The organism is Roseovarius sp. MBR-79 (assembly GCF_053628555.1).
Genome location: NZ_JBRJGP010000001.1, coordinates 52,869 through 110,394, shown reverse-complemented (window position 1 = coordinate 110,394; position 57,526 = coordinate 52,869). Strand labels below are relative to the sequence as shown.

Here is a 57,526-nt window from a genome sequence, read left to right as displayed (position 1 = left end):
TGCTGGAGCCCCAGCACGGCCTCGTTTTGCGAGAGCATCGCGGCGGGGCTGTCCTTGCCGTCCTGTGCCTTGGCGAACTCCGCGCGCAGCGAGGATTTGGCGAAGGCCGCCTTGTCGCCCTGCATGATCTGCGGCAGGCGGCGGTCTTCCTCGTCGGTCACGTCGTCGCGCCCTTCCTCGTAGACCTTGAGGAACCCGTCAAAGAGCATCACCTGCCCGGTGGCGCGCAGGCCAACCTGTCCGTCCGCGCTGCCGATATCGACGGTGGTGCGCTCCAGCCGCGCAGCCTCCATCTGGCAGGCAAGGGTGCGTTTCCAGATCAGGTCATAAAGGCGGCGCTGGTCGGTGTCGGTGAGCCTCAGCTTGGCCGCGTCGCGGGTCATGTCGGTGGGCCGGATGCACTCATGCGCTTCCTGCGCGTTCTTGGCCTTGTTTTTATACATGCGGGGCGATTTCGGCAGATACGCCTCGCCAAAGCGGTCGCGGATCGCGTCGCGGGCGGCCATCACCGCCTCTGGGGCCATGTCGATGCCGTCGGTGCGCATATAGGTGATGTGCCCGGCCTCGTAGAGGCGTTGCGCGGCGCTCATGCATTGTTTGGCGCCCATGCCGAACTTGCGGCTGGCCTCCTGTTGCAGGGTCGATGTCATGAACGGGGCGGAGGGATTGCGGCTGGCCGGTTTCGCCTCGACGCCCGTCACCGAGAGCGCGCGCGCGGCCACGGCCTGCACCGCCAGTTCGGCCTGTGTCGCGTTTTCCAGATCGTATTTGTCGAGTTTCTTTCCCGCAAGCGTGACCAGCCGCGCCTCGAACTCCTGTCCGCGCGGCGTGGCCAGAGCCGCCTTGACGGACCAGTATTCGCGGGCGGTGAACGCCTCGATCTCCATCTCGCGCTCGACGATGAGACGCAGGCACACGGATTGCACCCGCCCCGCCGAGCGCGCGCCGGGCAGCTTGCGCCAGAGCACGGGGCTGAGGTTGAAGCCCACGAGGTAATCGAGCGCCCGGCGCGCCAGATAGGCCTCGACCAGCGGCGCATCGACCTGACGGGGGTTTTTCATTGCCTCGGTAACGGCGGCCTTGGTGATGGCGTTGAAGACGACGCGGCTGACGGGCGTATCTTTGTTGATCGCCTTGCGCTTGCGCAGCGTTTCCTCGAGGTGCCAGCTGATCGCCTCGCCCTCGCGGTCGGGGTCGGTGGCGAGGATGAGGGCGTTGTCATCCTTGAGCGCGTCGGCGATGGCCTTGACATGCTTGCGGCTGTCGGCACCCACCTCCCATGTCATGTCAAAGCCGTTCTCGGGATCGACCGAGCCATCCTTGGCAGGCAGGTCGCGCACATGGCCATAGCTTGCCAGAACCGTGTAGCCGTCGCCCAGATACTTGTTGATGGTCTTTGCTTTGGCGGGCGATTCGACAACGACGACGGGCATGGACACTCCTTCCGGCTTTGCGGGCCGCTTATGGCGGCGCACCATGTGGGCTGGCAAGGGGAATTGTCAATGAAGGCCCGGGATCAGGCGCTGAGCGAGACAAGGCCACCGGGATGGCGTGTGATGCGTCCGTCAAGCTCGAGCGCGACGAGCGCGGGGGCCACGGCCTGCGCGGGGCTGGCCAGATCGCGGATCAGTTGATCCTCGGCCAGCGGTGAGGGGCCGAGGCGGGCGAGTATCTCGGTATGCAGCGCGGCGGTCTCGCGCAGGGGGCGCGGGGGCGGCGCAGGGTCGGGCAGGGGGATGTCGGCCTGAACGGGGGCCTCGTCGCGCGGCAGGGCCTCGATCACGTCGACGGCGCTGCGCACCAATACGGCCCCGTCGCGGATCAGCATGTTGCAGCCGCTGGCGCGCGCGTCGAACGGGTGGCCCGGCACGGCCATCACCTCGCGCCCTTGATCGAGCGCCGTGCGCGCGGTGATGAGCGAGCCGGATTTCGCCGCGGCCTCGACCACGATGACGGCGCGCGCGAGGCCGCTGATCAGTCGGTTGCGCGTGGGAAAGTGCCGCGCCTGCGGCACAAGGCCCATGGGCTGTTCCGACAGGCGCAGGCCGTTGCGCAGGATATCCTGTGCCAGCCGCGTGTTCTCCGCCGGGTAGATCACATCGACCCCACCCGCCATGACGGCGAGCGTGCCCGCTTTGAGGCTGGCCAGATGGGCGGCGGTGTCGATCCCGCGCGCAAGGCCGGAGACCACGACAAAGCCCTGCTCCGAGAGGTCCGCCGCCAGCGATTTTGCCATGCGCATCCCGAGAGAGGAGGCGTTGCGCGCACCGACAAGGGCGATCATGGGACGGCTGAGCGTGGCGATGTCGCCCATCACCCAAAGAACGGGGGGCGCGTCGGGCAGGTCGCTTAGCGCCGCCGGATAGGCAGGGTCGGCACAGGCAAGAAGGCGCGCACCGGCCTTTTGCGCGGCGCGCAATTCGGCGATGGCCACCCCCTCGGGGCAGGGGGCGTAATCGGTCACACCGGCGGCGCGGGCAACCTCCGGCAGGGCATCGAGCGCCGCCGCCACGCTGCCGTGTTCGGACAAAAGCCGGTGAAATGTCACCGGACCAACCCGGCGCGAGCGCAAGAGACGAAGCCACGAGACCCGCTCATCTTCCGTGGTGGGTGGGAGTGGGGGGTGAGTGGAAGGATGTGTGACCTTGGGCATCCCGTGACCTCGCCTGCTTGCAGGATCATGGATACCGCCGGAAGGGTTAACGGGCGGTAAACCGAAACCGGGTGGACCGCAGATTTTTCGCGGACTTCCGGTAAGGTATTGAAAATAAGCTTGAACTTATTATTGTATTGGCGGTTTTCGGTTGCGATCAAGCAGGCGCCGCGTTTGCTTCATTGGCGCGCCCGCGCAACTTTGCTCCGATACAAACGCATCGGGCGACGCTCAGGATCCAGAGCGTCGCCCGACACGGGTCTCCCGGTTGGCTATGTCACTCAGACGATGTCGAACACCGTGTCGAGCCCGTCGAGCGTTGTCAGGCCCGCCAGCGTGATGCTGGTGCTTCCGCCGAAATCGAGCACGGCATTGCCTCCCACAATCGACCCGAAGGTGCTGACCACGGCGGCCCCGTTCGCAGCCCCCCCAAGAAGGTCGCTGGACAATTCGATCCGGTCACCCGCGCCGATGTTGAAGAACTCGAACACATCCGCCCCGTCGCCCGCGCCGAACACGAAGACATCCGCGCCGGGACCGCCCCAGACCGTGTCATTGCCCGCGCCGCCCTCAAGACGGTCATCGCCCGCGCCGCCGAAGATCAGGTCGTCGCCGTCGCCGCCCAGAACCGTGTCGTTGCCATCGCCTGCGAACACCGTGTCGTTTCCGGCCCCGCCGTCGACCGAGTCGGCCCCGATGTCGCCGCCGATCTGATCCGCGCCGTCGCCGCCGAGCATGGTGTCGTTGCCAGCACCGCCCCAGAGCTCGTCGTCGCCCGCGCCGCCGTCGAGGAAATCGGCACCGTCAAAGCCGCCGATTGTGTCGTTGCCTTCCCCGCCCGAGAGCGAGTCGTTGCCGAGCCCGCCCCAAAGCTCGTCGGCGCCGTCGCCGCCGTCGATGCTGTCGTTGCCGTTGCTGCCGCTCAGCGTGTCGTTGCCCGCGCCACCATCAATCTGATCGTTGCCCGCGCCGCCCCAGACCTCGTCATTCCCACCGCCAGCATTTATCTGGTCATCGCCGTTGCCGCCGCCGATCTGGTCGTCGCCAAGACCGCCCCAGATGGTGTCATTGTCGTCGCCGCCAAAGATTGTGTCATCGCCGTCACCCGCAAAGATCAGATCAAGGCCCGCGCCACCACCGATATTGTCGTTGCCGGCATCCCCGACAATCGTGTCGTTGCCGTCGCCGCCAAAGAGATCCTCCCAGCCGATGCCGCCGATCAGGCTGTCATCGCCCGCGCCGCCGAAGAGGCCGTTGGGCCCGGTCCCGCCGATGAGCGTGTCATTGCCGGTGCCGCCAAAGAGATCGTCGGCCCCGTCGCCACCCTCGATCAGGTCGTCGCCGCCGAGCCCGTTGATGAAATCATCGCCCGCCGTGCCGATGAGCGTGTCGTCGCCTTCGGTCGGCCCGCCGGTATCGACGGTGATGCCGGCCACCTGCTCGGCGGTGAGGCCCGCGAAGGTGATCGAGTTGCCGCCGCCGAAATCCACCACCGCACCCGCGTCCGTGTCGGTCGCATTGGCCATCGCCGCCTGAAGCGCGAGGAACGAGCTTCCGGCGATGCGCAGCACGAGGCTTTCATTGTCGGCATCGAAATCGCTGATGGTGTCGTTGCCGCCGCGATGCACGAAGGTGTCGATGCCGCCACGCCCCTCCAGCCGGTTGTCGTTGGTGTCGCCCGCGATCACGTCAGCGCCGTTCGAGCCGCGCAGCCATTCGATGTTGCTGATCGTGTCGGTGAAGGCGTTGCCGTTCCACAGCCCCGTTACCGTGCCCGCCGCCAGATCGGCGTCGATCCCGTCCACCCCGTTGCGATCATACCGCAGCCGGTCGAACCCGCCGCCGCCATCGATGGTGTCGTTGCCCTGCTGCGAGATGAAGCTTTCATCCGCGGCGCTGCCGATGATCAGATCGTCATTCTCGGTGCCGCGGATCTCCCAGACCGCGCTGCTGCCGCTGATCGTCTCGGTATTGCCGAAGCCGTCATCGGCGATCACGCCGGTGGCGAGGTTCACCTGCGCCCCGCCGGTCGCGCCGGTGAACCCGAAATCGAGCCGCACCAGTCCGGCACCGTTGATCTCGTAGCTGTCCGCGCCGTCGCCGCCGCGAACCGGCATCCACTGGCCTGCGTCGGGTGCGAGGGTAAAGCTGTCGTCGCCCGTGGTGCCGATCACACTCAGCCCGCCATCGCCAAAGCCCGCGTCGAGCGGTTGCGCGACGTCCACAAGCGTGTCGGTGCCGTTCGCGCCCTTGTCCACCGTGCCGGTATTGGCCGCCCCGTCGATGGTCACGGCAATGCCACTGTCGAGCGCGTCGTAGCTGAGCGTCACGAAGCCGTCGACGCCGTCATTGCCCGACATGTCGATCGTGTCATTACCCGCGGAGCCGACCACGAAATCGCCGTTCGGCGCGGCGTTGCCGGTGATGATCAGGTCATCCCCCGCCGTGCCGACAAGCACGTCATCGCCATCCGTGCCTTCGATGGGGTTCACGTCGCCACCGGTGATTTCGCCGCCGAGACTGGTGATGGGGATGTTGACGCCCGGGGCAAAGGCGCCCGATGCGACACCGACATTCGTGATGGAATCGTCGAGCGCGTTGAACCCGGCGACGGTCGTCGGCAGGGTCAGGGGATCGCCGCCGATCTGGAAAATCGCGTCAACGCCCTGAACCGGGTCGAAAAAGGCAAGCAGGACATGGGTGCCCTCGGGGGTCTGGATGAAGCCGAGCGAGGTTTCGATATCGTCATTGTTAAGCACATCGAAACCGTTCACCGTGGCACTGAGCGGCTCGGTGCCCCCGATATCGACAAGGGGAAGATCGCCGGGCTCGGTGCCCGGCAGCAGCGTGTAGTTGAGCACCGCACCGGCATTCGGGAATTGAACGGTGAACGTGGCCGTTCCAACCGATGATGTCGTGTCGTTAACGTCGTCGAATACAACGAAAATGCCGGTGAGGGTCAGGGTTGTCATGGGGTATTCCTTATCAGTTTTGAGTAATGTTGGACCCACCGCTCAAGCCGAGTGCCAAAGTGAAGGTCCACACTGCATGAAAGTTGGAGAGCATAATTCCGATTCGATCAAGATATTGTGTAAACGTCGTTACAAATTAGCAACCCGTGGTTGATAACCCCTATGGGCGCACGCCTGTTCCTTGCAAGACCCCATGCTCCATCGCGTATCGCGTTAGTCCGGCGGTTGAGGAAATCCCCAGTTTGCGCTTGATGTTCTTGCGATGCGTCTCGACCGTGCGCACCGAGATATCCAGCGCCAGCGCCACCTCCTTGTTGGACTTGCCCTGCGCCAGTTGCAGAAGGATCGTCTGTTCGCGGTTGGTGAGTTGCTCGCGATCGGGCGGGGTGAAGGGCGCAAGCGAGCCTTGCGCGCCGGTGCAGAGATAGCGCTCGCCCGTCATCACCGCGTCGATGGCGCACTTGATCTCTTCGGTGGGCACGTCCTTGAGGACATAGCCCAAGGCACCGTGGCTGAGCGCCGAGGCGATATATTCCGGGCTGTCATGCATCGACAGGATGAGAATCCGCGTGCCGGGGCGGCGTTCGAGCAGGATCTCGGTGGTCGAGAGCCCGCCCAGCCCCGGCATGTTGAGGTCGAGCAGGATCACGTCGGGGGCAAGCTCCGCGACCCGGTCGATGATGTCCTGTCCGTTGCAGAACGCGGCGATCACCTCGACATCGTCATAGCTTTCGAGGATTGACTGGATGCCTTCGACGACCATCGGATGATCGTCGACGATGACGACGCGAATGGGGGTCATGCGCGGGCCCTTCTTTTCTCGGGAACCGTCTCGGTCTGGCCCTGCGGTTTGAGGAGGTGCGTGAGCGGCACGTTGGCTTCGATCTCGGTGCCGCCGACCGACGAGCGGATGACGAGCCGTCCGTCGATCTGGTCGATGCGCTCCTGCATGTTGCGCAGGCCCAGCCCGCCCCCCGTGCCGGTGCGCGCGGCGTCGATACCGCAGCCATTGTCGGTGATGCGCAGCGTGCCGCCGCGCGCGTGGCCGCGCAAGTCGATCTCGACACGGGTGGCCCCCGAATGGCGCTCGATATTGGTGAGCGCCTCCTGCGCCACGCGGTAGAGCGCGATCTTGGCCTCGTCGTCGAGCCGGTTGCGGAACACCACGGTGGCAAAGACGGTCTCGATGCCCGTTCGCTTGCCGAACTCCTCCGCCAGCGCCTTGAGCGCGGGACCAAGGCCCAGATCGTCAAGCGCGCCGGGGCGCAGGTCGCGGCTGATGCGGCGCACTTCCTGAATGGCGGTGGTCAGATGCGCCGCTCCGCGTTCGAGCATTTCGGGCGCGCGCGCGTCACCCGCCGCCAGCCGTCGCTGCGCGGTATCGAGCGCATAGCGCGCGCCGACCAGGATCTGGCTGATCCCGTCGTGCAATTCGCGCGCCACGCGCCCGCGTTCCTCTTCCTGGGCGTCGAACACGCGCTGCGTAAGCCGTTTGAGCTTGGCATCGGCCAGCCGCCGTTCGCGGATGGTGATGAAAAGGCCGGTGACGAAGACAAAGAGCAGCGCCGCCAGCATCGCACCCCCGATAAAGAGAAACGTGCGCTGCACGCGCGCCTCGACCTGCTGGCGCGAGGCGGCGACGGCAGCGAGCACATCGTCGATGAAAACGCCCGTGCCGATGGCCCATTTCCAGTCCTGAAGCCCGATCACATAGGCCACCATCTGCGAGCGCTCGCCCGTGGACGGGCGGGGCCAGGCAAAGCTGTGATAGCCGCCGCCGAACCGCGCCAGACGGATCAGCTCGTCGGTAACGGGCACGCCCGACGGATCCTCGAGCCCGGTCCAGTTGCGCCCGATAAGTTCGGTCCGGCGCGGGCTCACAAGATTGGTGCCGTCATAGTCGAACACGAAGAAATAGCCGTCCTGACCGTAGAGCATCGCGGCAAGGATCTGGCTCACCTGCTCCATCGCCCGGTTGTCGTCCGGGGCGGCGCGGCCATAGATGTTGACGAAGGCGGTCCGCGCAAGCGAGAGGTAATTCTTCAGCTCCTCGCGTTTGGCGTTGATCAGCTGAACCTCCAGCGTCTCGATCTCGCGCTCTGCCAGGTGCCGCGATTGCAGTGTCACCACGACCGCCACCGCCGCCGCCGTCAGGATCAGGGGCAGTGTCGCCACCAGAAAGAGCTTCTGGCCATAATTGAGCCTCAGGCGCGCGAACATGACCCATGGGATACGCCCGCATGCGATCGAAATCCAGCGTTTCGCGCGGCTCAGTGCTCGGGGTCGTGCCGGCGGGCCTCGGGCACCGCGCGCCGCCGCCACCGCAGCGCAAGGCCAAGTGCCACGCCCACGCCGATGGCCAGCGTCAGATCGGTCAGCACCGTCAGCACCAGCGTGATCACAAGCAGCACCTGATCCGGGCGCGACGCCGCCAGATGCCTCTTCCAATGCTGCACCTCGGACATGTTCCACGCGGTGATGAGCAACAGACCGGCAAGTGCGGGCATGGCGAGATATCCCGCCAGCGGTGCCGCAAGCAGCATGACGACAAGGATGGTCAGGGCGTGCACCATCCCCGCCACCGGCGTGCGCCCGCCTGCGTGCACATTGGTGGCGGTGCGCGCGATGGCACCGGTTGCGGGCAGCCCACCGAACAGCGCCGAGCCGATATTGGCCGCGCCGTTGGCGATCACCTCGGCATTGGGACGGGTGTTGCCGCCGATCATCCGGTCAGCGACCGTTGCCGACAGCAGCGATTCCACACCGGCGAGAAAGGCGATGATGAGCGCCGAGGGCAGCAGCTCGATCATCCGCGCGACGTTGATTTCAGGTAGCTGCGGCAAGGGCAGCGTGTTGGGCAACGCGCCAAAGCGCGACTGGATCGTATCCACCGGCAGGCTCAGCAGCGCAACCGCCGCGGAACAGAGCGCGATGGCCACGATAAGGCCCGGAAAGCGGGGCAAGAGGCGACGCAGGATCACGATGAGGACCACGGTCGCAATCCCGAGCAAGAGCGCGCGCGGATTGAACGTGCTCCGCGCCTCCCAGAGGACGGCGATCTTGGGCAGGAAATCGGCGGGCAGATCGGCCACGGCCAGCCCGAAGAGGTCACGCAACTGGCTGGCGGCAATGATGATGGCAATGCCGATGGTAAAGCCGTTGATGACGGCTTCGGGGATGTGTTTCACAAGACTTCCGGCCCTGAACCGGCCCGCGATCACGAGAATGACCCCCGCCATCAGCGTCGCCAGCACCAGCCCGTCATGGCCATGTTCGGCGATGATGCCATAGACCACGACGATGAAGGCCCCGGTGGGGCCGCCAATCTGCACCCGGCTGCCGCCAAGCGCCGAGATGAGAAAGCCGCCGATAATCGCGGTGATCAGCCCGGTGACCGGGGGCGCACCGGAGGCAATGGCAATGGCAATGCTGAGCGGCAGTGCCACCATGGCCACGGTGATCCCGGCCAAAAGATCGGCGCGGAACAGGGTGGCGGTATAGCCGGGCAGTGTGGTCAGCAACTTCGGTTTCATGACAAGGTTGAACACCCGCGCCGCGCGACATGCAAGAGGCCCTGCACCCCGGCGTTCTGGTCAGGAGCGCACCGGTGATGGCATCCGCACGACAAAATGACCCGACTACGCAGTTATCGGTATTCTCAGGTTGCGAATCGCGGGCTAAGGTCCGCGCACTTCAACGATCCGCAGGCGCCCCGGAGAGGCGCGCCGCACCAAATGGGGAGGAACCTTAATGGATCGCCGTTCGTTTCTGAAGAAATCCGCACTCGGTGGCGGGGCAGCCGCAGCCAGCACGCTGGCCGCGCCGCTCTATGCCCAGGGCAACCGCACGCTGACCATGGTCACCACATGGGGTCGTGGTCTTGCCGGCGTGTTCGACGCCGCACAGCGCGTGGCCGACAACATCAACGGCATGACCGATGGCAGCCTGACGATCGACGTCAAGGGCGCGGGCGAGCTTGTCGGTGCGTTCGAGGTTTTCGATGCCGTGACCGCCGGTCAGGCCGATCTTTATCACGGGGCCGATTACTATTTCGTCGGCCAGCATCCGGCCTACGGCTTCTTCACCTCGGTGCCCTTCGGCATGACCGCGCAGGAACTGGTGAACTGGTATTATCACGATGGCGGTGCCGCGTTCCACGACGAGCTTGGGCAGATCTTCGGCCTCAAGTCCTTCCTTGCCGGCAATACCGGCGCGCAGGCGGGTGGCTGGTTCCACAAGGAGATCACGGGTCCCGAAGATTTCAACGGTCTCAAGTTCCGGATGCCCGGTCTTGGCGGCCTCGCGCTGGGCAAGCTGGGTGCGTCGGTGCAGAACCTGCCCGGCTCCGAAGTGTATCAGGCGCTTGCCTCGGGGGCGATCGACGGCACCGAGTGGATCGGCCCCTGGGCCGATGAAAAGGCCGGTTTCCAGGAGATCACCAAGATCTATTACACCGCCGGTTTCCACGAGCCGGGCGCGGGCCTTTCGATCGGCATGAACCGCGACGTGTTCGACAGCCTCACGCCGCAGCAGCAGAAGATGGTCGAGATCGGTTGCGCCGAGGCCCACCAGTGGAACCTCGCGCAGTTTCTCTCCAACAACTCGGCCGCTCTCCAGCGTCTGCAGTCGGCGGGCGTCAAGACGATGGAATTCCCGGACAGCGTCTGGGACGCCTTCGGTCAGGCCGCCGATGCGGTGCACCAGGAGAACATGGGCGACGACATCTACAAGCGCGTCTATGACAGCTACATGGCATCGATGAAGTCCTCCTCGGCGTGGATCGCATTGTCTGACGGTGCCTATACCGCGCAGCGCGACCGCGTGCTGGGCTAAGGCCACCGCGACGCCGATACTGGCTCAGGCCCCGGTCTCCGGGGCTTGACGCCGTTCGGGGATTTACCAGCCGCGTGAGGGGAAACCATGCTCGACGCCGTGCTTTGGCTGTTCCAGAACATAGGACTGGCCTTTTATCATTTCGCCTATGCGATCACCCATCCTTCGCTCTGGCTCGACTGGTCGGACAATCAGGCGGTCATGCGGGTCGTCTATTACGGCGGGTCGGTCGAGTTCTTCTTCGTGGTGTTCACGGCGTTTTTGGTGCTCACCGGCGTGGGTATGTGGCGCACGGCGTTCCTCTGGGGGTGCGTGCGGGTGCTCGAGGGGTTTGCCAACACGGTCGGGCGCTTCGCTGCCTGGGCGGGGCTGATCATGGTGCTGCAACAGATCGTCATCGTTTTCATCCAGCGCATCTTCGCCCGGCCTGACATTGTCATCGGTTTCGGGATCCCGCTGCAGTTCGACATCAGCTGGTGGGCGGAAGAACTCAAGCTTTACAACGCTATGGTGGTTGCGCTGTGCTGCACCTACACGTTTGTTCAGGGTGGGCATGTCCGGGTGGACCTTGTCTATGCGCAGGTCAGCCACCGCGCGAAACGCATGATCGACATGGCAGGCAGCCTGATCTTCATGATGCCCATGGCGGTGATCACCTGGATGTATGGCTGGTATTTCCTGTGGCGGCATCTCATCGTGCCCAAGCCCTCGGCCTCGGACAAGCTCGATCAGCTTTTGATGAAGTCGCGCGCGCTGCGCTGGAATATCGAGACCATCGGCTTCAGCCCGAACGGGTTCAACGCCTACTTCCTCTTCAAGGTGCTGCTGGTGCTCTTCGCGGGGATGGTTTTCCTTCACGCGATGGCGTTTTTCTGGCGCTCCTGGCTTGAATGGAAGGAAGGGCCGGAAAGTGCCGGCAAATACCTCGACCGCGACACGCTGGGCGAGGGCGAAGAAGCCTATGAAGGCACGCATTAAGGGGGCGGGATTCCATGCTGTTCGGACTTGACGGGGTCGAGGTCGGCCTGATCATCGTCTTTCTGTGCCTTTTCGGGGGTATTCTCTCGGGTTTTCCGGTGGCCTTCGCCATCGGCGGGGCGGGGGTGGTCTCGTTCGGGATCATCGCAGGGCTCGATAGTGCGGGACTGCTGATCCATCAGGCCATCGACCGATCCTCCGAGGCCTATAACGCGGTGCTGGCAACCGGGGTGCGGGCGGATTCCGTCACCATCTTCCGATATCCTGACCTGCCACGCACCGGCGTGCCGGTCTTTCCGCAGGGCTGGGAGACGGCGCTTGACCGCAACGTGTCGTTCATCGTCAACCGCATCAACGAGAGGGTTCTGGCGGGGGCCGCCATCGAGACGCTGCTGGCGGTGCTGATGTTCGTGATGATGGGCATCACGCTGGAACGCTCCAAGATCGCCAATGACCTGCTGACCACCATGGCGCGGGTGTTCGGCCCGTTGCCGGGCGGGCTTGCCGTGTCGGTCGTGGTGGTGGGCACGTTCCTGGCCGCCTCCACCGGCATCGTGGGCGCAACGGTGGTGACCATGGGCCTTCTGAGCCTGCCCACCATGCTGCGCAATGGCTATTCGCCGCAACTGGCCACCGGCGTGATCGCGGCCTCGGGCACGCTGGGTCAGATCATCCCGCCGTCCATCGTGATCGTGCTTCTGGGCACGCTGGCGGGCGATCTCTATTCCGTCGCGCAGGAAAACCGCGCGATTGCGGCGGGCTGCTCCGATGCGCTGACCTATCTGGGCACGCCTGCGGTCGTGTCGGTCGGCACGCTCTTTCAGGCGGCGCTTCTGCCCGGTATCCTTCTGGCGCTGCTCTATGCGCTTTATGCGTTCGTCTACGCGCTGCTGAACCCGTCCAAGGCACCGGCAGTCACTTTTGACGAGGTGACGGGTGGCGAAATCATCACGCGGCGCGACAGCTTTACCTGGTTCCTCGGTGTGCCGGTCGCGCTCATCGCGGGGGTGATGCTGCTGGGGCAGATCAATGTCGTCGGCTCGCAAAGCCTCATTGTCGACAGCTTTACCGATCAGGGCCAGTCCGCGTCGCTGCGCACCAATGTCGGACCCGACTGCAAGGCCGCGATGATCGAGTTGCACGGGCAAGCGGCCTGGGACGCCGCGGTGGTGCAGCAACAGGAGATCGACGCCGCCGGTGGCGTTGCCGCAAGCGTCCGCCTCAGCCCTGAGGAGATCGCCGAGTTGCGCCTCCAGAAAGAAGCGGATGCGGCCCCCATCGGCACCGGTGTCGCCACGCTCATGGTGATGCTGGGTCTTACCCTCGCGATGGCGCGCGGCGTGGCCCCCTCGGCCGATCCGCGCCCGCTGCTGATCGGTGCTGTGGGGATCGTGCTGGGGCTTCTGGCCGATATCGCGTTCATCCGGCCCTCGACCTCCTCGGGGGTGACATGGCTCATTCTGGCGATCCCCTTCGCGCTGGCCTGTTACGGGGTGATGCACGCAGCGTTGCGCATGGCGAAAAACGATCTTATCCGCGTGGTCTTTCCGCCGCTTGTGCTGATCGTGGCGGTTCTGGGCTCGATCCTTGGCGGGATCACCAACCCGACACCCGCCGCGGCGCTTGGCGCGGGCGGGGCGATCATGCTGGCGGCGTATCGCAAACTGCGCGATCAGGACCGCTCGCCCAAGGTGATCCTGTTTTCGACGCTGGCCGTTGTGCTGGCGATCCTGATCGGCATCAATTTCGATCTCAGGATCAATAACCAGGAGGTGAGTTTCGAATCCTGGGTCGCGTTCTTCTTTGCCTATGCCGCCTATCTCTACGCGCTTTTCGGGCTGCTCTTTGCCTGCTGGGTGCTTTACGCGGGCGGCGTGCTCAGCCCGGTGGTGCGCGAGACGGCCAAGGTCACGAGCATGGTCTTTACCATCCTCATCGGCTCTCAGCTTCTCAACCTCGTGGTGATCTCGTTCGGCGGTGAGCATTACATCCAGGATTTCCTGAAATCGTTTGATAACGAGTTCAAGGTCTTCCTGATCGTGATGCTGGTGCTCTTCATCCTTGGCTTCGTGCTCGATTTTCTTGAAATCATCTATATCGTGATCCCGATCGTGGGGCCGGTCATTTATGGCGGCAGTTTCGATCCGAAATGGGTCACGATCATGATTGCGGTCAATCTGCAAACCTCGTTCCTGACCCCGCCCTTCGGCTTTGCGCTCTTCTACCTGCGCGGGGTTGCACCGCCCGAGGTGACGACCGGCCACATCTACCGGGGTGTCATTCCCTTCGTTCTCATTCAGGTGGCGGGGCTGGCGATCCTGTGGTTCTTCCCGGATATCGTGACCATCTTGCCGGATCTGATGGGATAAGATGCAGCCGAGCGGTGCGGCGCGACTGTGTCCGTCGTGCCGCTTTCGCTTTCAAAGTCGAGTCCGGGCCTCCGAAAATAGTCATGAAATGATCTGTGTCATGGCGCGGATTCCGCATGAGCGCACAATTGCGGGGCGCGAACGGGGTATCCGCGCGCATGGCAACAGGAGGCTGAACATGAAAATCAGACCGGGCACATCTGCAATGTTGGCGACAGCGGCGCTCTCCGCTTTGAGCATTTTGGCGGCACCGATGGCGTGGGCGCAGGACGAAGGGTCGATCGCGCGGGGCGGACAGCTTTATGACAAGTGGTATGCCGAAACCGGGCAGGAGGCACCTGCCGCGTCGCACCCGCTTTATCCGAAGGACGGGCAATACGCCGACAAGCCGGGAACCAACTGGCGCTGCAAGGAGTGTCACGGCTGGGATGGCAAGGGGGCCGACGGGGCCTATGGCAGTGGCAAGCATTTCACGGGCATCAAGGGCGTCATCGGCATGCAGGGCGGCGACCCGGCGGCGGTCGTGGCCCTCTTGAAGGCACCCGCACACGGCTTCGAGGGGCTGCTGTCGGAGGCCGACCTGAGCGATCTGGCGAATTTCGTGGTGTTCGGCGGGTATGGCTATGACGCCTATGTTGCGGATGGCAAGATCGTGGGCGATGCCGAGCGGGGCGGGCAGGTCTATCGCACCGTCTGCGCAGGCTGCCACGGGGCCGAGGGCAAGCTGCCCAAGGACATGGACCCGCTCGGCTCGCTGGTGGGCAACCCCTGGGAATTGATGCACAAGGTCCTCAATGGCCAGCCCAAAGAGGTCATGCCCGCGCTGCGCGCCTTTGATCATCAGGCGGCGGCCGATGTGATCGCCTATATCGCGGCAGAGTTTCCGTCCGAATAGGGCACCGGCAAGGAGGGGGCACCAGCCACGGCGCGGTGCCCCCCCGTCTCAAGCTATTCATGAAAGGACAGGCACGCATGATGCGCGCGATAAAAGCAGTGTGGTCATGGATCACACGTCCGGCGGTGCTGATCGGGCAGGGTGTTCTTCTCGCGATCGGATTTGGCGTCGGCATCATCTTCTGGGGCGGGTTCAACACCGCCATGGAAGCCACCAACACGATGGATTTCTGCATCTCCTGCCACGAGATGCGCGACACGGTCTATGAGGAATACAAGACCAGCGTGCATTACAAGAACGCCTCGGGCGTGCGCGCCGTGTGTTCGGACTGCCATGTGCCCCATGCCTGGGGGCCGAAGATGGTGCGCAAGATTCAGGCATCCAACGAGGTGTGGCACAAGGTTCTGGGGTCGATCAACACGCCGGAGAAATTCGAGGCGAAGCGTGCCGTTCTGGCCCAGCATGTCTGGGATTCCATGAAACGCACGGATTCGCGCGAATGCCGCAACTGCCACAGCTTCGAGGCGATGGATTTCGACAAGCAGGGCCGCCGCGCGCGCGAGAAGATGGAAGTGGTCGCGCAGACCGGCCATTCCCCCGAGGGCAGCACCTGCATCGACTGCCACAAGGGCATTGCCCACAAGCTACCCAAGGTGGAACGCGACGACTGACAGGCCGGGACCCGACCGCGCGGGTCTCAGACCATCATCTCCTTGGTCGCGGTCAGCGTCACATCGGGGTAGTCGCGCGCCACGCGGTCGATGTCCCATTGCAGCCGCGTGAGATAAACAACGTCGCCGTCATTGTCATGGGCGATATGCGCCTTGTTGGCGGCGATGAAGGCCTCGACCTTGTCCTTTGGCCCGCTGACCCAGCGGGCGGAGGTGAATTGCGATGGCTCGAAGCGCACGGGCAGGCCATATTCCAGCTCGATCCGGCTGCCCAGCACGTCAAATTGCAATTGCCCTACCACGCCGACGATAAAGCCCGAGCCGAAAGCGGGTTTGAACACCTTGGCGGCCCCTTCCTCGGCGAATTGCATCAGCGCCTTTTCCAGGTGCTTGGCCTTCATCGGATCGCCCGCCCGCGCGGTCTGCAAGAGTTCCGGCGCGAAGGACGGGATGCCGGTCACGCGCAGCGCCTCGCCTTCCGTCAGCGTGTCGCCGATGCGCAATTGCCCGTGGTTGGGGATGCCGATGATGTCGCCCGCCCAGGCCTCTTCCGCCAGTTCCCGGTCGGCGGCGAGGAAAAGCACCGGGGCCGAGACGGTGATCGGTTTCTTCGCCCGCACATGGGTAAGCTTCATGCCGCGCCGGAAATGCCCCGAGGCGAGGCGCACAAAGGCCACCCGGTCGCGGTGCTTGGGGTCCATGTTGGCCTGCACCTTGAAGACAAAGCCCGCGACCTGCTCCTCCTCCGGCAATATCTGGCGCGGTTCGGCGCGCTGCGGCTGTGGCTCGGGGCCATAAGCACCGATCCCCTCCATCAATTCGCGCACGCCGAAGGAATTGATCGCCGAGCCGAACCATATGGGCGTCATGTGCCCCTCGCGCACCGCGTCCACGTCGAGCGCGGGCAAAAGCTCGCGCGCCATGCCCACCTCCTCGCGCAGCGTCTCCAGCAGGGCAGGGGGCACATGCTCGGCCATTCTTGGGTCGTCCAGCCCGTCGATGCTGATCGATTCCGCCACGCGGTTGCGGTCGGCGCGGTCCATCAGTTCCAGCCGGTCGTGGATCATGTCGTAGCAGCCAAGGAAATCACGCCCCATGCCGATGGGCCAGCTTGCCGGCGTGACGTGGATCGCCAGCATTTCCTGGATCTCGTCGATGATCTCGAACGTGTCGCGCGCCTCGCGGTCCATCTTGTTGCAGAAGGTCAGGATCGGCAGGTCGCGCATCCGGCAGACCTCGAAGAGCTTTTGCGTCTGGCTCTCCACCCCCTTGGCCCCGTCGATCACCATCACGGCGGCATCGACCGCCGTCAGCGTGCGATACGTGTCCTCGGAAAAATCCGAGTGGCCGGGCGTGTCCACGAGGTTGAAGCGGTAGTGCCGGTAGTCAAAGGACATGGCCGAGGCGGAAACCGAGATGCCCCGATCCTTTTCCATCTGCATGAAATCCGAGCGCGTGCGCCGCGCCTCGCCCTTGGCGCGGACCTGTCCGGCCATCTGGATCGCGCCGCCGTAGAGCAGGAATTTCTCGGTCAGCGTGGTCTTGCCCGCGTCGGGGTGGGAGATGATCGCAAAGGTGCGCCGCCGCGCGATTTCGGGCGGCAGGGCGGGGCGGTTTGGGGTCTGGTCCAGCATGAGGCCGCGTATAGTGGGGCCGCGCGCGCGGCGCAATAAGCCGCGCGCCGTCATGCAGGCGCAACAATTCTGTTGTCACTCTGTTGACTGGCGCGGCTAGCATTACGAGGCTGCGATCTGACAGGAGAGCGACTATGCGCGACCATGAAAAAGATTACACCGATCCGACCCAAAGCCCCGATTGGGAGCATGGCGACGAACGCCCCTCCAACACCTCCGCCAACCCTACGTTCTTTGACGTGATCGAGGCGCGCGCCTCGCGGCGCGGTTTTCTCGCGGGCGGTCTGGCGGCGGCCGTGACCGGGATGCTCGGCGCGGGCCTGTCGGCGCGCGGGGCGCTGGCGAGCGCGACCTCGCCGCTTCTGGGCTTCGCGGCGGTGCCGATGAGCGAGGCCGACACGGTCACCGTGCCCGAAGGCTACCGCGCGCAAGTCTTCGCCCGCTGGGGCGACGCAATCAGCGGCGACATGCCTGCCTTTCACGGTGCCAATACGGGCGCGGAGCAAGGCCACCAGATCGGCCAGAACCATGACGGGCAACATTTCTTTGCCATCGACGGCTCGTCCGAGGACGGGATTTACGTGCTCAACCACGAATATATCGAGCCGCGTTTCCTTCATGCCGAGGCCAGCACGGGCAAGGCGCTGTCGAGCAGCGACACGATCTGGCACGACGGCGCGCGCGACGATGACGAGGTGCTCAAGGAAATGAACGCACATGGCGTCTCGGTTTTCCGGGTGCGCAAAGGGGCCGACGGCTGGGAGATCGTGGCCGATCCGCGCAACCGCCGGATCACCGCGCTGACTCCGATGGAGATTGCCGGGCCGGTGCGCGGCACGGCCCATGTGGTGACGAAATACAGCCCCGAGGGCACCGCCACGCGCGGCACGCTCAATAACTGCGCGTATGGCGTGACGCCGTGGAACACCTATCTGGCGGCGGAAGAGAACTGGGCGGGGTATTTCTCCAATACCGGCGAACAACCGCGCGAACAGGCGCGTTACGGCGTCTCGGACAAGCCCGAGGGCGGGCGCTATGGCTGGCATCTGGCCAAGGGTCGCGCGGATGACTGCATCCGGTTCGATGCGCGCGCCACGGGGGCGGAGGCCACGCAGGACTATCGCAACGAGCCCAACTGCTTTGGCTGGATGGTCGAGATCGACCCGTTCGACCCCGACAAGGCCCCGGTCAAGCGCACCCATCTGGGCCGGTTTGCCCATGAGGGGGTGATCTTCAACCGGGCCGAGGCGGGCAAGCCGGTGGTCTGCTATTCGGGCGACGATGCGCGGTTCGAATATATCTACAAGTTCGTCTCGCGCGATGTCTTTCAACCCGGCGAAACCGATGGCAGCATCCTCGACGCGGGCACGCTTTACGTGGCGCGGTTCAACCCCGATGGCAGCGGCGAGTGGCTGGCGCTGGCACCGGGACGGAACGGGCTGACGGCGGATGCGGGTTTTGGCGATCTGGCCGATATTCTGGTGAACACGCGCGCGGCGGCGGATGTGGCGGGCGCGACCAAGATGGACCGCCCCGAATGGGGCGCGGTCGACCCGGTGACGGGGGCTGTCTATTTCACCCTTACCAACAACACCCGCCGCACCGAGGCGCAGGTCGATCCGATGAACCCGCGCAGCAACAACCAGTTCGGCCATATCATCCGCTGGCAAGAGGCGCGCGGCGATGCCGCCTCGACCACGTTCGACTGGGATCTCTTCGTCATCGCGGGCGATGCTGCGCGCAGCCGCAGTTTCGACGGGGCAGCCTTGGGCGAGGACAACATCTTTGCCGCGCCCGACGGGCTCTGGTTCGATCCTGACGGGCGGCTCTGGATCCAGACCGATATTGGCGAATCGTCCCAGAATACCGGCGATTTCGCGCAATTCGGCAATAACCAGATGCTGGCCGCCGATCCGCGCAGCGGTGAAATCCGCCGCTTCCTGACCGGGCCGGTGGGCCAGGAGATCACCGGAGTCTGCATGACGCCCGATCAGCGCACCATGTTTGTGGGCATCCAGCACCCCGGTGCCACCACCACGCCCGAGGATCACGCAGGCGGCAATCTCGTGTCGCATTGGCCCGATGGCGGCGATGCGGTGCCGCGCTCGGCGCTTGTGGTGATCACGCGTGAGGATGGCGGCAAGATCGGGGCCTGATCGGGCGGGGGGGGGCGCGCGCGCCGCGCCCCTTACCGCACCAGCTCGCGCATCCCCCGGTCGATCCCTTCCAGCGTCATCGGCACCATGCGCCCTTCGAAAATCTCATGGATCATGCCGATGGATTGCGTGTGGCCCCAGTGTTTTTCCGGGACCGGATTGATCCACAGATGCGCGGGCCATTGTGCCCGCGCGCGCGCCAGCCAGACCTGCCCGGCTTCGGCATTCCAATGCTCGTTGGCACCGCCGGGATAGGCGATCTCGTAAGGCGACATGCTGGCATCGCCCACGAAGATGCACTTGTAATCGGGGCCATAGGTGTTGAGCACCTCCCATGTCGGCGTTTGCGCATCCCAGCGGCGGCGATTGTCCCGCCACACGCCCTCGTAAAGGCAGTTGTGGAAATAGAAATGCTCCATGTGCTTGAACTCGGCGCGCGCGGCCGAGAACAGCTCTTCCACAACCTTCACATGGTCATCCATCGAGCCGCCCGCGTCGAGAAAGAGCAGCACCTTGACCGCATTGCGCCGCTCGGGCCTTGTTTTCACGTCGAGCCAGCCCTGTTCGGCGGTGGCGCGGATCGTGCCGTCGAGGTCAAGCTCCTCATGCGCGCCGTCGCGCGCCCATTGGCGCAGCCGCTTGAGTGCCACCTTGATGTTGCGCGTCCCAAGCTCCACGCTGTCATCGAGATTGCGGAATTCGCGCTTGTCCCAGACCTTGACGGCGCGGCGGTGGCGGCTTTCATCCTGACCGATGCGCACGCCTTCGGGGTTGTAGCCATGGGCACCGAAGGGCGAGGTGCCTGCCGTGCCGATCCATTTCGAGCCGCCCTGATGGCGGCCTTGCTGGTCGCGCAGCCGCTCGCGCAGTGTTTCCATCAGCTTGTCGAACCCGCCAAGCGCCTCGATCTCGGCCTTTTCCTCTGGTGTCAGGTGCTTTTCGGCCATCTTTTCCAGCCAGTCGGCGGGCAGGTCCACGGCCTCGAGCACCTGTTCGACCGAGAGCGCCTCGAGACCCCGAAAGCTTTCGGCAAAGGCACGATCAAAGCGGTCGATATGGCGCTCGTCCTTCACCATGGCGGTGCGGGCGAGGTAATAGAACCCGTCCACGTCATAGGTCACAAGCCCCGCGCGCATCGCCTCCAGAAAGGTCAGGAATTCGCGCAACGAGACCGGAACGCCGGTCTTGCGGAGGGTGTCGAAGAAAGGCAGGAACATCGCCGCCTCAGAGCAGCGCGGCGCGGTGCAGAATGAGCGTCAGAAACAGCCCGCCAAGCGCGAAAAGCAGCATGTAGACAAAGGCATAGAGCGCGATATCGGCGGGCTTTCCCTTGCGCCGCCAGGCCAACAGCCCGCCGGTCGCGGCCCCCGCAAATGCCCCCAGAATGACGATCATCTTGCCCCGTTCGACCTTCGCAGCGGGTTCAGCGACCCTACCTCGCGCAGTTTGGCCTCTACCGCCCAATCCGCCCCGTAGCCGTAGCGCGCCCAGCCCAGACTGTCCAGCCTCACGGCCTGCGATTCGGCCACGCGCCCTTCCAGCACCAGTGCCTCGGATTGCAGCATCTTGAGCGTCGCCAGAAGGGCCGCGTTCTCGTAACGCTCGGCCACGCCCACGTTGGGGCCGATGAGCCTCAGCGCCTCGTCGCCACGCCCCTGCGCGATCTCAAAGCTGGCCAGTTGGGCCGCAACAAAGGCGCGGTGGAGCGCGGTGCCGGGGGTGCGCGCGTAGAACTGATCGGCCAGCCGGAACTGGTTGTGTGCGAATTCGGGATCGCTCGCCTGCGTAAGGCGGCCAAGCGCGAAATGGCTGAAGGCGCGGCGGTGATCGGTCCAGCCGATCGCCTGCGCGATGCGCACCGCGTCCGCCGCCGCCGCGCGGCGGGCAGGCGCGCGCGCGCCGGGGCCAAGCGCGGTCTGGATCGCCTCGATCCAGGCGCGCGGCGTCGATCCGGCAAAGCGTGGCGCGAGCCTGTCCCCACTTGGATTGAGGCGGCTGAGGACTGCGGGCAACCGTTCTTCCACCTCGCGGCGCGTCATCCCCGCGCGCAGTTCGGGCGCGTAATAGGCGCGCAGGATCAGCATGTCGAATCCGGTCAGAACCGCATGAACATTGTCATCGTTGAACACGCTGTCCGAGAGGCGGTAGAGATCGTTGAGCGGCCCCAGTGCCTGCGCGAGTTCCTCGTGCAGGCAATCGCGGGTTTCCTGCGGGCTGCTGTCGTTGGGCACGAAAATGGCGATCTTCTCGCGCCGGGCAATCTGCGTCCAGTCGGTGCGCTTGGAGCCGCGCGCGCTGCGATAATCCGCGAGGCTCTCGATATTGGGGACCACGAAACAGGCGGCAGACGGCAGGCTGCGGCGGATGTCGTCGCGGCTCACTGCCTCGATGGTGATATTGGCGGGCCCGTCGCCAACACGCCGGATGTCTATCCCCGCCTCGGTGCGCAAGCGGTGGATCACGCGGTTGAGATCGGACATGAGCGTGATCGGCGGCCGCCCCGTTACCCGCACCGTGATCGGCCCTTCGAAACGCGAGAACTGGTGCAGCATCCGCCCCGATTCCATCTGGAACGAGAGATCCAGGAAATCGTGCAGGATGTCACGGTTGGCGCGTTGCGCCGGAATGGGGCGCGGCGCGGAAAACCCCTTCATCGGCGGCATAATGCGCTGTTCGGGCATCGCCGCGCGCGAGGCAGGCGCCTCCTTGTGGAAGCTGCCGGGCACGCAAGCCCCGAGAATCAGGCAGATCGGCAGGATGACTCGGCGCATGGGGCCCCCGAAATGGTGTGTCTCTCTCGCACCCGCATACCGGGTCTGGGGCCAGCTATTCCTTTACATCCTGTTGGGGTTAAGGAGCCGACAAGGCGAAACTGTGACACAGCCCCCAAGTTCGATCAACCCCGCGTTGCCGCCCGCGATGCGTTGCGCGCCATGGGGCAGAACGTGCCGTAAAACGAAACAATCCCGGCCAGATGGCCGGGATTGTCCCGTCGTGAAATCGGGTTGGCCCCCGCAACCGACTTCATGACCGGCCGCGCGAAAGGCGGGGCCGGTCGGCTGCAAAGGGTCACTCCACCAGGAGGCGTGCCTCGTGGCGCTTGAGCGAGCGGCGCGCGGCCTGATAGGCGTCGATTCCCGCCTTGTCGCGCAGTTCCGGGAAGAGCGTGTAGATCTCTTCGCGCGACGACGCGCCCATGCCGTCCATCACCTGCTCACCGGGCTGGAAGCTTTCGGTCCAGGCCCCGTTCGAGAGCACCACCTCGTGCCGGTCGCACATGAAGTGGATATAGGTCACGCCGCTGGCCTGCACCTCGTCGATGCCTTCCATGCCGGTGAGGTGCTTTGCCGCCGCCAGAACCTCGCGCTCGCCAAAGTAGAGCGCGGCGCGCTCGGAGGTCAGCAGCAGGCGGTGTTGCGGGCTGACCAGCATGTCGCGCTCGGGCAGGCCATGGCCCAAGGCACCGGCGCGGATCAGCACCGGTCGCAGCTTGGGGGTCGCCATCAGATCGCCCGCGCCAAGGCTGCGCGCACCGGTCCAGCGGATTTCCTGCAAGCCGTTGTCGCGGGTGATTACCCGGTCGCCTTCGCGCAGGTCCTCCACAGGCACCTCGCCGCGCGGCGTCGCAATCAGCGTGCCGGGGGTGAAGCAGGGGATCAGGTTCTCGATCTCGCCGAAGATCAGCGTGCCGGTTACGGTATCGTCTTGCGCGAGGAAGTTCACCGTGCCCGAGGTCGAGTTGCCGTCCGGATCGACGGTCTGATCCACGATGTCGAACCGGCCCAGACCGCGCAGGTCGAGCGTGTCGAAATCGTCATCGATCCCGTCATCGGTGCTGTCGCCGCTGCCGCCGTCGATGGTATCGCCTGCGCCCACGTCGAGGAACACGTCGCGGTCGTTGCCGCCGGCCATGAAGTCGGCCCCGGCACCGCCGGAAATCGTGTCATTGCCGTTATTGCCGCGCAGCACATCGTCGCCGTCGCCGCCGGACACGATATCGTCCCCGTCGCCGCCGTTGATCACGTCATCGCCCGCACCACCCTCAAGGCTGTCATCGCCATTGAGGCCCCGGATCGTGTCATCGCCATCGCCGCCAAGGACCGTATCGTTGCCGAAATTGCCCTCGAGCGAGTCGTTGTCGATGCCGCCGTCGATGAAATCGTCGCCTGCACCGCCGATGATCGTGTCAGCGTCATCCTGGCCAAAGATCGTGTCGTTGCCCGCGCCACCCGAAATCAGGTCACGCCCGTTATCCGGCACGAGGTCGGTGTCGTCGGGGATGTTGAGCTCGTCCGGGAAGCGCGGGTCAAGCCCGCCATAGATCAGGTCGTCGCCCGCGCCACCAGTGATCGTGTCGGACCCTTCGCCGCCGATGATCGTATCGTCGCCGTCGCCGCCGTCGATCTCGTCGGCGTCAATGCCGCCGTCGATGAAATCATTGCCTGCGCCGCCAAAGATCGTGTCGGCGTCGTCGCCGGTCGTGATGACATCATCGCCATCGCCGCCATCGACGAAATCGCGGTCGTTCTCGGGGTTGGCATCCGCCGGGAAGAGGCCCGGAAAGCCCAGGTCGGGCAGCGGCGTGTCAGACAGCGGCGCGCCTGCATTGATCGTATCGTTGCCCGCTTCGCCGAAGATGCTGTCATTGCCGCGGCCGCCTTCGATTTCGTCATCGGCAAGCCCGCCGAACACGGTATCATCGCCGTCGCCCGCGCGGATGCTGTCGTCATTGGGCGCGGCCCCAGGCAGGATCGCGTCCTCGGCATCGACCCGGTCGCCATCCGGGTCGCCGGTATAGCCGAGGTCGATCAGGTCGTCGCCCGGCGTGCCGCTGACGATCCCGTCGCGCGCGGGCGGCGGCTTGACGCCCACGGTGACCGAAACGGTCGAGGTCGCGGTACCGCCATTGCCGTCATCGACGGTATAGTCGAACGTGTCGGTGCCGGAGAAGCCGTCATCGGGCGTGTAGGTGATGGTGCCGTCGGGATTGACGGTGGTGGTGCCGTTGGTCCCCGGCGTGGCCAAGGAAACCGTCAGCGGGTCGCCGTCCACATCGCTGTCATTGGCCAAAACGTCGATGGTCACAGGCGTCTCGAAATCAGTGGCACTGCTGTCGGGGGCGGCCACCGGCGCGTCGTTCACCGGGTTCACGGTGACCGTGACGGTGCCCGGCGTGGTTCCGCCATTGCCGTCATCGGCGGTGTAGGTGATCGTGTCGGTGCCGTTGAAATCGGGGTTGGGCGTATAGGTTATGGTGCCGTCCGTGTTGACCGTCACCGTGCCATTGGGCGCGGTGGCGTCGGTCACCGTCAGGGGATCGCCGTCGGGGTCGCTGTCGTTGGTGAGCACGTCGATGGTGACGGTGGTGTCCTCATCGGTCGTGGCCTCGTCGGGCTGTGTCACCGGAGCGCCGTTATCCGGCAGGATCAGGTTCTCGATCTCGGCAAAGGTCATCTCGCCGGTCACGGCACCGTCCGTGCCGATGAACTCGATCCGCCCGGAGGTGGAGTTGCCGTCGGGATCGGCGGTTTCCTCGGCCACGCGCAGCGGACCCGCGCCGCTCAGGTCGAGCGTGTCGTTGTCCACGCCGGTGCTGCCGCCATCGACCACATCGCCCGCCGTTCCACCGATGAAGGTATCCTGGTCGTCACCACCCGAGAGCGCATCGGCCCCGGCACCGCCGGTTATGACGTCATCGCCCGCCTCGCCGAAGATCGTGTCGTCGCCGTCGCCGCCGATCAGCGTGTCGTCGCCGGGCGCGCCGGTGTCGATCACCTCGGTCGTGGGGTTGAAGTAGATATCGGTGACGTTGATCCCATCGGAGGTGTCGACCGGATCGGAATAGCGGATCAGGAATTGCGATACCGGTCCGTCGATCGTGACGCTGAGAGAGTTGGCCGCGCCGTCGTCGGTGCCGTCGCCGCTGCCCGCCGCTTCCTCGCCGCTCAGGATGGACACGGCGCTGCCGCCGCTAAGGGTGACGGGAAGCAGATTGTCATCGGCGTCAAAGGCAAAGACCTGCACGCCCTCGGTGCCGTCGAGATCGTTGATCTGAAAGGAGACCGCAGTGACGGGGGCCGAAAACTCGAACTTGAGATCCGTGGTGCCGACATCCTGAAGTGCCGCCGAGAGCGAGCTTTCGGGATTCGCGGGCGCACCGCCGGTTTCCACCCCGGCCACGTCCTGCGCATTGTCGGCAAAGCCGGTGTCCACGGGCAGGGCCGGGTTGAGGAAGAAGCGCACATCGACCGAGCCGGTGTTCTGGAGAACCTCGGAGATCGGATCCCCACCCTCGATCGGGTCGGCATCGTTGGGATCGGGGGCGAGCGACCACTGGAACACCTCACGCCCGCCGGTGGCGTCGGGGTTGTTGCTGTCGCCGAAGATCACATCATCGCCAGCCCCGCCCTCGACCGAGTCGTTGCCCGATCCGGCGTAGACGGTGTCGTTGTCTTCCCCCGCGAGGATCGTGTCATCACCGCCGAAGCCCTCAACCACATCACTGTTGGAGCCGTCGGGCGCGTCGTTGTTGTCGATGCGGTCACCCTCGGGATCGTCGAGGAAATTCTCGTCGATCAGATTGGCACCGTTGTCACCTTCGACTCTGTTAATCGGCATGTCATTCTCCAAACTCTGCGAGGCGATATGCGCGCCCTCTGCGGTCCAATTCTTCCCCGGAGCGAAAATGCCGGCAACAAGAGGCGACCGCTGTGACCGAATGGCGAGTGTAATGCGCTGCCGTTGCGCAGAGGCCTAACCCCTACGCTTGCACAGTCGATCAGATGATCAACGGCGCGGCGATCACACCCGAATCCCGCGACCATGTCGCGCCTCGGATACATGCGGTCGCCCCCGTGACCTATGAGCATCAACCCCCCAGTTGGGCTACCTCTCTTTTAAGTGAAGGTCGCGTTTTGCCCAAGGGGAATTTGGCGGCATTGTGGCTGCGACCTGGGTCAGGACGCGCGGTTTTCGCCATATTTGCCCTGATCTTGCCATGATCGTCAGGACGGATTGTTTCCGCGAACGGGTGCAAAATCGGGTCTTGGGCGCGGTTGCGCTCCTGTCTTCGACGCCAAAGGCGTTTCCTTGCGTCATTTTGCCTGTGGATTGTTTCTCGACAGGCATTTCCGATGCCTCAGCACCATGAAAGTTTGTGGCGAGAATTTATCGTTAACGTGTTCGTTTCCGGTCGCGCAACAATCCTGCACATGCAAGCGCATTGTTGCGTCTTGGCCGGTGGTGCGCCCGATGAGACCGCGCAAACGTGATTCGCTTCATCGCTTTTTCGTGAATTGCGTCGCTGATCCGGATCGCGCGACCTCTGGTCAGGCGGCGTCGATCACGCCTGACCCCTGGCCAAGGCTTGTGCCGCCATGCTGTCGGCTTCGCTCAGTCCCATTGCCGCGCGCGCGGCGTCGAGAACGGCCAGTTCCTCGGGGGCGCTTTCACCGTCGGCGAGTACCACCTCCCAGAGCGCCTCGAGCGCCGCGAGGCGCGCCTCGCGCCGCACTGTCTCGCGAATCACGTGGCCGAAATCCGCCGTGTCGGGGGCCTCGTGTTCGAGCCGCTCGCACAAAGCGCGCATCTTGGCCGCCTCGATCGGTCCCAGCCCGAAAAGGCGCGTCAGCAGCCGGTCGATGCGCTTGATCTCGGCCAGGTCGTAGTGACGGTCGGATTTCGCCACCCGCACCATCAGCGCGCCGAGCGCAAGCTTTTCATCCGGCTCTGGCAGGGGGATCGGCCGTGGTGCCGAAAAGGCGTGGAGGATGCGCGACAACATGACCCAAGCCTAGTCAATGCCCCGCATGTCCCCAAGTAGATTCTCGTGCACGTAACCGTGACCCTGCTCCGGCGCGGCTTTGCCGCAACGCCGCCACGATTGCTCCACACAAACTGCGTTTTGCGCGGCGAGTTTGCGGCATCAGCCCTTGAGGACCCAGCCCGATGCGTGATGACCGCACGAACCTACGCCCCGCCCTGCCGGTCGCAACGCCGGACGGCAAGGCGCGGGCCCCGATCCCTGACCCGCTGACGGCGGTTCTGGCAGCGTCTGACTGGTCGCCGGATGGTCTTGACGATCTGGGCAGGACCATGGCCCGCCGCGATATCGACCTCGGCACCGCCATCCGTGTGTTTTTCGAGGGAGAGCCGGAACGCTTCAACTACATGCCCAAGCGGGACGTTCCTGCCGAATTCCGCAGGACCGTGCGCCTGCTCGACAATATCTGCCAGCGCATCAACAGCGGCTTCTACCTGCCACATCCGGGGCAGCGCCTGCCGTGTTGCGCGGCCCTTGAGACCTGGCTTGGATATCAACGCGCCGACGCCACAGAGAATCGCAAGGGGCGCTGGAGCCTTGACGAACGTGTGCTCGTTCCGCTTTTCGATCCGTCCTGGTGCAGCGCCCCCGACCATGTCCGCCGCCGTGATAAGGCTGCAAGCTTCTGGCACGCGGTCCTGGCTCCGCTGCGCGGCCTCGGGATCGACCGCGACATTCTCAAATACAAGGATCGCTCAGACCAGCCGTGACGTCTCGATCGCCGCGCGCACGAAATCGGCAAAGAGCGGATGCGGCGCGAAGGGTTTGGATTTCAACTCGGGGTGATATTGCACGCCGATGAACCACGGGTGATCGGACCATTCCACGATCTCGGGCAGGCGGCCATCGGGCGACATGCCGGAAAACGTCAGGCCGCAGGCCTCCAGCTTCTCGCGGTATTTCATGTCCACCTCGTAGCGGTGGCGGTGGCGCTCATCGATCGCCGTCGTGCCATAGATCCGCGCCACGCGGGAGCCGTCCTTGAGCACGGCGTCATAGGCGCCGAGGCGCATCGTGCCACCCTTGTCGTCGCTCAGATTGCGCGTGACCTTCTCGTTGCCCTGCACCCATTCCTTGAGATGATAGACCACCGGTTCGAAGCGCTTTCCTCCTGCCTCATGGTCGAACTCTTCGGACCCCGCGTCCTTGAGCCCTGCCACGTTGCGCGCCGCCTCGATGACGGCCATCTGCATCCCGAGACAGATCCCGAGATAGGGAATCTTGCGCGTGCGGGCGAATTCCGCCGCCCGGATCTTGCCCTCGGTGCCGCGCTCGCCAAAGCCACCCGGAACCAATATCGCGTGAAATCCTTCAAGATGCGGGGCAGGGTCCTCGCGCTCGAAGATCTCGGCATCGACCCATTGCACATTGACCTTGACCCGGTTGGCCATGCCACCATGAATGAGCGCCTCCTTGATGGACTTGTAGGCGTCCTCAAGCTGCACGTATTTGCCGACAATGGCGATATTGACCTCGCCATCGGTGTTCTGGATGCGGTCCACCACGTCCTGCCATACGGTCAGGTCGGGGCGCGGTGCGGGGCTGATCTGGAACACGTCGAGCACCGCCTGATCGAGCCCTTCGCGGTGATAGGCGAGCGGCGCCTCGTAGATCGACTTGAGGTCATAGGCGGCGACCACATGCTCCTTGCGGACGTTGCAGAAGAGCGCGATCTTTTCGCGTTCCTTGTCGGGAATGGGCTGTTCGGAGCGGCACACGAGGATATCGGGCGCGATACCGATGCTCTGCAATTCCTTGACGCTGTGCTGCGTCGGCTTGGTCTTCAACTCGCCGCTTGCCGCCAGATAGGGCAGCAGCGTGAGATGCATGAAAAGGCACTGCCCGCGCGGGCGGTCATGGCTGAATTGCCGGATCGCCTCGAAAAACGGCAGCCCCTCGATATCGCCGACCGTGCCGCCAATCTCGCACAGCATGAAATCGACCTCGTCCTCGCCGATGGCGAGGAAGTCCTTGATTTCATTTGTGACATGCGGAATGACCTGGATGGTCTTGCCGAGGTAATCGCCGCGCCGCTCGCGCTCCAGCACGTTGGAATAGATCCGCCCCGACGAGACGGAATCACTCATCCGGGCGGGCACACCGGTGAAACGCTCGTAATGGCCAAGGTCGAGATCGGTTTCGGCCCCGTCATCGGTGACGAACACCTCGCCATGCTCAAAAGGCGACATCGTGCCGGGATCGACGTTGAGATAGGGGTCAAGCTTTCTGAGCCGCACCGAGAACCCGCGCGCCTGCAAGAGCGCCCCGAGCGCGGCCGAGGCCAGACCCTTGCCGAGCGAGGACACAACGCCGCCGGTAATGAAGATGTAACGCGCCATGCGGCTGGCCCCCCGTGATGCAGTTGTCGCTTGGTCAAAGCCCCGGACGGCCCTCAAAAGCCACCCGATCACGGGATTTAACCCATAAAGGATTCGAAGCACCCGCGCAAGGCGGACGCTAGATCATGGTGCGGGCACAAGAGTGCCCGCAAAAAGTTGTGGTCAGTCTGCGCGCGGCGCAAGTGGTGCGGTATCGCCCGCAGGCGGCGGCAGAAGCGAATCCACATCCGGCAGTCCCGGTGCCACCGGCGCGGCGGGCGCGGGTGCCGTGGTGTCGCCAAGCCGGTCGAGCACCGATATGCCTGCCGCGTTCTGCGCTGCGATGATGGTGAGTGTGATCGAGGTCACGATGAAGGCCGCAGCAAGGATCCATGTGATCTTGCCAAGCGCCGTGGCGGCTGCACGGCCCGTGATCGCGCCGCCGCCGCCTCCGCCCATGCCGAGCCCACCCCCCTCGGAGCGCTGCATCAGCACCACGACGATCAAGCCGAAGGCGAGCAGCAGATGAATGGTCAGGACGACATTTTCCATGGGGGCAGGGCCTCTGCTTTACCGGAGTGTTGCGCGCTATCTAGGCAATTCCGCGCGGGGCCGCAAGGCGAGAGACGGGGAAGGGGACAGACGCGCCCGGACGTGTGCAGGCCCGGTGACCCGGAAGCACCATTCCGCCGAAGGGTTGGACGGCAGGCCGCGCCATCGCGCCTTGTTTTCAATGGTTCATACCGGCTTCGACGCGGTTTGTCGCTGCATCTGGGGGCGCGAAATCCCCTCTACCCAAAACCTTGGGGCCGTCCTATAGTGCGTGTGGAGAACCGGGCGTCAGACCCATGGTCCAAGAGGCAGAGATGAAAGAGGGGGACGGCACATGCGCTGCCCGTTTTGCGGAAATATCGACACGCAGGTCAAGGATTCCCGACCGGCAGAAGAGCATGTCTCGATCCGGCGGCGGCGCTTCTGCCCCGCCTGTGGCGGACGGTTTACCACCTATGAGCGCGTGCAGTTGCGCGATTTGGTGGTGGTGAAATCGAACGGGCGCCGCGAGGAGTTTGACCGCGACAAGCTTGAGCGGTCCGTGCGCATCGCGCTTCAGAAACGCCCCATCGACCCCGAGCGCATCGAACAGATGATTTCCGGCATCGTGCGCAGGCTCGAAAGCATGGGCGACACCGATATCCCCTCCAAGGTGATCGGCGAGATCGTGATGGAGACGCTCGCACGGATCGACACGGTGGCCTATGTCCGCTTTGCCAGCGTCTACAAGAATTTCCAGGAAGCCGACGATTTCGACCGCTTCGTGAGCGAGCTGCGCCCCGAAGAGGGCGCGCCCGCCCAAGATTGAGCGCGTGACCGGGGCCGATCGCCGCTTCATGGCGCTTGCCCTGTCGCTGGGGCGGCGCGGGATGGGACAATGCGCGCCCAACCCGGCCGTGGGCTGTGTGATCGTGCAGGGAAACCGGATCGTCGGGCGCGGCAGCACCGCGCCGGGCGGGCGTCCTCATGCCGAGCCGCAGGCGCTGGCGCAGGCCGGGGGGCTGGCGCGCGGGGCCACAGCCTATGTCACGCTCGAGCCCTGCGCCCATCACGGACAAACGCCGCCCTGTGCCGAGGCGCTGATCGCCGCGGGGGTGGCGCGGGTCGTGGCCCCCTTCGACGATACCGATCCGCGCGTTTCGGGGCGTGGCTTTGCCATGCTGCGCGCGGCGGGTATCGCCGTGACCACGGGTATTCTGGCCGATGAGGCCGCGCGCGACCATGCGGGGTTTCTCATTCGCAACGAGGTGGGCCGCCCCTTTGTCACGCTGAAACTGGCGACAAGTTTTGACGGGCGCATCGCCACCGCCTCGGGCCACAGCCAGTGGATCACCGGACCGCAGGCGCGGCGCGCGGTCCATGCCATGCGCGCGCGCCACGACGCGGTGATGGTGGGCGCGGGCACGGCGCGCGCCGACGATCCGATGCTGACCGCGCGCGGCATGGGCGTGACGCGCCAGCCGGTGCGCGTGGTGGTCTCGCGCAGGCTTGATATTCCGCTGATGTCGCAGCTTGCCCGCAGCGCGCGCGAGGTGCCGCTCTGGCTCTGTCACGGGGCCGAGGTGGACGACGCGCTGGCCCTGGCGTGGCGCGGCATTGGCGCGCGGCTCCTGCCCTGCGACGTGGTGGCGGGGCAGGTCGATCCGGCCTCGCTCTTGCAGGCCCTGGGCGCGGCGGGGCTGACGCGGGTGTTCTGCGAAGGCGGTGGGGCGCTGGCCGCCTCGCTGCTCGCGGCGGGGCTGGTGGATGAGCTGGTGGGCTTTACCGCGGGCCTTGCCATCGGGGCCGAGGGCTTGCCGGGGATCGGCGCGTTGGGTCTTGCGCGGCTTGACGAGGCCCCGCGCTTTGCGTTGATCGAGGCGCGCGCCATCGGGGGCGACGTTCTGCACCGCTGGGCGCGCGCCTGAGCTTCGGGCTTGCCCTTGGTGCGGCTGCCGCCTAACAAGACCGCCATGAAGCTGCTTTTTCTTGGTGATGTGATGGGGCGCGCGGGGCGCGCGGCGGTGGCCGAACGGCTGCCGAAACTGCGCGCGGCGTGGAAACTCGATTTCGTGGTGGTCAATGGCGAAAACGCGTCGGGCGGGATGGGCCTGACGGCGGCCCATGCCAAGGGTCTGTTCGAGGCCGGGGCCGATGTGGTGACGCTGGGCGATCACGCCTTTGACCAGAAGGACATGCTGCAAGAGGCCGAGCGCGAGCCGCGCATCATCCGCCCGCTCAACTTTGCCAAGGTGGCGCCGGGGCGCGGGCACCGTGTCTTTACCGACGGACGCGGGCGGCGGGTGCTGGTGGCGCAGGTGCTGGGCAATGTGTTCATGCGCCGCGCCTATGACGATCCGTTCTCGGCCATCGACACGGTGCTGCGCACGCACCCCCTGGGCGGCGCGGTGCAGGCGGCAGTGGTCGATGTGCATTGCGAGGCGACCAGTGAAAAGATGGCCATGGGCCATTTCTGCGACGGGCGCGCGAGCCTGGTTGTGGGCACCCATACCCATATCCCCACGGCGGACGCGCAGATCCTGCCCGGCGGCACCGCGTTTCAGGGGGATGCGGGCATGTGCGGCGATTACAACTCGGTCATCGGCATGGACCGCACCGAGCCGATGCGCCGCTTCGTGACCGGCATGGGCAAGGAACGGTTCACGCCCGCCATGGGGGCGGTCACGCTGTCGGGCGTCTATGTCGAGACCGACGATGCGACGGGCCGCGCCACGCGCATCGAGATGGTGCGGCAGGGCGGGCGTCTGGTGCAGGCAGGCCCCGGCGACTGAGGCTGCCACCTGAGCCGTTGCCCCGCGCGCAGCAAGCGGCTAAAAGGCCCGGAAATCGCAAGCATCCCACAAGAGGACATTATGGCCGGCCATTCAAAATGGGCGAATATCCAGCATCGCAAGGGGCGGCAGGACGCCGTTCGCGCCAAGCTTTTCTCCAAGTTCTCCAAGGAGATCACCGTCGCGGCCAAGATGGGCGACCCGGACCCCGACAAGAACCCGCGCCTGCGCCTTGCGATCAAGGAGGCCAAGGCGCAATCCATGCCCAAGGACAATATCGAACGCGCCATCAAGAAGGCGCAGGGCGGCGATGCGGAGGATTACGAGGAAATCCGCTATGAGGGCTATGGACCGAACGGCGTGGCGGTGATCGTCGAGGCGATGACCGACAACCGCAACCGCACCGCCTCGAACGTGCGCTCGACCTTCTCCAAGAATGGCGGCAACCTGGGCGAGACCGGCAGCGTCGGCTTCATGTTCGAGCGCAAGGGCGAGATCACCTATCCCGCCGATGCGGGCGATGCCGACACGGCGATGATGGCCGCGATCGAGGCGGGGGCCGAGGATGTGGAAAGCGGCGAGGACGGCCATGTGATCTGGTGCGGCGATACCGATCTGGGCGAGGTCGCGGCGGCGCTTGAATCCACGCTTGGCGAGAGCGCATCCACCAAGCTGGTCTGGCGACCCACCACGACGACGGAGATGGACCTCGAGGGCATGCAGAAGCTCATGAAGCTCATCGAGGCGCTGGAGGATGATGACGACGTGCAGCGCGTCACCACCAATTTCGAGGCCTCCGACGAGACCATGGCGTTGCTCTGAGCGGCAGGCGCGAGATTTCGAGTATTTTCGGAACGATGAAACGCCGGGTCTGTTTTCGGACCGCGCGCCGGGCTATGCTCGGGGCAACGAGACCGGAGACCGGCATATGGGCAGTTCCTTTCTGAAATGGCTGGTGGCGGGGCTGTGGCTTTGGGGCGCGCCCATGGTGGCGGCGCAGGAGTTCAGCGCGCTGGCGCGGCTCGATCTTGCCGCAAGCGGGATCGACGACCACGGGCGCGGGGTGGAGCTGCGGCTGTCGCTCACGCAGGGGGTGCCGTGGCGGGTGCTGACGCTGGAGGCCCCCGAACGGCTGGTGCTCGATTTCCGCGAGGTGGACTGGCAGGGGGCCGAGGGGGCACTGGCCGTTGCCACGGACCGGGTGCGGGGCTTGCGCATGGGGCAGATAAGGCCGGGCTGGTCGCGCATGGTGATCGATCTGGCGGGGCCGCATGTGTTCGAGGGGGCCGGGCTCGAGGTGGACGGACAGAGCGGCGCGGCGATGCTCCGGGTGCGTCTGGGGGCCGAGGACGCGGCGCGCTTCTCGGCCACGGCGGGCGTGCCCGAGGGGCCGGGATGGGAGGCGGCAACGCCACCTGCGGCGGTGCTCGCCCCCCTGCGCGACCCTGACGCACCCCTTCGGGTGATGATTGATCCGGGCCATGGCGGCATCGATCCGGGTGCCGAGGTGGACGGGCTTCAGGAAAAGCACCTGATGCTGATGCTGGCGCGCGAATTGCGCGAGGCGCTCTTGCGCGCGGGCGGCTTCGAGGTCTGGCTCACCCGCGAGGGGGATGAATTTGTCAGCCTCGAGGGCCGCGTGGCGTTGGCGCATCGGGTGGGGGCGGACGTGTTCCTGTCGCTCCATGCCGATGCGCTCTCGGATGCGCGCGCGCGGGGGGCGTCGGTCTATACGCTAGCCGACAGCGCCTCTGACGCGGCAAGTGCGGCCCTGGCCGAGCGTCACGACCGCGCCGATATTCTTGCCGGTGTTGATCTGAGCGGCACCGACGATGTGGTGGCGGGTGTGCTGATGGATCTGGCCCGGCAGGAGACGCAACCGCGCGCCGAGGAGCTTGCCGGCACGCTGATAGAGACCTTCCGCGCCGGGGCCATCCCGCTTTTGTCGCGGCCCATGCGGCATGCGGGGTTTTCCGTGCTCAAGGCGCCGGATATCCCGTCGGTGCTGATCGAGACCGGGTTTCTGTCCAACGAGCGCGACCGCCGCCACCTGAGCGATCCCGCCTGGCGTGCCGATCTGGTGGCGGCGCTGCGCGCGGCGCTGGAGACCTGGGCGCGCGAGGATCGCGTGCGCGCCGGTCTGGTGCGGCAATGAGGCGGAAACCGGCCTGCCGCGATCACGTTTGTGTTTTGACGGCTGCGCCACGGGCCCTTATATCGGGCGCAGCGTCGATGAGGAGAGTGCCGTGCTGCGCCCTGTGATTAGCCTTCTGGGCAGCCTGTTCAGCCTGATCACCCTTGTCGTGGTCATCATCGGGCTGTCGATCGGTGCGGTGCTGCATATCTATGGCAAGGACCTGCCGAGCCATGAGAGCCTTGCCAATTACACGCCCCCCACGATCAGCCGGATCTATTCCGCCGAAGGGCGCATCATCGACGAGTTCGCCCGCGAGCGGCGGCTGTTTACCCCGGCCGAGGACATTCCCGATCTGGTGAAACAGGCTTTCATCAGCGCCGAGGACAAGAATTTCTATTCCCATCACGGCTATGACGCCATGGGCATCGCCTCGGCGATCTATGACGCGGTGAAATCGCGCGGCAAGAACGTGCGCGGGGCCTCGACCATCACGCAGCAGGTGATGAAGAATTTCCTGCTGTCGGGCGACCGGCAGATGGAGCGCAAGATCAAGGAGATCATCCTCGCCACCCGCATCGAGGAGACGCTCAGCAAGGAGCAGATCCTCGAGCTCTATCTCAACGAGATTTTTCTCGGGCAGAACAGCTATGGCGTGACCGCCGCCGCGCAGACCTATTTCAACAAGTCCTTGCGCGCGCTGGCCCCGCACGAGGCGGCGACGATCGCGGCCATGCCCAAGGCGCCGAGCGACTATCACCCGGTGCGCGAAAAGGAGCGCCTGCTTGACAGGCGCAATTTCGTGCTGCGCGAGATGTGGGAGAACGGCTATCTGACCGAGGCCGAGTATCGCGCCGAGCGCGAGATGCCGCTGCGCTCGGTTCAGAACGGCGATTTCACCCCGTTCAGCGCCGAATTGCCCCCGCGCGACTATTTCACCGACGAGATCCGCCGCCAATTGAGCGAGATCTACGGCGAGGGCGAGTTCTTTACCGGCGGCCTGACCGTGCGCGCCACCATCGACCCCGAGATGCAGGTTCATGCGGCGCGCGCCCTGCGCCGTCAGCTCGAGGCCTATGATCGCGGGCAGGGGCGCTGGCGCGGCACCGGTGAGAGCCTGCCCGAGGAGGTGCTGGGGTCCGAGGCCGACTGGCAGGCGGCGCTCGCGGCCTTGCGCGTGCCGCGCGACATCGAGCTTGACGGGCTGTGGTTTCCTGCCGTGGTTCTGGAAACCGGCGATCAGGCCATGCGCATCGGCATCGAGGGCATCGACGGCATTCAGGAGGTGCCGCGCAGCGATATCCGCTGGCTGCCGGGCGATTTCCGCGCGACCTTTGCCCGTGGCGATGTGGTGCATGTGCGCGCCGTCACGAAGGACGGCGCCTTCGAGAACTGGAGCCTGCGGCAAGTGCCCGAGGTGCAGGGTGCCTTCATGGCGATGGACGTCAACACGGGCCGCGTGATTTCGATGCAGGGCGGGTTTTCCTACCAGCATTCGGTGTTCAATCGCGCGACGCAGGCGATGCGCCAGCCGGGATCGAGCTTCAAGCCCTTCGTCTATGCCGCCGCCCTCGACAGCGGCTATTCGCCCGCCACCATCGTCATCGACGCGCCCATCGAGATCAACACGCCGCAGGGCCTGTGGCGGCCGCGCAATTCGTCGAACAAGTTCTACGGGCCCACGCCGCTGCGCACCGGGATCGAGCAATCGCGCAACCTCATGACCATCCGCCTTGCGCAGGAGGTGGGGATGGATCTTGTCGGGCGCTATGCCGAACGCTTTGGCGTCTATCAGAACATGGGGCAGTTTCTGGCCAATTCGCTGGGGTCCGAGGAAACCACGCTCTACAACATGGTGGCGGCCTATGCGATGTTCGCCAATGGCGGCGAGCGCGTGCGCCCCAGCCTTGTCGACCGGGTGCAGGACCGCCATGGGCGCACCGTCTACCGGCAGGACACCCGCGACTGTGTCGATTGCCGCGATCCGGGCATCGCGCGCGACCGTGGTCCCCGGATCGTCTCGGACCGCGAGCGGGTGATGAACGCGATCACCGCCTATCAGCTTACCTCGATGATGACCGGCGTGGTGGAGCGCGGCACCGCCAAAGGTGCCATCAACTTGCCGGTGCCCGTTGCGGGCAAGACCGGCACCACCAATGACGCGCGCGACGTGTGGTTCGTGGGCTTTACCAGCAATATCGCCGCTGGCTGCTATATCGGCCATGACCAGCCGCGCGGTCTTGGCCGGTCGGCCTATGGCTCCTCTCTCTGCGCGCCGGTGTTTCAGGAATTCATGCAAGAAGCGGTGCAGAAATACGGCGGCGGCCCGTTCGAGATCCCGCCGGGCGGGCATTTCATCAAGATCGACCGGTTCACCGGCGCGCGGCTACCCGATGACGCCACCGGCGATTACGTGGTGGCCGAGTATTTCCGCGACGGGGAAGAGCCGTTCTTTGGCGTGGCCTATGACGGTGGCTTTGCCATGGGCCGCGATCTTGACCTTTTCGCGCGTGGCGAGGGCGAGCAGGTGCGCGAGGTGACCACCTCGACCGGCCAGAAGGCGACGGTAGGGGGCCGCGCGAGTTTCGGCTCGATGAGTTCGGGCGGGCTCTACTAGCGGTCCCTTGTCCATATCCCGGCGCTGCGGTATCAGGCGGCTCTGATCAGCCGAGGACAAGACCGACCATGCGCGCCGAAACCCAGACCCTCGTTTCCGAGATCGAAAAATCGCTGGAACTTCTGCGCCAGCGGCTGGGATGGGAGACCGCGCGCCACCGGCTCGAGGAATTCAACGCGCGGGTGGAGGACCCAACGCTCTGGGACGACCCCGAGCGCGCCCAGACGCTGATGCGCGAGCGTCAGGCGCTGGTCGATGCGCTGGACACGCATGACCGGATCAAGCAGGAGCTTGACGACCATCTCGGCCTGATCGAGTTGGGCGAGATGGAGGGGGACACCGAGGTCGTGACCGAGGCCGAGGCGGCGCTCAAATCGCTTGCCAAGGTGGCCGCCGCCAAGGAGCTGGAGGCGCTTCTGGATGGCGAGGCCGATGCCAACGACACCTTCCTCGAGATCAACGCGGGTGCCGGCGGCACCGAGAGCTGTGACTGGGCGTCGATGCTGGCGCGCATGTATGTCCGATGGGCCGAGAAACGCGGCTACACGGTCGAGTTGCAATCGGAATCACCGGGCGAGGAAACCGGAATCAAGTCCGCCGCCTACAAGATTTCCGGTCATAACGCCTATGGCTGGCTCAAGTCCGAATCGGGCGTTCACCGTCTCGTGCGGATTTCGCCCTTTGATTCGGCAGCCAAAAGGCACACTTCGTTCTCCTCGGTCTGGGTCTACCCGGTGGTTGACGACAATATCGAGATCGAGATCAACCCCTCGGATATCCGCATCGACACCTACCGGTCCTCGGGCGCGGGGGGGCAGCACGTCAACACCACCGACTCGGCGGTGCGGATCACCCATATTCCCACCGGGGTTGTCACCACCTCCAGCCAGAAATCGCAGCACCAGAACCGCGATATCGCCATGAAGGCGCTGAAATCGCGGCTCTACCAGATGGAGCTTGACCGCCGCAACGCCGCCATCAACGAGGCCCATGACGCCAAGGGCGATGCGGGTTGGGGCAACCAGATCCGGTCTTACGTGTTGCAGCCCTACCAGATGGTCAAGGACCTGCGCACCGGGCACGAGACCTCCGATACCAAGGGTGTGCTCGATGGCGACCTCGATCCGTTCATGGCCGCCACGCTGGCGCAGAACGTGTCCGGCAAGAGCCGCGCCGAGGCCCAGTCGGACGAATAGCGCCCGCGCGATTTGCGCATGCGGGGTGGATTGGTCCTTTCATCGGGCGCGACGAATGTCTAGATAAAGGCAATCAAGGGTCCGGGGCGGCACGGCCCCGAGCAAGGGAGAGAAGAGATGCTCAACAATATCGGCCTTCCCGGCATTCTGCTGATCGCCGTGGTGGTGCTGGTCCTTTTCGGGCGTGGCAAGATCTCGGCCCTCATGGGCGAGGTCGGCAAGGGGATCACCTCGTTCAAGAAGGGCATCGCCGAGGGCAACAAGGAGCTTGAGGATACCAGCGAAACCGCCCAAGAGGCGCGCGACGTGACACCCGCGCAAGAAAAAGACAAGGTCTGAACCCTGAATGTTCGACCTTGGCTGGACCGAGCTTCTGGTCATCGGGATCGTGGCGCTGATCGTCGTCGGCCCCAAGGACCTGCCCGGCATGTTCCGGGCCGTCGGCCGGTTTGTCGGCAAGGCCAAGGGCATGGCGCGTGAATTCAGCCGCGCGATGAATGACGCCGCCGACCAGTCCGGCGTGGGCGACATCCAGAAATCGTTCAAGGCCGCGTCGAACCCGATGAAGACGGCGATGAACGAACTCAAGAAGACCACCGAGGACGTGACCCGCGACCTTGAAAAGACGGCGCGACCGCCGCTTGATCCCGAGGTTCAGGCGCGGGCGGACGCGACCCGCGAGAAGGCCGAGGAACTGGCCGCCGAGCGTCGCGCCGCCGAGGCAGCCGCCGCCCCGGCAAGCGCCGACAAGGGCACCGGGGACAAGGCATGAGCGTGCCCGAGGACGACATAGACGAGTCCAGCGCCCCGCTGATCGAGCACCTGGCGGAATTGCGCACGCGGCTGATCCGATCGGTCATGGCCTTTGTCGTCGGTATCGTTCTGGCCTTCACCGTGGCCGAGCCGATCCTGCAATTCCTGCTTGGCCCGATCGAGGCCACGTTGCGCGAAATGGGCGACCCGTCGCCGACGATGCAGTATACCAGCCCGCAGGAATACCTGTTCACGCTGTTTCGCATCTCGATGGTGTTCGGCTTTGCGCTGGCCTTCCCGGTGATCGGCTTCCAGATGTGGCGGTTCGTGGCACCCGGCCTCTATAAGCAGGAAAAGAACGCGTTCCTGCCCTTCATGATCGCCTCGCCGGTGATGTTCCTGTTGGGCGCGTCGTTTGCGCATTTCGTGGTGACACCGCTGGCGATGGCGTTTTTCCTTGGCTTTGCCGATGTGCCCTCGATCATCGCCGACCTGATGGGCGGGCTTGTTGACTCTGACGCGGTGCCAGCGGTCCCCGACGCCCCGGCGGCCAGCGACGGCATTCGCATCACCTTTTTCGGCAAGGTCAACGAGAGCCTCGATATAACGCTGAAATTCATCGTGGCCTTCGGTCTGTGCTTTCAACTGCCCGTTCTCCTTACGCTCATGGGCAAGGCCGGGCTGGTCAGCGCGGTTGGTCTCAAATCGGTGCGCAAATACGCGGTGGTGGGCATCCTCGTGCTGGCCGCTCTGGTGACGCCGCCCGATGTCATCACCCAGCTGATCCTTTTCGTGGTGGTCTATGGCCTCTACGAGGTCTCGATCCAGCTTGTCGCGCGTGTCGAGAAGAAGCGTGAAAAGGAGTTGCGCGCGCAGGGGCTGTGGTTCGATGACGAGGACGAAAGCGACCCTTCTGACGAGATCAAGAGCTAGGCCATGGACCCGATTGACCGTATCGCCGCCGCGCTGGAGCGGATGAGCCCCGCGCCGCTGACAGCGCCCGATTTCGACGGGGCGGAGGCGTTCGTCTGGCACGTCTCCCCCGACCGGCTGGAGCCGGTGCGCGAGGTCAGCCGCGTCGATATGGGCCTTCTCGTGGGCATCGACCGCGCGCGCGACACGCTCCTGGCCAATACCCGCCAGTTCGCGCGCGGCCTGCCCGCCAACAACGCGCTTCTGTGGGGCGCGCGGGGCATGGGAAAATCGAGCCTCGTGAAGGCCGTGCACGCCGCCGTTCTGGCCGAGGGCCTGCCGCTCAAGATCGTGGAGTTGCAGCGCGAGGATCTGCCTTCGGTGGGCCGCCTGCTGAACCTGTTGCGCGGCGCGCAGGCACGCTTCCTGCTGTTTTGCGACGACCTGTCGTTCAGCCATGACGACCAGCATTACAAATCATTGAAGGCCGTGCTCGATGGCGGGATCGAGGGGCGGCCCGATAATGTGGTGTTCTACGCGACCTCCAACCGCCGCCACCTCATGCCCCGCGACATGATCGAGAACGAGCGCTCCAGCGGCATCAACCCTTCCGAGGCGGTCGAGGAAAAGGTCTCGCTCTCGGACCGGTTCGGGCTCTGGCTCGGCTTTCATCCCTGTGATCAGGACGAATACCTGTCCATGATCCGGGGCTATTGCGCGGCTTACGGGGTCGGGATCGACGACGCGGCCTTGCGCGCCGAGGCGATCGAATGGCAGGCCACGCGCGGCGCGCGTTCGGGCCGCGTGGCGTGGCAGTTCTTCACCGATCTGGCGGGGCGGCACGGGGTGCGCGTCTGAGCCTCGTCACCGTGCCGATCACCAGCACGGTGAGCAGGATGCGGTAAATGTGGTGCAGCGTGACAAAGGCCGGGTTGGCCGAGAGGCTGAGCGCGACCAGCGCCATTTCCGTGACACCCCCCGGTGCCAGGCTGATCACCAGCACATCGACCGGCTCTCCCGTCACGGCGTGCAGTCCAACGGCAAGTGCTACACCCACCGCCAGCATCCCCGCGACCGACACGACGGCCAGCCCCGCCCCGCGCAGCATCAGCCCCCGGTTCAGCCCGGTGAACCGCATCCCCAGAGCGGTGCCAAGGATCACCTGCGCCAGATTGACCAGCCATTGCGGAATCTCGAACCCCAGCAAGCCCGAGAGTGACAGCGCCGCCGCCACCGCCATCGGTCCGGTCATCTGCCCCGCCGGCAGGCGCAGCACCCGGCCCAAAGCCAACCCGCCCAGACATGCCAGCATGATCAGCGGCAGGTCCGACCACGGCACCTCTGCGCGCGCAAGGCTCATGCCCGCAGCACTTCCCACCGGCGCACCCAGCCAGAGCGAAAGGCCAAAGGGCAAAAGCGTCACCACCGCGATGATGCGCAGGAATTGCTGCATCATCAGCCGCGTGACATCCGCCCCCGCCGCCGTGCCCATCTCGATGCTTTCATAGAGGCCGCCGGGGGTGCTGGCGTAAAACGCCGTCACCCTGTCATAGCCCCCCAACCAGCGGAAGACCCCGTAGCCGAGGCCATGGGCCAGCCCCACAAAGAGCGTCACCGCCCCCAGCGTCAGCGCATAATTGTGGGCTTCGGAAAACAGGGCGGGCGTGACCTGCGCGCCGATCATCAGCCCGATGATGGCGATGAACGCGAGCCGCACAGGCTCGGGAAAGCGATAGCCCTCCGGCAGCCGCTCGGGCAGCACGGTGGCAATGAGCGCCGAGACGACAAGCGGCCCGATGAGGAAGGGCAGGGGAAAGCCTGCCGCCTGCGCCCCGACCCCGGAAAGGCCCGCAATCGCCAGAAGCAGGAGGGTGGTCACAAGCGTCGGCATGACCCTCTTGAAGCACCGCGCGCGGGCGGGGGCAAGAGGCGCTCAGACAAAGCCGATATGCGTGTCGAACGGCATTTCGCGCAGCCGTTTCCCGGTCGCGGCAAAGATCGCATTGGCGAGCGCCGGCGCGGCGGGGGGCACGGGCGGTTCGCCCACCCCACGGATCCGCTCGCCGTTTTCCAGCCCGCGCACGGTGATCTCGGGGCACTGATAGAGGCGCATGGCGCGGAAGGTGTCAAAATTCGTCTGTTCGGTCACGCCGTTCTCATAGGTGATTGCGCCATGCATCGCGTGCCCCAGACCAAAGACCACGCCGCCCTTCACCAGCCCGTCGAAATTCACCGGATCGAGCACGCGCCCGACCTCGGCGGCCACATGGACGTGGTCGAGGCGGATGCCCTCCCCGGTCGCGCTCACCGCCACCACCATCGCGCAGGGCACCCCGAACGACAGGCAGAGCGCCACGCCGCGCCCGCGCCCCGCCGTCATGGGCGCGCCCCAGTCCGACATTTCGGCCACCGCCTCCAGCACCTTGCGCGAGGGCGCGTGATCGCAGAGCCGCAAGCGCTCTTCCAGCGGGTCGGCCCCGGCGGCGTGGATCACCTCGTCCAGCAGGCTCTCGTGGAAAAATCCGTTGGTCGAGGCCCCCACCGAGCGCCACGAGGAAATCGGGGCCAGTTCCGGCGCGCGATAGCCCGTCACCCGGTAATGCGGTATGGCATAGGGCTGATCCCAGGCCCCCGCCACGATCTGAAGATCGGGGCCGGGGGCGGGGATGTTCTGCCGCCCCATCTGCGAGGCGATGACCGAGGGCATGGCGATGCCCAGATCGAGCGCCTCGACCCGTCCCCCGGCCACGCGGCCCCGCCCGCGCGCCATGGCGATCTGACGGGGAAAGTCATGGCCCATGTCCTCTTCGCGCGAATAGGTCAGCTTCACCGGACGCCCCGGCACGGCCATGGCGATGCGCGCGGCATGGCGCACCGCCTCATCCTCCAGCCGGTGCCCGAAGCTGCCGCCGATCATCTGCGCGTGGACATGCACCGCCTCGGGCCCAAGGCCGGTGATCGCGGCCACGTTGGTCTGGACAAAACGCGGCACCTGCGTGCCCGTCCAGACATCGACACGCCCGGGCGTATGGAGCACCGTGGCATTGAGCGGCTCGAGCGGCGCATGGGCCAGATAGGGCGCGCGGTATTCGGCCTCGACATCCGTTGATACGGCCAGCGCGGCCGCCACATCGCCGGCATCGCGGAATTGGCTGTCTTGTCGCGCGCTGTCAAAGCTGTCCGAGAGCGCCTGCCAATGCCCCGCCATGCCGGGCGGAAACGGGGTGGGGCCATGATCGAGCGTGATCGCCTGCGCCCCCTGCATCGCGTGCCATGTGCTCGTGGCGACGACGGCCACGCCAGCGGGGAGCGCGACAATCTTTTCAACCCCGCGCATCGCCTCGGCGCGGGTCGCGTCATAGCCCCGCAACGCCGCGCCCTGCGGGGCCAGCCTCACAGCGGCATAGAGCATGTCGGGCCGCGTCACGTCGATGCCATAACCTTGCGTTCCGGTGGATTTCGCCACGATATCAATGCGCTGCATCGGCTTCGTCAGCAGCCGCCAATCGGCCGGGTCGCGCAGCGTGACCTCGGTCACCGGCTCGGTCCGCGCCGCCTCGGTGGCCAGGCTCCGGTAGCTGAGCCGCGTGCCATCCGGCAGGATCACCGCGCCGCGTTCGGTCGTGAGGCTTGCCACCTCGACCCCGTGAAGGCGCGCCGCCGCCGCCTTCAGCGTCTCGCGCGCCACCGCGCCTGCGCGGCGCAGTTTCTCATAGCCATCCGGCACGGTGGTCGATCCGCCGGTGATCTGCATCCCCAGAAACTTCATCGGGGCGGCCATCGCGCCGCGCGCCGCCTCGGCCAGCCAGCCCTCGTCGGTCGCGCGGAACGGCACCGCCTCGGACGAGAGCGCCGTGTTCCAATAGGCGCGGTCCGGCGGGCCGGGATCGGTCATGATCTGGTCAAGGTCGACATCCAGTTCCTCGGCGATGAGCGCGGCCTGCACCGAGGTGGCCCCTTGCCCCTTGTCGGCGCGCGGCGTGATCAGTGTGATCGCTTCGGCGGTGATGATCACATAAGGCGTGAGCGCCGCCGCCCCCTCCGGCAGGTCGCGCAGGAGCGGGTTCGCATAGGGCGTCCTGAACCGCCAGACGCCAAAGGCCACGCCGCCCGCGATGGCCGCTGATCCGATGAGAAATGCCCGCCGGGCGATGGTTTTCGCGCGCCCCATCTCAGGCCCCCTTCATCGCGCGCGCAGCGGCCCGGACGGCCTCACGGATGCGCGGATAGGTGCCGCACCGGCAGAGGTTGCCCGACATGGCGTCGTCGATCTCGGCATCCGAAGGCTCTGCCACCTCGGCCAGAAGGCTCGCCGCCTGCATGATCTGCCCTGACTGGCAATAGCCGCATTGCGCCACCTGGCGCTCGATCCAGGCCGCCTGCACCGGGTGCGGGGCCGCTGGCGTGCCCAGCCCCTCGATGGTGGTGACCGGTCCCCAGACATCGCCAAGCGCCACCTGACAGGACCGCGTGGCGACCCCGTCCACATGCACGGTGCAGGCCCCGCATTGCGCGATCCCGCAGCCGTATTTCGTTCCCGTCAGGCCCAGCACATCGCGCAGCACCCACAGAAGCGGCATGTCGGGATCAAGCCCTTCGGTGGGAAAATCGGCCCCGTTCACGGTCAGCGGCATGGCGGCTCCTTCCTGTTCTGTGGCGGAAGATAAACCGTTCGGTTCAGGTGTAAAGCGGGATTTTCGGCGTGGCCGGGCGCGGGCCGAGGCTGGCCGACCTGATGGGCGCCAGCGAAGATGATGTGCCGGCCTGTATCGGGCTCCCGCCCGTTCTGGCCTCAGACTGTCCACCGGACAGTCTGCCGACCTTCGGCCCTGATGCCGCGCCGGGAGCAGCAACCGAAGGTCTGTTTCAGCCCAAAAGCCAGCCGGGCCGCGATCCCCTTGCGGGCCGCGTCACCCCCACCCCACATCCCCCAGAAAGATATAGCCCGCGCCGTAGATCGTCTTGATCAGGCGCGGGTTCTTGGGGTCTTCGCGCAGCTTGGTGCGCAGCCGCGAGATGCGCACGTCCATGGCCCGGTCAAAGCTCTCGCCCGCCGCGCCGCCAAGCGCCTCCTGCATGGCCTGCCGGGATATAAGCCGCTTGGGCCGCTCCAGAAACAGCCGCAGCACCTCGCCCTCGGCATGGGAAAAGGGTGTCTCGGTGCCGCTGTCATCCTCCAGCACATAGCGGTCGAAATGCGCCACCCAGCCGTTGAAGCGCGCCACCTCGCCGGTCTGGGTGCTGGGCGTGCCCCGACGCAGGCGGGCGCGGATGCGGGCGACCACCTCGGCGGGATCAAACGGCTTGATGATGTAGTCATCCGCCCCAAGCTCAAGCCCCGTGACCCGGTCCTGCACCTGCGCTCTTCCTGAAATGATGATCACCGTCGCCCCCTGTTCGAGCGCGAGGCGATGCACGAGGCCGAGCCCGTCGCGGTCGGGCAGCGACAGGTCCACGAGACAGACATCGGGCGTTGTGGTCCGCAGCGCGGCCTCGAACTCGGTCGCGCGGCCAAAGGCCATGGTGCGAAACCCCGCCTCGTTCAACGCGTCGGCCAGCATGGTGCGAATGGCCGGCTCGTCGTCCAGAATGGTCACCAGCGGGGCGGTTGCGGCGGGTGTGGTCATGGGCGGTCTCCGGCAGTGAGCGCGGCGTCAAGCTGTGCTGCGGTGAAGGGTTTGCGCAGCACCGGGGCTGCGGCGGCGGCGGCCCGGTAAAGCGGGTCGTCGGGCGGCAGCGAGGTCATGAGCACCAGCGCGCAGCCCTCGGGGCGGGGCAGGCGGGCAAGGTCGATCCCGGTGCGCGCGCCTTCGAGCACCACATCCGAGAGCACGGCGGAAATCTCGGGCAGATCGTCGAGCAGGGCGGCGGCCTCCTCGACGCTGGCAGCCTCGATCACGCTGTGGCCCGCACTGCGCAGCATGTCGCGCAGGGTGGAGCGCAGGTCGGGGCTGTCCTCGACCAGAAGCACCAGACCGGGCGGGCGCGCATCCCCCGCAGGCCGCAGCGGCAGGCGCAGCACCACCTGCCCGCCCTCACTTGTATTGCCCAGCACGATCCGCCCGCCCGCGAGCTTGGTCATGTCATAGACCATCGACAGGCCAAGCCCCGACCCCTCGCCGCCCTTGGTGGTGAAGAACGGATCAAGCGCATGGTCGAGCGCCTCCACCGAGAAGCCGGGCCCGGTATCGCGCACGATGAATTCCAGCCATGTCCCCTGAAGCGGGCGCACCGAGAGCGTGATCCGGCCCGTGGGCGCGCAAGCGTCGCGGGCGTTGAGGATGAGGTTGAGCAGCGAATCCTGCAACATCCCCGCATCGAGCAGGTAGCGCCCGCCCGTCCCGGCCTCGACCCTGAGCGCGACACCCGAGGGCAGAGCCGAGCGCGCAAGGGTTTCGAGATCGGTCAGAAAGGCGGCAAGGTCGGTGGGCACGGGTTCGTGCTCGCGCGGGCCGGTCATGTCGGCGATACGATTGAGCAACCCGCCGCCGCGCCGCGCCGCCGCGATGGTGGCGTCGATCAGCGCGCGCGCCTCGGCGGCCAGCCCCATGCGGGCAAGGCGCGACTGCATTCCCAGAATGATCGTCAGCAGGTTGGAGAAATCATGCGCCAATCCGCTGGTCAGTTGCGCCGCCATCTCGCGCCGCCGTGTCTGTTGCAGCGCGGCGCGGGTCTGGCTTTCCTCGGTGATGTCCATCGACAGGATATAGACCCCGCCGCTGGTGGGATCGGGCGTGAGCGCCACGCGGATGCGGCGCGAACTTGGCTCATGGGTGAATTCAAAGACCGAAGAGTGCCCACGATACGCCTTGTCAAGTTCGGGGTCGAGGACCGCCCATGTCTGTGGCCCCAGAACCTCTGCCGCGTGCACGCCAATGAGATCGGCGCGCGATCCGGGCATGATCGCGGTCAGCCGCCGGTTGGAATAGGTATAGCAGCGGTCCGGCCCGATATGGGCGATATGGGCGGGCATCATCTCGGCGGTGAGGCGCGTGCGCGCCTCGGCTTCGGTGATCTGGCGCTTGGCCTCTTCGAGGGCGGTGATGGTGGCCTGCAACTCGCGGTTGGCGGTGGCCAGCTCCTCCGAATAGGTCAGGATCTGGTCCGAGAGTTCCTCGGAGCGTGCGCGCAACAGCGCCTCCTGGCGTTTGGCGGGGGTGATGTCGGTATAGACGGTGACCCAGCCGCCTTGCGGCAGGGGCGTGCCCTCGACGGAAATGGTGCGGCCATTGGCGCGGGTGCGCTCCATGTAATGCGGCTCAAACGCGCGGGATATTTCGACGCGGCTGGCCACGAAGCCCTCCACGTCGCCCACGTCGCCGTAATCGCCGCGCGTGGCGAGATACCGGATGGTGTCGGCGAAATCGGCCCCCGGCGTTACCAGCGCATCGGGCAGGGCGAATATCTCCTGAAAGCGCCTGTTGCACACGGCCAGCCGCAAATCACGGTCATAGATGGTCAGCGCCTGCTGAATGAGGTTCAGCCCGGCCATGGTCATGGCATCGCGGTCGGCGTGGTTGGCGCTCATCTCCGTCTCCTCCGCCTTCTTCGCTAGCACCGCCCCCTTGGCACGCAAAGACCCTATCGCGGCCTGTTACAATTCGTAAGTTTTGCGACATGTTCAGGAAAAAGTTGACCGCCAACCATAAACGCGCACCCTTGAGGCAATGAGAATCGCGCCTTGGGTGCGGCCCGTCGGAGGGGACGGGCGAAAGGGAGGAATGGGATTTGGCACAACCGTCACAACCGACGGAGGGGATGGACTCCATCCCGGCACTTCTGCAACGCAACGCCACGCGCTTTGCGAACCGCGCCGCCTACCGCGAAAAGGAATACGGCATCTGGCAAAGCTGGACCTGGGCCGAGGCGGAAAAGGAAATCGAGGCGCTGGCGCTGGGCCTGATCAATCTGGGCGTGAACGAGGGCGATTTCATCGCCATCATTGGCCGCAACCGGCCCTATTTCTACTGGTCGATGGTCGCCGCGCAATCGGTGGGGGCGATCCCCGTGCCGCTCTATCAGGACGCCGCCGCCCCCGAGATGGAATACGTGATGGAGCATTGCGGCGCGCGCTTTGCCATCGTGCAGGATCAGGAGCAGGTCGACAAGCTCATCGAGGTGCAGGAACGGCTGCATCAGCTTGAGCATATCATCTATGTCGATCCCCGCGGCCTGCGCAAATACGACCACCACAAGCTGCACCGTTTCATCGACATTCAGGAGCAGGGCCGCGCGGCCTATTACGAATGGATCGAGGATCTGAAGGCGCGGCGCGAACGGCTGACCTATGACAGCGTCTGCGTCATGCTCTACACCTCCGGCACCACCGGCAAGCCCAAGGGCGTGGTGCTGAGCAATCGCAACATCATCGAGGCGTCGCGGTCATCCTCCGAGTTCGATCATCTCACCAAGGACGAGGAGGTGCTGGCCTACCTGCCGATGGCTTGGGTGGGCGATTTCATATTTTCCATCGGGCAGGCCTATTGGTGCGGCTTCTGCGTCAACTGCCCCGAAAGCCCCGAGACGATGCAGCTTGACCTGCGCGAGATCGGGCCCACGTATTTCTTCGCCCCGCCGCGCGTCTTCGAGACGCAACTGACCAATGTCATGATCCGGATGGAGGATGCGGGCCGCGTCAAGAAATGGCTGTTTCATCACTTCATGGCGCATGCGCGCCGCGTCGGCCCCGCGATCCTTGATGGCAAGCCCGTCGGGGCGATGGACCGGCTCAAATACCGGCTCGGGTCGCTTTTCGTCTACGGCCCGCTCAAGGATACGCTGGGTCTTGGCCGGGTGCGGGTGGGCTATACCGCCGGTGAGGCGATCGGGCCGGAGATTTTCGATTTCTACCGCTCGCTCGGCATCAATCTCAAACAGCTTTACGGCCAGACCGAGGCCAGCGTGTTTATCACCCTGCAACCCGATGGCGAGGTGCGTTCCGACACCGTGGGCGTGCCCGCGCCGGGCGTGGAAATCCGCATCAGCGACACGGGCGAGGTGTTCTATCGCAGCCCCGGCACCTTTGAATATTACTACAAGAACCCCGACAGCACCGCCTCGACCAAGGATGCCGAGGGCTGGGTCGCCACCGGCGATGCGGGTTTCTTCGAGGAAGGATCAGGCCACCTTCGGATCATCGACCGCGCCAAGGATGTGGGCAAGATGGCCGATGGCCGCCTGTTCGCGCCGAAATACGTGGAGAACAAGCTCAAGTTCTATCCCAATATCCTCGAGGCCGTGGTGTTCGGCAACGGGCGCGACAAATGCACCGCCTTCATCAATATCGACCTGACGGCCGTGGGCAACTGGGCCGAGCGCAACAATATCGGCTATGCCTCCTATCAGGAACTGGCGGGCCACCCTCAGGTGCTGGAGACGATCCGCGGCCATGTCGAGGAGGTCAACCGCAGCCTTGCCGATGATCCGATGCTGTCGCACAGCCAGGTGCATCGCTTCCTCGTGCTGCACAAGGAACTGGATGCCGATGACGGCGAGATGACGCGCACCCGCAAGGTGCGGCGCAACGTGATTTCCGACAAGTTCGGCGATCTGGTGACCGCGCTTTACGATGGCTCCGACGAGATATTCACCACCACCGAAGTCACCTACGAGGATGGCCGCAAGGGCGCGATTTCGGCGACGCTGAAGATCGTGGAGGCGCAGGTGGTTCAGATCCAAGAGCAGAAGGTGGCGGCGGAATGAACGAGATGACCCCCGAGACCACCCTCACCGCCGATGGCCGCAAGATCGGCGGTGTGGTGATGGAGATGAAGAACATCACCCTGCGTTTTGGCGGGGTGGTGGCGATCAAGGATATCTCGTTTGACATCCGCGAGGGCGAGATCCGCGCCATCATCGGCCCCAACGGTGCCGGCAAATCCTCGATGCTCAACGTCATCTCGGGCTTCTACAACCCGCAGGAGGGCGAGGTCTGGTACAAGGGCCAGAAGCGCCCGCCGATGAAGCCCTATGAGGTGGCGCAGCAGGGCATCGCGCGCACCTTCCAGAACATCGCGCTTTTCGAGGGCATGAGCGTGCTGGACAACGTCATGACGGGCCGCATCCGGCAGATGAAGACCGGGCTTCTGGCGCAGGCGATCTGGAAGGGCCGCGCGGAGCGCGAAGAGGTCGAGAACCGCGCGGCGGTGGAAAAGATCATCGATTTTCTGGAAATACAGCATATCCGCAAGACCCCCGTGGCGCGGCTGCCCTACGGTCTTAAAAAGCGGGTGGAACTGGCGCGCGCGCTGGCGGCCGAGCCGTCGATCCTGCTTCTGGATGAGCCGATGGCGGGCATGAACGTCGAGGAGAAAGAGGACATGAGCCGCTTCATCCTCGATGTGAACGACGAATTCGGCACCACGATTGCCCTCATCGAGCATGACATGGGCGTGGTGATGGACCTCTCCGACCGCGTCGTTGTGATGGATTACGGCAAGAAGATCGGCGATGGCACCCCCGACGAGGTGCGCAGCAATCAGGCGGTGATCGACGCCTATCTCGGGGTGGCGCATGATTGATTGCGCGGCGCGACATCACCCTGGACGCGCTCCGGGGTCTCTGGCCCTCGGCGCGGCGCTTTTGATGACGCTGCCTGCCATGGCGCAGGCCGGGGCCTGGGCGGATTTCGAGACGCGGTGCGTCTCGGCGCTCGAAAACCTGACGCCGCCGGTGGTGGCGGGGCTGGGGCAGGGCGCGCGCGAGGGGGATGTGACGCGCTACGCGCTGGCGGAGGGCCGCGTGCTGATCGTGGACCGCGCACCGGGTGACGGCATTTTGTCCTGTGCCGTGCGCGACCCGGACGGGGTGCCGGTGGTCGGTTTCGACGACTGGATCGCGGGCGCGGTGCACGAGGGGCGCTATGTGCCGGTGGCCGAGGGACGCTGGCACAGCAACCACTGGATCGAGCCGATTCTGGAAATTCAGAAAGACAGCGGCACGGACGGCCTCACGCTGCGGATCGTGGAGACCGGCCTTGAAGCCTGAGACAGCGCAAGAGACCGCAACGAACAGGGAGACAACCCATGCCTGACAGCGTGATTTTCGGAATGGAGGTCTTTCTCAACGGCCTCATGGCGGGGGTGCTTTATGCGCTCGTGGCCCTCGGCTTCGTGCTGATCTACAAGGCGTCGGGGATCTTCAACTACGCCCAGGGGGTGATGGCGCTTTTCGCCGCGATGACGCTGGTCGGGATCATGGAGGGGCAGGTGCCCTTCAGCCACCTCATCAACGCGGTTCTGGGCACCGAGGTGCATCATTTCGGCTGGCATGTGCCGGGGCTTCTGGCCATCGCGCTCACCGTGGTGGTGATGATCGCGCTGGCCTGGGTCGTCAACAAGCTGATCTTTCGCCACCTTGTCGGGCAGGAACCGATCATCCTTTTCATGGCCACCATCGGCCTTGCCTATTTCCTCGAAGGTTTCGGCGACGTGATGTGGGGGGCCGATATCAAGAAGCTGGACGTGGGCCTGCCGCAAGGCATGAACAGCGCGATTGACGAAGTGACCTTCGGGATCTTCGGCTACGGCTTCTTCATCGACAATCTCGACATCGTGGCCACCGTGGTGGCGGCGCTGCTGGTGGCGGCGCTGGTGATGTTCGCGCAATATTCCAAGCATGGCCGCGCCATGCGCGCGGTGGCCGATGACCATCAGGCCGCGCTCTCGGTCGGCATCTCGCTCAACTTCATCTGGGTCATGGTGTGGTCGCTGGCGGGCTTTGTTGCGCTGGTCGCGGGCATCATGTGGGGCACCAAGATGGGGGTGCAATTCTCGCTCTCGCTCATTGCGCTCAAGGCGCTGCCGGTTCTCATGCTGGGCGGCTTCACCTCGATCCCCGGCGCCATCGTCGGCGGGCTGATCATCGGGGTGGGTGAAAAGATGTTCGAGTTTGCCATCGGCCCGCTTGTGGGCGGGGCTACCGAGAACTGGTTTGCCTATATGCTGGCGCTCATTTTCCTCGTGTTCCGGCCGCAGGGCCTGTTCGGCGAAAAGATCATCGAGCGGGTGTGAGAGCGATGAAAAAACTCATTGCCATTGCCAATGTCGTCGCATGGGGGGGCTTCTGGGCCTTTGGCTATCTTGCCCTGACGACCGCGCCGGAACAGTCGGGCCGGATGGTCACGGCGGCGGTTCTTGCCGCCATCGGCGGCGGGACGGGGATGCTCGCCTTTCTGTGGCTGGTGCGCCATGCCGAAGCGACAGGTTATGCGCGACGGCCCAACCGGGCCGTCAAGCGCCACGACGATGAAATTCATGGGGAGGTGATCTGATGTTTTACCGTGAGGCGGGGGATTTCAAGACCTCCTATGTGGACGACAACCAGACCTTCCCGATCAAGTTCGACCGCTACCGCTATTACGTGGTGCTGATCGCGGCCTTTGCCGTGGTGCCGCTTGTCATCAATGACTACTGGGTGAACGCGGTCTTTCTGCCGTTCCTGATCTATGCGATCGCCGCGATCGGCCTCAATATCCTCGTCGGCTATTGCGGGCAGGTCAGCCTTGGCACCGGCGGGTTCATGGCCGTGGGGGCCTATGGCTGCTATAAGCTGATGACAGCCTTTCCCGATATCAACATCTTCTTTCATATCATCCTTGCGGGCGGGATTACATCGGCGGTCTGCGTGCTCTTCGGCTTGCCGTCCTTGCGGATCAAGGGGTTCTACCTGGCAGTGGCGACGCTGGCTGCGCAGTTCTTTCTTGTCTGGCTCTTCAACCGGGTGGGCTGGTTCTACAACTACTCGGCCTCGGGCCAGATCAACGCCCCCGAGCGCACGGTGTTCGGCGTGGCCGTGACCGGCGCTCAAACGGCGCCCTGGGCGGCCTATCTCTTCTGCCTTGTCTTTACAGTCGCCTGCGCCATCCTTGCCCGCAACCTGACGCGCGGCATGGCGGGCCGCAAATGGATGGCCATTCGCGACATGGACATCGCCGCCGAGATCATCGGGGTGAACCCGCTCAAGGCAAAGCTCACGGCCTTTGCCGTCTCGGGGTTTTTCGTGGGTATCTCGGGGGCGCTGTTCTTTTCGGTCTATCTGGGGGCGGTCGAGGTGGGCGAGGCGTTCGGGATCAACAAATCCTTCCTCGTGCTCTTCATGGTGATCATCGGCGGGCTTGGCTCGATCTTCGGCAGCTTTGCCGGGGCGGCGTTCCTCGTGCTCTTGCCGGTGCTCCTCAAGAACGTGCTGGTGGGCGGGCTTGGCTGGCCCACGGACCTTGCGGCGCATCTCGAATTCATGATCGTGGGCGCGCTGATCGTGATCTTCCTGATCGCCGAGCCGCACGGGCTGGCCCAGCTTTGGCGCGTCGCCAAGGAGAAACTGAGACTGTGGCCCTTCCCCCACTAGGGGCGGGTATCGGTGGGGTAAAACCCACCTATCGAAATTGGGCGCGGGGCACCGCGGTCAAGACAAGACATCGGATAAACCAAGGGAGGAAAATACCGATGAAACAGAGACTCATGGCAACCGCGCTGGCGGCGGCGCTGATGGCGGGGCCGGCGCTGGCCGATCTGACCATCGTCGATACCAGCTATCGCACCGGGCCCTATGCCGCGAACGGCATTCCGTTCTCGGACGGCTACCAGGATTACTTTACCCTGCTCAACGAGCGTGACGGCGGCATTGGCGGGGAGAAGATCAACCTTGTCGAATGCGAGACCGGCTACAACACCGAAAAGGGGGTGGAGTGCTACGAGGGCACCAAGGGTGCCGGCAATGGCGCGCTGATCTATCAGCCGCTCTCGACCGGGATCACCTATCAGCTCATTCCCAAGGCCAGCGCCGACGGCATCCCGCTTCACACGATGGGCTACGGGCGCACCTCGGCCAAGAATGGCGGCGTGTTCGAGTGGGTGTTCAACTACCCGGCCAACTACTGGGACGGGGCCAGCCACGCCATCACCCATATCCTCGACCAGAATGGCGGTGATATCAGCGGCAAGAAGATCTCGCTCGTCTATCACAACTCCGCCTATGGCAAGGAGCCCATTCGCACGCTGGAAGAGCTGAGCGCCAAGCACGGCTTCGAGCTCGTCCTGCTGCCGGTCGATCACCCCGGCCAGGAGCAGAAGTCGCAATGGCTCCAGATCCGGCGCGACCGGCCCGACTATGTGATCATGTGGGGCTGGGGCGTGATGAACCAGGTCGCCATCCAGGAGGCCGTGAACATCCGCTTTCCGATGGAGAATTTCATCGGTATCTGGTGGTCGGGTTCCGAGAATGACGTGAAGGCCGCCGGTGCCGCCGCCAACGGCTACAAGGCGCTGACCTTCCACAACCTCGGGCGCGACTACCCGGTTTATGCCGACATCCAGAAACATGTGGTCGATGCCGGCAAGGCCGCCGGTGCGGGCGATCAGGTGGGCACCGTGCTTTACAACCGGGGCATGTATGCCGCCATGCTCGCCGCCGAGGCGATCAAGACCGCGCAGGAGATGCACGGCGTTTCGGCGATCAACGCCGCACAACTGCGTGATGGCATGGAAAACCTCGAAATGACCGAGGCCAAGATGGCGGCTCTTGGCCTGCCGGGCTTTGGCCCCGAGTTCAAGGTGTCGTGCGAGAACCACGGCGGCAACGGCTATGGCGCCGTGTCGCAATGGGATGCGGCGGCCGGTGAGTTCACGCTGATCACCGACTACTTCCAGTCCGATCAGGAGATCATCAACAAGCTGGTGGCCGAGGATTCCGCGGCCTTCGCCGCCGAGAACGGGATCACCCCGCGCTGCTGAGACCGGTCCCCGGCTGCGGCGCGCGCCGTGGCCGGGGAAATTTGAGTATTTTTGGAACGATGAAGGGCGCGGTCGCGCGCCTGCCGCCAAGGAGAGTGTCGATGCTGGATGCCGCACCGAGTGACGAGACCCTGCGTGACGAGACCCTGCTCGAGGTCAACAATATCGAGGTGATCTACAATCACGTCATCCTTGTGCTGAAGGGCGTCAGCCTCAAGGTGCCCAAGGGCGGGATCACCGCGCTTCTGGGTGGCAATGGCGCGGGCAAGACCACGACGCTCAAGGCGGTGTCGAACCTTCTGAAGTCCGAGCGCGGCGAGGTCACCAAGGGCACGATCACCTATCGCGGCGAGCGGGTGCAGGACCTGCTGCCTTCGGATCTGGTGCAGAAGGGCGTGGTGCAGGTGATGGAGGGCCGGCACTGTTTCGAGCACCTGACCATCGAGGAGAACCTGCTGACCGGGGCCTATACGCGAAGCGCGAGCCGGGGCGAGATCGACGCCGAGCTGAACAAGGTCTACGACTATTTCCCCCGCCTCAAGGAGCGCCGCAAAAGCCAGGCAGGCTATACCTCGGGCGGTGAGCAGCAGATGTGCGCCATCGGCCGCGCGCTGATGTCGCGCCCCGAGACGATCCTGCTCGATGAGCCGTCCATGGGCCTTGCACCGCAGCTTGTGGAGCAGATCTTCGAGATCGTGAAATCGCTCAATGAGCAGGAGGGCTATACCTTCCTTCTGGCCGAGCAGAACACCAACGTGGCGCTGCGCTATGCCCATTACGGCTATATTCTGGAATCGGGCCGGGTGGTGATGGACGGGGCCGCCGCCGCGCTGCGCGAGAACCCGGACGTGAAGGAATTCTACCTCGGCATGTCCGACGAGGGGCGCAAGTCATTCCGCGACGTGCGCAGCTATCGCCGTCGCAAGCGGTGGCTGAGCTGACCCGCACGCCCCATACCCAGCCCGAGGATTGATCATGACCCGCCCTTTCGACGACCTGGAAATCCGCAGCCCCGACGCCCGAGAGGCCGCGCAACTGGCGGCGCTCAACGCGCTTCTGGCGCAAGGGGGCTTGGCCCCGCTGTCGTCGCTCACTGAGCTTGCCCGTCTGCCGGTGCTGCGCAAATCCGATCTCGTCGCGCGCCAGACCGAGGCCCCACCTTTCGGCAGCCTGCCGGTGGGCGATGTGGCCCATGTGTTCCAGTCACCGGGGCCGATCTACGAGCCGGGCGGCGTGACGGCGGACTGGTGGCGGATGGGGCGGTTTCTGCATGCCTGCGGGATCGGGCCGGGCGACATCGTGCAGAACTGCTTTTCCTATCATCTCGTGCCTGCGGGCATGATCTTCGAGAACGGCGCGCGGGCAGTGGGGGCGCGGGTGCTGCCCGCAGGCACCGGGCAGACCGAGTTGCAGGCGCGGGCCGCGCATGATGTGGGTGTCACCGCCTATGCGGGCACGCCGGATTATCTGAAAGTGATCCTCGACAAGGCCGATGAGATGGGCCTGCCATTGAAAATCACCAAGGCCGCCGTCGGGGGCGGCGCGCTCTTCCCGTCGCTGCGCGCGGAATATGCCGAGCGCGGGATCACCTGCCTGCAATGCTATGCCACCGCCGATCTGGGCAATATCGCTTATGAAAGCCCCGCACAGGAGGGGATGATCGTCGATGAGGGCGTGATCGTCGAGATCGTGCGCCCCGGCACCGGCACGCCGGTCGCCCCCGGCGAGGTGGGCGAGGTGGTGGTGACATCGCTCAACCCCGATTACCCGCTATTGCGCTTTGCCACCGGCGACCTGTCGGCGGTGATGGAGGGGCAAAGCCCCTGCGGGCGCACCAACATGCGCATCACGGGCTGGATGGGCCGGGCCGATCAGACCACCAAGATCAAGGGCATGTTCGTGCGCCCCGAACAGGTGGCCGCGCTGGTGGCCAAACACAGCGAGATCGCCCGCGCCCGCGTCATCGCCACCCGCGAGGGCGAGGCGGATGTGATGACCGTACGGATCGAGGCGGCGGGCGGCGATGCCGCAGGCTTTGCGGGCAGCGTCACCGAGACGCTGAAGCTGAAAGGCCGGGTCGAGATCGTGCCGCCGGGTAGCCTGCCAAATGACGGCAAGGTGATCGAGGATCTGCGCAGCTACGATTGAGGCGGTGCTGGGGCGGCTTCGGCGCGCCCTACGTGGCGTAATCCGACCCCTCTGCATCAAGCAGGGCCTTCAATTCACCCAGATGCCGCTCGGCCTGGCCGGGATAGTCCTCCAAATCGCGCGCGGTCTTTTCGGCCACCTCGTCGGAGAGCACGCGCAGGGGCTGCCCGGTCTGGAGCGCGCGGATATAGGTCTCGGCGGCGCGCTCGAAATAATAGAGCCGGTTGAACGTGTCGGCGACCGTGTCGCCGATCACCATGACCCCGTGATTGCCCATGATCATGACCTTCTGCTTCGGGTCATGGAAAAGCTGCGCGCAGCGCGCGCCCTCGTTCTCGAAGGCGAGGCCACCATAGCCCTCGTCGATCACATATCGGTTGAAGAAGGTGGCGCAGTTCTGGTCGATGGGC

The 57,526-nt window shown here is 65.2% G+C and carries 47 protein-coding genes (2 of these 47 only partly in view); 27 read left to right on the top strand and 20 right to left on the bottom strand.

The window, feature by feature from the left end; genetic code table 11:
• From topA to ACSSV8_RS00525, 6 genes are all read right to left on the bottom strand, one after another.
• Positions 1 to 1,433 carry the 5' portion of a type I DNA topoisomerase gene (gene topA, locus ACSSV8_RS00550; RefSeq protein ID WP_354539693.1) on the bottom strand. The gene continues 1,240 nt to the left of window position 1, outside the view, so 1,433 of the gene's 2,673 nt are visible here — the first part of the coding sequence; the start codon lies at positions 1,431 to 1,433; its stop codon lies off the left edge, out of view.
• 83 nt (positions 1,434 to 1,516) lie between these two features.
• The gene (dprA, locus tag ACSSV8_RS00545) at positions 1,517 to 2,653 is read right to left on the bottom strand and encodes a DNA-processing protein DprA (protein WP_454281163.1); all 1,137 of its coding nucleotides are present in this window, start codon (positions 2,651 to 2,653) and stop codon (positions 1,517 to 1,519) included.
• 281 nt (positions 2,654 to 2,934) lie between these two features.
• Positions 2,935 to 5,625: a calcium-binding protein gene (locus ACSSV8_RS00540; protein WP_454281162.1), complete on the bottom strand. Its 2,691-nt coding sequence runs from the start codon at positions 5,623 to 5,625 to the stop codon at positions 2,935 to 2,937.
• Positions 5,626 to 5,785: 160 nt separating this feature from the next.
• Positions 5,786 to 6,427 (bottom strand): response regulator transcription factor, encoded by a 642-nt coding sequence (locus ACSSV8_RS00535; protein ID WP_354539696.1) that lies wholly within the window; start codon positions 6,425 to 6,427, stop codon positions 5,786 to 5,788.
• Positions 6,424 to 7,845, bottom strand: coding sequence for a cache domain-containing protein (locus tag ACSSV8_RS00530; RefSeq protein WP_354539697.1), 1,422 nt, complete (start codon positions 7,843 to 7,845; stop codon positions 6,424 to 6,426). The genes ACSSV8_RS00535 and ACSSV8_RS00530 overlap by 4 nt, the downstream gene beginning before the upstream one ends.
• Before the next feature lie 50 nt (positions 7,846 to 7,895).
• Positions 7,896 to 9,158: a SulP family inorganic anion transporter gene (locus ACSSV8_RS00525; protein ID WP_454281161.1), complete on the bottom strand. Its 1,263-nt coding sequence runs from the start codon at positions 9,156 to 9,158 to the stop codon at positions 7,896 to 7,898.
• Positions 9,159 to 9,375: 217 nt separating this feature from the next.
• Here ACSSV8_RS00525 and ACSSV8_RS00520 point away from each other — a divergent pair, with 217 nt between their 5' ends.
• The 5 genes from ACSSV8_RS00520 (at position 9,376) to ACSSV8_RS00500 (ending at position 15,371) form a co-directional block, all read left to right on the top strand.
• A complete protein-coding gene (locus tag ACSSV8_RS00520; RefSeq protein WP_354539699.1) occupies positions 9,376 to 10,458 on the top strand; it encodes a TRAP transporter substrate-binding protein in 1,083 nt (360 codons plus the stop codon).
• An 87-nt stretch (positions 10,459 to 10,545) separates the two neighbouring features.
• On the top strand, positions 10,546 to 11,436 hold the full coding sequence (locus ACSSV8_RS00515) for a TRAP transporter small permease subunit (protein ID WP_354539700.1): 891 nt from the start codon (positions 10,546 to 10,548) through the stop codon (positions 11,434 to 11,436).
• A gap of 14 nt (positions 11,437 to 11,450) precedes the next feature.
• Complete coding sequence (locus ACSSV8_RS00510; protein WP_454281160.1) at positions 11,451 to 13,805, top strand: TRAP transporter large permease; 2,355 nt, start codon at positions 11,451 to 11,453, stop codon at positions 13,803 to 13,805.
• Positions 13,806 to 13,983: 178 nt separating this feature from the next.
• A complete protein-coding gene (locus ACSSV8_RS00505) occupies positions 13,984 to 14,700 on the top strand; it encodes a c-type cytochrome (protein ID WP_454281159.1) in 717 nt (238 codons plus the stop codon).
• Between the two features lie 77 nt (positions 14,701 to 14,777).
• Entirely contained in the window at positions 14,778 to 15,371 is a 594-nt protein-coding gene (locus ACSSV8_RS00500) for a NapC/NirT family cytochrome c (RefSeq protein ID WP_454281158.1), read from the top strand.
• A gap of 26 nt (positions 15,372 to 15,397) precedes the next feature.
• Here the strand turns inward: ACSSV8_RS00500 and ACSSV8_RS00495 are convergent, their stop codons facing one another.
• Complete coding sequence (locus tag ACSSV8_RS00495; protein ID WP_354539704.1) at positions 15,398 to 17,005, bottom strand: peptide chain release factor 3; 1,608 nt, start codon at positions 17,003 to 17,005, stop codon at positions 15,398 to 15,400.
• Positions 17,006 to 17,139: 134 nt separating this feature from the next.
• Between ACSSV8_RS00495 and ACSSV8_RS00490 the strand changes: the two genes are divergently transcribed.
• Positions 17,140 to 19,161: a PhoX family protein gene (locus ACSSV8_RS00490; protein WP_454281157.1), complete on the top strand. Its 2,022-nt coding sequence runs from the start codon at positions 17,140 to 17,142 to the stop codon at positions 19,159 to 19,161.
• A 32-nt stretch (positions 19,162 to 19,193) separates the two neighbouring features.
• Here ACSSV8_RS00490 and ACSSV8_RS00485 read toward each other — a convergent pair whose 3' ends face one another.
• The 5 genes from ACSSV8_RS00485 to ACSSV8_RS00465 form a co-directional block, all read right to left on the bottom strand.
• Positions 19,194 to 20,378, bottom strand: coding sequence for a vWA domain-containing protein (locus ACSSV8_RS00485; protein WP_354539706.1), 1,185 nt, complete (start codon positions 20,376 to 20,378; stop codon positions 19,194 to 19,196).
• Between the two features lie 7 nt (positions 20,379 to 20,385).
• A complete protein-coding gene (locus tag ACSSV8_RS00480; RefSeq protein ID WP_354539707.1) occupies positions 20,386 to 20,556 on the bottom strand; it encodes a hypothetical protein in 171 nt (56 codons plus the stop codon).
• Entirely contained in the window at positions 20,553 to 21,932 is a 1,380-nt protein-coding gene (locus ACSSV8_RS00475) for a DUF2927 domain-containing protein (protein ID WP_454281156.1), read from the bottom strand. Before ACSSV8_RS00475 ends, ACSSV8_RS00480 begins: the two co-directional genes overlap by 4 nt.
• A 298-nt stretch (positions 21,933 to 22,230) precedes the next feature.
• Complete coding sequence (locus tag ACSSV8_RS00470; RefSeq protein WP_454281155.1) at positions 22,231 to 25,779, bottom strand: Hint domain-containing protein; 3,549 nt, start codon at positions 25,777 to 25,779, stop codon at positions 22,231 to 22,233.
• Between the two features lie 724 nt (positions 25,780 to 26,503).
• Positions 26,504 to 26,944, bottom strand: coding sequence for a tellurite resistance TerB family protein (locus ACSSV8_RS00465; protein WP_354539710.1), 441 nt, complete (start codon positions 26,942 to 26,944; stop codon positions 26,504 to 26,506).
• A 164-nt stretch (positions 26,945 to 27,108) separates the two neighbouring features.
• Here ACSSV8_RS00465 and ACSSV8_RS00460 point away from each other — a divergent pair, with 164 nt between their 5' ends.
• The gene (locus tag ACSSV8_RS00460; RefSeq protein WP_454281154.1) at positions 27,109 to 27,693 is read left to right on the top strand and encodes a hypothetical protein; all 585 of its coding nucleotides are present in this window, start codon (positions 27,109 to 27,111) and stop codon (positions 27,691 to 27,693) included.
• On the opposite strand, the gene ACSSV8_RS00455 is transcribed toward ACSSV8_RS00460, so the two are convergent.
• Together ACSSV8_RS00455 and secG are read right to left on the bottom strand one after the other, a co-directional pair.
• A complete protein-coding gene (locus ACSSV8_RS00455; RefSeq protein ID WP_354539712.1) occupies positions 27,679 to 29,322 on the bottom strand; it encodes a CTP synthase in 1,644 nt (547 codons plus the stop codon). The genes ACSSV8_RS00460 and ACSSV8_RS00455 overlap by 15 nt on opposite strands.
• Before the next feature lie 162 nt (positions 29,323 to 29,484).
• On the bottom strand, positions 29,485 to 29,853 hold the full coding sequence (gene secG, locus ACSSV8_RS00450; RefSeq protein ID WP_354539713.1) for a preprotein translocase subunit SecG: 369 nt from the start codon (positions 29,851 to 29,853) through the stop codon (positions 29,485 to 29,487).
• Positions 29,854 to 30,187: 334 nt separating this feature from the next.
• Here secG and nrdR point away from each other — a divergent pair, with 334 nt between their 5' ends.
• From nrdR to ACSSV8_RS00395, 11 genes are all read left to right on the top strand, one after another.
• Positions 30,188 to 30,661, top strand: coding sequence for a transcriptional regulator NrdR (gene nrdR, locus ACSSV8_RS00445; protein ID WP_354539714.1), 474 nt, complete (start codon positions 30,188 to 30,190; stop codon positions 30,659 to 30,661).
• Positions 30,662 to 30,689: 28 nt separating this feature from the next.
• A complete protein-coding gene (ribD, locus tag ACSSV8_RS00440; protein WP_354539787.1) occupies positions 30,690 to 31,760 on the top strand; it encodes a bifunctional diaminohydroxyphosphoribosylaminopyrimidine deaminase/5-amino-6-(5-phosphoribosylamino)uracil reductase RibD in 1,071 nt (356 codons plus the stop codon).
• Between the two features lie 45 nt (positions 31,761 to 31,805).
• Complete coding sequence (locus ACSSV8_RS00435; protein WP_354539715.1) at positions 31,806 to 32,624, top strand: TIGR00282 family metallophosphoesterase; 819 nt, start codon at positions 31,806 to 31,808, stop codon at positions 32,622 to 32,624.
• A gap of 81 nt (positions 32,625 to 32,705) precedes the next feature.
• On the top strand, positions 32,706 to 33,446 hold the full coding sequence (locus ACSSV8_RS00430; protein WP_454281153.1) for a YebC/PmpR family DNA-binding transcriptional regulator: 741 nt from the start codon (positions 32,706 to 32,708) through the stop codon (positions 33,444 to 33,446).
• A 106-nt stretch (positions 33,447 to 33,552) separates the two neighbouring features.
• Positions 33,553 to 34,779, top strand: a complete 1,227-nt coding sequence (locus ACSSV8_RS00425; RefSeq protein ID WP_354539717.1) for an N-acetylmuramoyl-L-alanine amidase — start codon at positions 33,553 to 33,555, stop codon at positions 34,777 to 34,779.
• A 91-nt stretch (positions 34,780 to 34,870) separates the two neighbouring features.
• Positions 34,871 to 37,375 carry a penicillin-binding protein 1A gene (locus ACSSV8_RS00420; RefSeq protein WP_454281152.1) on the top strand — a complete coding sequence of 835 codons (2,505 nt, stop codon included), beginning with the start codon at positions 34,871 to 34,873 and terminating at the stop codon, positions 37,373 to 37,375.
• 68 nt (positions 37,376 to 37,443) lie between these two features.
• Complete coding sequence (gene prfB, locus ACSSV8_RS00415) at positions 37,444 to 38,571, top strand: peptide chain release factor 2 (protein WP_354539719.1); 1,128 nt, start codon at positions 37,444 to 37,446, stop codon at positions 38,569 to 38,571.
• Positions 38,572 to 38,688: 117 nt separating this feature from the next.
• The gene (locus ACSSV8_RS00410; RefSeq protein ID WP_354539720.1) at positions 38,689 to 38,910 is read left to right on the top strand and encodes a twin-arginine translocase TatA/TatE family subunit; all 222 of its coding nucleotides are present in this window, start codon (positions 38,689 to 38,691) and stop codon (positions 38,908 to 38,910) included.
• A gap of 7 nt (positions 38,911 to 38,917) precedes the next feature.
• Complete coding sequence (tatB, locus tag ACSSV8_RS00405; protein WP_354539721.1) at positions 38,918 to 39,343, top strand: Sec-independent protein translocase protein TatB; 426 nt, start codon at positions 38,918 to 38,920, stop codon at positions 39,341 to 39,343.
• On the top strand, positions 39,340 to 40,257 hold the full coding sequence (gene tatC / locus ACSSV8_RS00400) for a twin-arginine translocase subunit TatC (protein ID WP_354539722.1): 918 nt from the start codon (positions 39,340 to 39,342) through the stop codon (positions 40,255 to 40,257). The genes tatB and tatC overlap by 4 nt, the downstream gene beginning before the upstream one ends.
• A gap of 3 nt (positions 40,258 to 40,260) precedes the next feature.
• Positions 40,261 to 41,094: an ATP-binding protein gene (locus ACSSV8_RS00395; protein ID WP_454281151.1), complete on the top strand. Its 834-nt coding sequence runs from the start codon at positions 40,261 to 40,263 to the stop codon at positions 41,092 to 41,094.
• On the opposite strand, the gene ACSSV8_RS00390 is transcribed toward ACSSV8_RS00395, so the two are convergent.
• The 5 genes from ACSSV8_RS00390 to ACSSV8_RS00370 all read right to left on the bottom strand — a co-directional run bounded on the left by ACSSV8_RS00390 (position 41,057) and on the right by ACSSV8_RS00370 (position 47,764).
• The gene (locus ACSSV8_RS00390) at positions 41,057 to 42,127 is read right to left on the bottom strand and encodes an AbrB family transcriptional regulator (RefSeq protein ID WP_454281150.1); all 1,071 of its coding nucleotides are present in this window, start codon (positions 42,125 to 42,127) and stop codon (positions 41,057 to 41,059) included. The genes ACSSV8_RS00395 and ACSSV8_RS00390 overlap by 38 nt on opposite strands.
• A 42-nt stretch (positions 42,128 to 42,169) precedes the next feature.
• The gene (locus ACSSV8_RS00385) at positions 42,170 to 44,407 is read right to left on the bottom strand and encodes a molybdopterin cofactor-binding domain-containing protein (RefSeq protein ID WP_454281149.1); all 2,238 of its coding nucleotides are present in this window, start codon (positions 44,405 to 44,407) and stop codon (positions 42,170 to 42,172) included.
• Between the two features lies 1 nt (position 44,408).
• On the bottom strand, positions 44,409 to 44,870 hold the full coding sequence (locus tag ACSSV8_RS00380) for a (2Fe-2S)-binding protein (protein WP_454281148.1): 462 nt from the start codon (positions 44,868 to 44,870) through the stop codon (positions 44,409 to 44,411).
• A gap of 276 nt (positions 44,871 to 45,146) precedes the next feature.
• Entirely contained in the window at positions 45,147 to 45,863 is a 717-nt protein-coding gene (locus tag ACSSV8_RS00375) for a response regulator transcription factor (RefSeq protein ID WP_354539727.1), read from the bottom strand.
• Positions 45,860 to 47,764 (bottom strand): PAS-domain containing protein, encoded by a 1,905-nt coding sequence (locus ACSSV8_RS00370; protein ID WP_454281147.1) that lies wholly within the window; start codon positions 47,762 to 47,764, stop codon positions 45,860 to 45,862. Before ACSSV8_RS00370 ends, ACSSV8_RS00375 begins: the two co-directional genes overlap by 4 nt.
• 230 nt (positions 47,765 to 47,994) lie before the next feature.
• Here ACSSV8_RS00370 and ACSSV8_RS00365 point away from each other — a divergent pair, with 230 nt between their 5' ends.
• The 9 genes from ACSSV8_RS00365 to ACSSV8_RS00325 all read left to right on the top strand — a co-directional run bounded on the left by ACSSV8_RS00365 (position 47,995) and on the right by ACSSV8_RS00325 (position 57,116).
• Positions 47,995 to 49,938 carry an AMP-binding protein gene (locus tag ACSSV8_RS00365; RefSeq protein WP_354539729.1) on the top strand — a complete coding sequence of 648 codons (1,944 nt, stop codon included), beginning with the start codon at positions 47,995 to 47,997 and terminating at the stop codon, positions 49,936 to 49,938.
• A gap of 5 nt (positions 49,939 to 49,943) precedes the next feature.
• Positions 49,944 to 50,756, top strand: coding sequence for an ABC transporter ATP-binding protein (locus tag ACSSV8_RS00360; protein WP_454281301.1), 813 nt, complete (start codon positions 49,944 to 49,946; stop codon positions 50,754 to 50,756).
• 64 nt (positions 50,757 to 50,820) lie between these two features.
• A complete protein-coding gene (locus ACSSV8_RS00355) occupies positions 50,821 to 51,222 on the top strand; it encodes a hypothetical protein (RefSeq protein WP_354539731.1) in 402 nt (133 codons plus the stop codon).
• A gap of 38 nt (positions 51,223 to 51,260) precedes the next feature.
• The gene (locus ACSSV8_RS00350) at positions 51,261 to 52,247 is read left to right on the top strand and encodes a branched-chain amino acid ABC transporter permease (RefSeq protein WP_354539732.1); all 987 of its coding nucleotides are present in this window, start codon (positions 51,261 to 51,263) and stop codon (positions 52,245 to 52,247) included.
• 5 nt (positions 52,248 to 52,252) lie between these two features.
• Complete coding sequence (locus tag ACSSV8_RS00345; protein WP_354539733.1) at positions 52,253 to 52,507, top strand: hypothetical protein; 255 nt, start codon at positions 52,253 to 52,255, stop codon at positions 52,505 to 52,507.
• A complete protein-coding gene (locus ACSSV8_RS00340) occupies positions 52,507 to 53,583 on the top strand; it encodes a branched-chain amino acid ABC transporter permease (protein WP_454281146.1) in 1,077 nt (358 codons plus the stop codon). Before ACSSV8_RS00345 ends, ACSSV8_RS00340 begins: the two co-directional genes overlap by 1 nt.
• 98 nt (positions 53,584 to 53,681) lie before the next feature.
• Entirely contained in the window at positions 53,682 to 54,968 is a 1,287-nt protein-coding gene (locus tag ACSSV8_RS00335) for an ABC transporter substrate-binding protein (RefSeq protein ID WP_454281145.1), read from the top strand.
• Between the two features lie 101 nt (positions 54,969 to 55,069).
• Positions 55,070 to 55,909, top strand: a complete 840-nt coding sequence (locus tag ACSSV8_RS00330; RefSeq protein ID WP_354539736.1) for an ABC transporter ATP-binding protein — start codon at positions 55,070 to 55,072, stop codon at positions 55,907 to 55,909.
• Between the two features lie 34 nt (positions 55,910 to 55,943).
• On the top strand, positions 55,944 to 57,116 hold the full coding sequence (locus tag ACSSV8_RS00325; RefSeq protein ID WP_354539737.1) for a phenylacetate--CoA ligase family protein: 1,173 nt from the start codon (positions 55,944 to 55,946) through the stop codon (positions 57,114 to 57,116).
• Positions 57,117 to 57,144: 28 nt separating this feature from the next.
• On the opposite strand, the gene ACSSV8_RS00320 is transcribed toward ACSSV8_RS00325, so the two are convergent.
• Positions 57,145 to 57,526, bottom strand: the 3' portion of a protein-coding gene (locus tag ACSSV8_RS00320; RefSeq protein WP_454281144.1) for a class II aldolase and adducin N-terminal domain-containing protein. It continues 374 nt past the right edge of the window; only the last 382 of its 756 coding nucleotides appear in the window; its start codon lies off the right edge, out of view; the stop codon is at positions 57,145 to 57,147.

Bases quoted from the DNA above. Each gene is read 5' to 3' on its own strand.
- dprA (WP_454281163.1), bottom strand. From the start codon at position 2,653: ATGCCCAAGGTCACACATCCTTCCACTCACCCCCCACTCCCACCCACC.
- ACSSV8_RS00540 (WP_454281162.1), bottom strand. From the start codon at position 5,625: ATGACAACCCTGACCCTCACCGGCATTTTCGTTGTATTCGACGACGTT.
- ACSSV8_RS00535 (WP_354539696.1), bottom strand. From the start codon at position 6,427: ATGACCCCCATTCGCGTCGTCATCGTCGACGATCATCCGATGGTCGTC.
- ACSSV8_RS00530 (WP_354539697.1), bottom strand. From the start codon at position 7,845: ATGTTCGCGCGCCTGAGGCTCAATTATGGCCAGAAGCTCTTTCTGGTG.
- ACSSV8_RS00525 (WP_454281161.1), bottom strand. From the start codon at position 9,158: ATGAAACCGAAGTTGCTGACCACACTGCCCGGCTATACCGCCACCCTG.
- ACSSV8_RS00520 (WP_354539699.1), top strand. From the start codon at position 9,376: ATGGATCGCCGTTCGTTTCTGAAGAAATCCGCACTCGGTGGCGGGGCA.
- ACSSV8_RS00515 (WP_354539700.1), top strand. From the start codon at position 10,546: ATGCTCGACGCCGTGCTTTGGCTGTTCCAGAACATAGGACTGGCCTTT.
- ACSSV8_RS00510 (WP_454281160.1), top strand. From the start codon at position 11,451: ATGCTGTTCGGACTTGACGGGGTCGAGGTCGGCCTGATCATCGTCTTT.
- ACSSV8_RS00505 (WP_454281159.1), top strand. From the start codon at position 13,984: ATGAAAATCAGACCGGGCACATCTGCAATGTTGGCGACAGCGGCGCTC.
- ACSSV8_RS00500 (WP_454281158.1), top strand. From the start codon at position 14,778: ATGATGCGCGCGATAAAAGCAGTGTGGTCATGGATCACACGTCCGGCG.
- ACSSV8_RS00495 (WP_354539704.1), bottom strand. From the start codon at position 17,005: ATGCTGGACCAGACCCCAAACCGCCCCGCCCTGCCGCCCGAAATCGCG.
- ACSSV8_RS00490 (WP_454281157.1), top strand. From the start codon at position 17,140: ATGCGCGACCATGAAAAAGATTACACCGATCCGACCCAAAGCCCCGAT.
- ACSSV8_RS00485 (WP_354539706.1), bottom strand. From the start codon at position 20,378: ATGTTCCTGCCTTTCTTCGACACCCTCCGCAAGACCGGCGTTCCGGTC.
- ACSSV8_RS00480 (WP_354539707.1), bottom strand. From the start codon at position 20,556: ATGATCGTCATTCTGGGGGCATTTGCGGGGGCCGCGACCGGCGGGCTG.
- ACSSV8_RS00475 (WP_454281156.1), bottom strand. From the start codon at position 21,932: ATGCGCCGAGTCATCCTGCCGATCTGCCTGATTCTCGGGGCTTGCGTG.
- ACSSV8_RS00470 (WP_454281155.1), bottom strand. From the start codon at position 25,779: ATGCCGATTAACAGAGTCGAAGGTGACAACGGTGCCAATCTGATCGAC.
- ACSSV8_RS00465 (WP_354539710.1), bottom strand. From the start codon at position 26,944: ATGTTGTCGCGCATCCTCCACGCCTTTTCGGCACCACGGCCGATCCCC.
- ACSSV8_RS00460 (WP_454281154.1), top strand. From the start codon at position 27,109: ATGCGTGATGACCGCACGAACCTACGCCCCGCCCTGCCGGTCGCAACG.
- ACSSV8_RS00455 (WP_354539712.1), bottom strand. From the start codon at position 29,322: ATGGCGCGTTACATCTTCATTACCGGCGGCGTTGTGTCCTCGCTCGGC.
- secG (WP_354539713.1), bottom strand. From the start codon at position 29,853: ATGGAAAATGTCGTCCTGACCATTCATCTGCTGCTCGCCTTCGGCTTG.
- nrdR (WP_354539714.1), top strand. From the start codon at position 30,188: ATGCGCTGCCCGTTTTGCGGAAATATCGACACGCAGGTCAAGGATTCC.
- ribD (WP_354539787.1), top strand. From the start codon at position 30,690: ATGGCGCTTGCCCTGTCGCTGGGGCGGCGCGGGATGGGACAATGCGCG.
- ACSSV8_RS00435 (WP_354539715.1), top strand. From the start codon at position 31,806: ATGAAGCTGCTTTTTCTTGGTGATGTGATGGGGCGCGCGGGGCGCGCG.
- ACSSV8_RS00430 (WP_454281153.1), top strand. From the start codon at position 32,706: ATGGCCGGCCATTCAAAATGGGCGAATATCCAGCATCGCAAGGGGCGG.
- ACSSV8_RS00425 (WP_354539717.1), top strand. From the start codon at position 33,553: ATGGGCAGTTCCTTTCTGAAATGGCTGGTGGCGGGGCTGTGGCTTTGG.
- prfB (WP_354539719.1), top strand. From the start codon at position 37,444: ATGCGCGCCGAAACCCAGACCCTCGTTTCCGAGATCGAAAAATCGCTG.
- ACSSV8_RS00410 (WP_354539720.1), top strand. From the start codon at position 38,689: ATGCTCAACAATATCGGCCTTCCCGGCATTCTGCTGATCGCCGTGGTG.
- tatB (WP_354539721.1), top strand. From the start codon at position 38,918: ATGTTCGACCTTGGCTGGACCGAGCTTCTGGTCATCGGGATCGTGGCG.
- tatC (WP_354539722.1), top strand. From the start codon at position 39,340: ATGAGCGTGCCCGAGGACGACATAGACGAGTCCAGCGCCCCGCTGATC.
- ACSSV8_RS00395 (WP_454281151.1), top strand. From the start codon at position 40,261: ATGGACCCGATTGACCGTATCGCCGCCGCGCTGGAGCGGATGAGCCCC.
- ACSSV8_RS00390 (WP_454281150.1), bottom strand. From the start codon at position 42,127: ATGCCGACGCTTGTGACCACCCTCCTGCTTCTGGCGATTGCGGGCCTT.
- ACSSV8_RS00385 (WP_454281149.1), bottom strand. From the start codon at position 44,407: ATGGGGCGCGCGAAAACCATCGCCCGGCGGGCATTTCTCATCGGATCA.
- ACSSV8_RS00380 (WP_454281148.1), bottom strand. From the start codon at position 44,870: ATGCCGCTGACCGTGAACGGGGCCGATTTTCCCACCGAAGGGCTTGAT.
- ACSSV8_RS00375 (WP_354539727.1), bottom strand. From the start codon at position 45,863: ATGACCACACCCGCCGCAACCGCCCCGCTGGTGACCATTCTGGACGAC.
- ACSSV8_RS00370 (WP_454281147.1), bottom strand. From the start codon at position 47,764: ATGAGCGCCAACCACGCCGACCGCGATGCCATGACCATGGCCGGGCTG.
- ACSSV8_RS00365 (WP_354539729.1), top strand. From the start codon at position 47,995: ATGGACTCCATCCCGGCACTTCTGCAACGCAACGCCACGCGCTTTGCG.
- ACSSV8_RS00360 (WP_454281301.1), top strand. From the start codon at position 49,944: ATGACCCCCGAGACCACCCTCACCGCCGATGGCCGCAAGATCGGCGGT.
- ACSSV8_RS00355 (WP_354539731.1), top strand. From the start codon at position 50,821: ATGACGCTGCCTGCCATGGCGCAGGCCGGGGCCTGGGCGGATTTCGAG.
- ACSSV8_RS00350 (WP_354539732.1), top strand. From the start codon at position 51,261: ATGCCTGACAGCGTGATTTTCGGAATGGAGGTCTTTCTCAACGGCCTC.
- ACSSV8_RS00345 (WP_354539733.1), top strand. From the start codon at position 52,253: ATGAAAAAACTCATTGCCATTGCCAATGTCGTCGCATGGGGGGGCTTC.
- ACSSV8_RS00340 (WP_454281146.1), top strand. From the start codon at position 52,507: ATGTTTTACCGTGAGGCGGGGGATTTCAAGACCTCCTATGTGGACGAC.
- ACSSV8_RS00335 (WP_454281145.1), top strand. From the start codon at position 53,682: ATGAAACAGAGACTCATGGCAACCGCGCTGGCGGCGGCGCTGATGGCG.
- ACSSV8_RS00330 (WP_354539736.1), top strand. From the start codon at position 55,070: ATGCTGGATGCCGCACCGAGTGACGAGACCCTGCGTGACGAGACCCTG.
- ACSSV8_RS00325 (WP_354539737.1), top strand. From the start codon at position 55,944: ATGACCCGCCCTTTCGACGACCTGGAAATCCGCAGCCCCGACGCCCGA.